The sequence below is a fragment of the Thermocrispum agreste DSM 44070 genome (genome assembly GCF_000427905.1).
GTDB lineage: Bacteria > Actinomycetota > Actinomycetes > Mycobacteriales > Pseudonocardiaceae > Thermocrispum > Thermocrispum agreste.
Map to the genome: position 1 here is coordinate 343649 of NZ_ATYX01000007.1, position 53852 is coordinate 397500.

Consider the following 53852-nt stretch of genomic DNA (forward strand, 5'->3'; position numbering starts at 1 on the left):
GTCGTCAGTGACTTCACCCCCCTCCCCGCCCCCGGTGACGACCACGGCCGCGACGGCCCGCTCGGCTGGCCCGGATACGGCGACCAGCGCGACCGCGCCGAGCAGCAGACGGGCGCGAGCGAAGCGGTCGTCTGCGGCCGTGGTCGTCTTGCCAGCCGGGAGGCGATCGTGATCCACTTCGAGTTCGGCTACCTGGGCGGCTCGCTCGGCGCCGGAGCCGGTGCCCGGATCGCCGACGCTTTCGACCGGGCAGTGGCGGAACGGCTCCCCGTGGTCACGTTCATCGCCTCGGGTGGCACCCGGATGCAGGAGGGCATGGTCGCCCTGCGGCAGCTGCAGACGCTGGCCCACCACTGCGTGCGCCTGCGCGACCACGGGCTGCCGCACGTGGCGGTGCTGAACGATCCGACGACCGGCGGCGTGTGGGCCACCCTCGGATCGTCGGCGGACGTCGTCGTGGCCCTGCCAGGAGCTCAGGTCGCCTTCGCCGGGCGGCGGGTCCGCTCGGGCCCGGACGCCGACGACCCGGTCTACACCGCCGAGTCGCACTGGCACGCCGGGCAGGTCGACGAGGTGGTCGGCGCGGACGAGCTCGGTGCCTGCGTGGCCGAGTGGCTGGAGCTGCTGACCGGCGGCTCGCCGGAACCGGCGGAGGTACCGCGGGCGCTGGGCGGCGCCGACGAGGCCGCGGACGGCTGGCAGGCGGTGCAACGAACCCGGGACGCGCGGCGGCCACGCGCCCAGGCTTACCTCGACGACTACTTCGACCGCCGCCGCTACATCTCCGGCGACCGGGCGGGTGGCGTCGACAGCGGGATGCTCTGCGGCGTCGGCCGTCGCGGCGGGCGGTCCATCGCCTTCGCCGCGCAAACCGGCACCCGGACCACTCCCGCGGGTTTCCGCACCGCGACGCGGCTCGTGCGGCTGGCCGACCGGCTCGGCCTGCCCGTGCTGACCCTCGTGGACACCCCGGGCGCGGCCGCCGACCCGGAGGCGGAGCGGGCGGGCGTCGGACCGGCGATCGCGGAACTGTTCACCACCATCGCGGCCGCGCGCGTCCCGGTCACCACGCTGGTGATCGGGGAAGGCGGGTCCGGTGGTGCGCTGGCCGCGTGCTCCCCCGACCGGCTGTGGATCACCCCGGACGCCTACTTCTCGGTGATCGCTCCCGAGCTGGCGGCCGCCATCCTCAAGCGGCCGGAGGCCGAGGTCCCCGACCTGGCCAGGACGCTGCGGCTCCGGCCGAGCGACCTGCTGGAACTGGGCGTGGTCGACGGCATCGCCGAGGCGCGGCCCCGGCCGGCCACCCCGGTGCACGCGGTCCGCGCCACATCTAGTTGATACATCAACCAAATCGCCATAGCATGGTCGACGCAGCATCGGCCGCAACAGAGCGGAGCGGACATGAGGCCACGGACCGCGTTGATCAGGCTTGGCGTCGACATCGGCGAGTTCACCGATCCCGCCGGCGCGGTGGAGCGCGCCGTCGAGGCGGAGCGGCTCGGTTACGACTACGTACTGGCCGCGAGCACCGAAGGCGGCCTGGACGCCTGGGCGTTGCTCAGCTGGACGGCCGCTCGCACGGAACGGATCGGCCTGGTCGCCGCGGGCCTGGACGTGGCGGAGATCCGTCCGGCGGTGCTCGCCAGGGCGGCAGGCAGCCTCGACGTGCTCGGCAAGGGCCGGGTGACACTGGAGCTTCGGCCGGGCCCGGCGGCCGCCGAGGCAGTGACGGTGCTCCGCCGGATGTGGGACACCTCGCAGCGTCGTGTCCACCACGACGGAGCGTTCCGGCTGGCCGGGGCCGAGCCCGGCCCGCTCCCAGCGCACGACGTGCGCATTTGGATCGGCGGGGACGACCCGAACGCTGTCAAGGTAGCCGCGGACGCAGCGGACGGGTGGCGTGCAGGCGTTCCCGGACAAGACAGTCGGCAGCTGGCCCGGACCATGCAGCTGCTGGCGAAAGCCCTCGCCGAAGCCGGCCGCGACGAGCGCGAACTGGATCGCGTGGTCACACTGCCGGACACGGTCGGCGCGCAGGACGTCGAGACCTTGGCTTCACTGGTCACCGAACACGGAGTCACGACGTTCGTGCTGCGGGTCGACGAGCGGTCCCCGGCGGATGCGCTCGAGCGGTTCGCGCGCGAGGTTGCGCCGCGGCTGAACGAGGCCGCTCAGCACGCGATGACGGAAGGACGCTTCTCACCCGTCCCGATGCGGCGTGCCGAGGTGCGCGCCCAGCGGGTGCCGGGCATCGACTACGACGGGCTGCCCGCCAACCTCGCGGCGACCGCCGTCGAGCCGGGTGACCTGCTCTACCCCACCACTCGCTCGACCTATCTGCGCGGCGGCGCGCCCGGGTTGGTGCTCCGCCCGCAAACGGTGGACGACGTGGTCGATGCGGTGGCGTTCGCCCACCGGCACCGGCACGTCCCGCTCGGGATTCGCAGCGGCGGGCACGGCATCAGCGGCCGATCCACCAATGACGGCGGCTTGGTGATCGATCTCGGCGCACTGAACGCCATCGAAGTGCTCGACGAGGATCGGCGGCTGGTCCGCATCGGGCCGGGCGCCCGATGGCGTGACGTCGCCAGGGCGCTGCAGCCGTACGGGTGGGCGCTCGGCTCGGGCGACTACGGCGGCGTCGGCGTCGGCGGCCTGGCGACCTCGGGCGGGATCGGGTACCTGAGCCGCAAGCACGGACTCACCATCGACCACCTGCAGGCGGTGGACATGGTCCTCGCCGACGGCTCCACGGTGCGGGCCAGCCACGCGGAGAACCCCGAGTTGTTCTGGGCGGTGCGCGGGGCGGGCGCCGGCTTCGGCATCGTGACCGGGTTCGAATTCACCGTGGACGAGGTGAGCGACGTTGGCTGGGCACAGCTGGCGTTCTGGGTGGCCGATCCGGCCGACTTCCTGCTGAAGTTCGGCGCAGCGGTCACCGCGGCGCCGCGTGAGACGACACCGTTCCTCATCATGAACAGCAGCTCCGCGCAGGTGATGGCGATGGTGGCGACGGACGACCCGGACGAGATCCTGGCGCAGCTTCGCCCGATCGCCCAGATCGCGCCCCTGGTGCAGCAGCAAGTGGTGGTCGCCCCCTACGCGGCGGTGATGAACATGTTCCCCGACGCTCCGCACCAGGGCCGCGGCGAACCGGTCTCGCGGTCCGGCCTGGTCACGTCCATCACTCCGGAGTTCGCCGAGGACAGCGCTCGGCTGCTCGCCAGCGGCGCGGTGCACTGGTTCCAGCTGCGCAGCATGGGTGGCGCGATCGCCGACGTGGCACCGGAGGAGACCGCGTTCGCCCACCGCGACGCGGCTTTCCAGATCACCGCCATGGGCAGCCATCCCCAGCGGGTGGACCGCTGGTGGAACGAGCTGCGCAAGCATTTCAGCGGCATCTACCTCAACTTCGAAAGCGACACCAGCCCGCAGCGGGTGGCCGAGGCGTTCCCGCCCCCAGTGCTGTCGCGGCTGCGCAAGCTCAAGGCCGAGCTCGACCCGACCGGCTTGTTCCGGGACAACTTCACCCTTGCCGAGAACCCCGTGGGGAGAACAGCATGACCGACTACGGACACGAGTTGTTGTTTGGCACCTTCGTCACCCCCACGGCGCAGCCGGTGCGGCATGCGGTCGAGCAAGCCGTCGTGGCCGATCGTGCGGGCCTCGACCTGGTCACGTTCCAGGACCACCCCTACGTCGCCCGGTTCCACGACACGTGGACGCTCATCGCTTACGCCGCGGCACGCACCGAACGCGTGCGCCTGACCGCGAACGTGACGAACCTGCCGTTGCGCCCGCCGGCCCAGCTCGCACGCAGTGTGGCGACGCTCGACCGGCTGTCCGGTGGCCGCATCGAGCTCGGTCTCGGCGCCGGAGGCCACTGGGACGCCATCGCGTCGATGGGCGGCAGGCGGCTCCGGCCGGGCGAGTCGATCGAGGCGCTCGAGGAAGCCGTGCAGATCATTCGCGGGGTGTGGGACACCGACACGCGAGGCGGCTTGACCCTGGAAGGCAAGTACTACTCCGTGCGCGGCATGAAGCGGGGCCCTGCTCCGGCGCATCGGCCGGGCATCTGGATCGGCGCCTACAAGCCGCGCATCCTGCGCACCATCGGCCGGATCGGTGACGGCTGGTTGCCGTCCTACCAGTACCTGCCGAACGGACCCGACCACCTGGCCTCCGGCAGCGCGATCATCGACGAAGCCGCGGAATCCGTCGGCCGGGATCCACGGGACATCCGGCGGCTGCTGAACATCACCGGCGAGTTCGCCGAGACCAGCCGGGGGTTCCTGCAAGGACCACCGGACCAGTGGGTGGAAGAACTGACCGACCTCGCGCTGACCTACGGCACCAGCGTGTTCGTGCTGGTCTCCGACGACACCACGACGACCGAGGTGTTCGCCAAGGAAGTCGCCCCCGCAGTACGCGAGGAGGTGCAACGGGAGCGCGCCGCCCAGCCGACCGGGTGACCCCTGACCGGCCGGGGTGCGTCAGCCGCACAGCGCCGTCGACGGGCACCGCCCTCTGCGACCACTCGCCGTGATCTCCGGCTGCTCGATGGTTGGCACGGATTTCTTGGCCGCGTCGTCGGGTGCGGTCGCGCATTCCAAGCTGCGACTCGCGCATCACATCACCTGGCCCAGGGGGACCGTTGCAACCATCCGTAGCAGCCCTGTCCGCAACAGCACCCGCAGCAGCCATACCGCGGCGGCGCACAGCTTCCTCTGCGGAAGAACTGCACCGGCCTCATCGTCTCCGTCATCGCCGGAGTCGTGGTCGTCGCTGTCGCCTTGCCCCCGGTTCGTCCTCAGCGACGACAAGAGCGATGACAAGAGCGACGACAAGGACGACAAGGACACCGCTGCGGCGAGCTCGTCAGCCGCCGCAAGCGCTCCCAGCCCGGTCCCGGCCAAGCGTGGCGTCGCGCTCGATCCGGCGACGACATGCCGCAGGAATACGTCCAGCAAGCCACAGCAGTCGCCCACCAGGTGGTGGACGCTCTCAACAAGCACGACGCCGAGCTCGGCGGACAGCTCACCTGCGAGGGCTCGGTCGTGCCCGCGCTGAATTCATGCCGGAGGACCAGCAGGCTCGTTTCGTCGGCGCAGGCCCGACCGCATCGATCAAGTTGAGCGCCGGCATCCGGCTCAACTACGACGGCAAGCCAGGCGCCACCCGCACGACGCTCATCGTGCGGCGTGATGGCGTGTGGTGCGTGGACATGATGATCTGACGGCGGTCACCGAACGACGGATCACAACCGGCCCGGTGGACGCCGAAGCGGTCACCGTGAAGCCATGTCGCCGGTGCCCGGCACCCCTTCGGCCAGCCCGTAGCGCAGGTGCACGATGCCCGCCGGGCCGGCCGTGGGCGGCTCCAGCAACTTCAGGTTCGACGGCACCGCGCCACCGTCGAAGACCTGCTTGCCGGTGCCGAGCACGATCGGGTGCACCCACAGGCCGAGCTCGTCGAAGAGCTTCTCGGCCAGCAGGGTCTGCACCAGGTTCAGGCTGCCGACCACTTTCACGTGCTCGTGGCGGGCCCGGATGTCGCGCACCTCGCTGACCAGGTCCGCGCCGATCTGTTGCGACCCGGCCCAGGACAAGTCGGGCTTACCGCGCGAAGCCACGTACTTGGGGATGCGGTTGAACAATTCCGCGAACGCGGCGTCCTCGCCGTCCTGCTGATACGGCCAGTAGGCGGCGAAGATCTCGTACGTGCGACGGCCGAGCAGCAGGGCGTCGGTGTGTTCGTACGCGGCGGCGATCTTCTCGCCCGTGGCCTCGTCCAGCAGTGGTGCCTGCCAGCCGCCGTAGGCGAAGTTCAGCGGATCCTCGTCCGGGCTGCCCGGCGCTTGGCCGACCAGGTCCAGTGTCGTGAACAGCTCGATCTCGATGAAACCCATGGAGTCTCCCGGTGATGAGAAAACGTCGTCGTGACGGGTAGACCCAGCGCCCGGCAGAACTCATCGGTCGCGATACACCCGCCCACGCGATGCCGCGCTGGCAGGCGGACACGAGCCGCCGTCCACCTCTTGTCGGCATCGGGCCCCTGTCCGCTACCCGGCTGCGCGCCTTCGTCGGGCCGGTCGCGGCTTTCCGCCGCGCCAAAGCCAACGCTTCGATGAACTTTGTCCAAAATGACCACAGCCCGGGCCCCGTTGTGCAAAGCTCACGGCACCAACGAACGGGGGTCAGCAAGCATGGCCGAAGTGTCCGACCCGCGCGGGGTCTTCCAGGTCCGGGCTAGCGACGACGTGATCGAAGGCGTGACCGTCTCGCCGCTGTGGGAGCGCTACTACCCGGACCCACAGGAGTTCTGCAAGGTGCTCAGCGAAACCATCCGCGCCGCGTTGCCGGCTCCGGACGAAGCCGATCAGCGAGAGGACTTGCCCGATCGGCGGCATCAGGCCGACGAGCTCAGGCCGATGGAGCTGGAGCGGTCCAGGAGCTTCTGGAACAACTTCCACCTGCTGCAACGCAAGCTGGAGCAGCGGCGCGAGCGAGCACTCGCCGGAGAGCTGCCGGAATGGGAGCCACCCGAGCCGGTCGAGGACGAGCACAAACGCTGGGGCGTCGATTTCGACGCCGACGGGCGCTTCGCGATGATCGGGATCGCGCCGGAGGTGTTCGAGAACGCCAGCGCGGCCATGCTGTCGAACCTGATCAGCGAGGCCCTGCGCGACCTGCACCTGAACCAGGGCCGTCCCGCCGATCCGGAGTGGGAGGAAATCACCGAGCTGCAGGCCAACTGCGAGAAGTTCCTGGCCGGATGACGCCTGCCGGACACGTCTGAGGAACGGAAGGATTCGATGTCGGTCGAAGACACCATCAAGAAGATCAGGCAGGCGTGCACCGACATGGAGAAGGCGTACGCCGACCTCGCCAAGATGGCCAAGCCGGCCATGGACCAGCTGCAAACCGCCATCGGCAACCTGTACCAGTGGAAGTACACGCTCTACCCGCGCGGCAGCACCAAGCCGGTGGTGGAGTACCGGGACACCCGCTACAACTGGTTCGAGCGGTACGTCCTGCTCAGCATGGGCGGGGGATGGACCGAGGAACACGTCCCCCACCCGCGGGCGGAGGAAGCCAGGCAGCGGGTCAGGGAGCTGCTCGGCAAGGCCAACGCCAACGACGAGGTGTTCGAGGCCAGGGTCTCCAGCATCGCGGAGACGCCGCGGAAGGTCGCCGACACGCTGGAGGTGTGGCTCCGCGTCCGGGATTCGCTGAGCAAGAAGGTCGGCGCGGCGATCCCCAGCGACCCCGCCTACATCCCGACGACGGCGGAGGAAGGCTGGGAGAGCCCGCTGGCCAGCAGCGCCTACGGGGCGATCGTGTCGTCGCAGAACCGGGCGGCGGACGGCGCGCGGCAGGTGATCAGCGGGCTGATCGACAACAGCGCGAAGTTCCTGGCCAGCATCGAGCAGACGCTGGCGGCCTACGCCAATCAGACGGTCGAGCTCAACAAGTACTACACCAACATCATCAGCGGCGCCGGCGGCTTGTTGAAGAAGCCCGACTTCTCCACCATCACGGGCCTGATCGACGAGGGCTTCAAGGTGGTGAACGGGCTCGCCGAGAAGGAACTGCGCGAGGCCAAGGACTTCGCCAGCATGCTCAACAGGTCGATCGAAGCCATGCTGGCCATCGAGAAGCTCAACGGTGACATCGACGCGTTGAGCGAACGGGAGACCGACCAGGGGTGGCCGGCCCCGATCGCGATCAAGGCGGCGCCGCCGGACGGCACCCCGGACCGCGGCGAGCTGGTGATGGACGCCAGGTACTTCACCGACCATGCGAAGTTCTGGGACGACATTTCGGGGGATCTGAAGGATCTGAGCAGTCAGGCCAAGACCGTGCCGGACATCCCGACGATGTTCACCAAGGTGCCGACGTTCTCGGCGGACCAGTCGACGGCGTTGAACAAGCTGGCCGACCGGATCACCGACGACGTGCTGAGCCAGGGCAGCAGGGCGACCGCCGAGCTGGCCGACAAGTTGCGCGCGGCCAGGCACGACTACCTGATGCGGGAACTGCAGAACGAGCAAGAGGTCCGCGCGATCGAGCAGGAGCTGGACTGACGGCCGAGCCGCACCTGGGGCGCGGCTTCGCAGTATCCGGACCGACAGGCGGCCGGGGACGCGGCAAGCGACCCCGGCCGCCTGTCGTGTGCCCGTTGTTGTGTGGTCGTCTTCTCCGTCGCTTTTCCGTCCCCCCACGCCCTCCCCCACGGGCTCCTGGGCCTGGACGCCTGGCTGCCCCGCCACCGGCAACCAAGCACACATCACACCGGCCCGGACCGGGCAATTCCCCCGTGCGGTAGCTCAGCGGGCCGCCACAATCGACCACGTCCGGGACGATGTCCGTCCCGTCGTCTGCGCCACCGTCCCTGAGCGCCCCGCACCTCGACTCGCCTGCCGCGCGGGCACACCTGCGGGTCCGGGCTGCGCGATCACCGACTACCGCCGGTGATCAGCCGGATGGAGATGAAGTCTGCGATCGCTTTCTGGCCGGCGATGTTGGCGTGAATACCGTCGGAGTCGTAGGCGGGATTGAGCTGGTTGGGTTGCACCGGGTCCTTGAGCACCTGGTCGAAGTCGAGCACACCGTCGCAGGTGTCCGTGCAGTTGTTCCAGCGCTTGACGAAGGTGCCCACCTCATGGCGGTACCTGTTCTGCTGCTCGGTGTACGAGGCGCGCGGCGTGATCGGGGTGACGTAGACCTTGACGCCCGCGGCACGCAGGCGCCGGAACACCTCGCGGTAGCTGTCCAGGATCTGCTCGTCCGTGCAGCCGAACGCGAGGTCGTTGGTTCCGTAGTAGTAGATCACCGCCGACACGCCGTGCAGCTCGAGGACGTCGCGTTCGAGCCGGGCGAGCGCATCGAGCCCGCGGGCACCGCCCGGGATGGACGGGCAGGCGGCCGAGCTGGTCGTGCCGGCAACGCCCGCGTTGGCCACCGCGTACTGTCGGGTCGCGGGCGCCTCACGGACGATGCGCCGCGCCAGCTCGTCGGTCCACCGCCGGTTCGTCCCCAGCTCGGTGCAGCCGGGACCGCAGTCGGTGCTGCCCGTGCCGTCGACCACGGAGCTACCGAAGGGCACGATCGTGCCGCGCAGCTTCGGATTCTGCACGTCCACCGCGCTGACGAAATACGTCGACGTCGTCTTCTCGGTGTACGAGGAACCGGAACGTTCGGACGTGACATCGCCGGACCCGGCGGGTGACAAGTAATTCTCGCGGAATGCGGAATTGTGCTGTCCCGGGACGGCCGTGCCGGACACGTGGAGGCTGATGGCGATGTCGGAATCGGGCCGGGTGGTCAGCCGGACCGGGTCACTCCAGACGTCGCCACCCGGTGGGATGGTGACGGCGCTGTTCCCGGCAAAGGTCGCCGGACGCGGATCGACGACCTCGGCCCCGCCAGCGCTGACGCCTACCGTCGCGCGGTCGATCCGCAACGGCTCGGTGCCGAAGGTGTTCTGCACCCGGAATCGCACGGCGTGGCCGCCTTGGCTCAGGTGCGCGATCATGCGGACCGACTGGTTGGCGAGCTGCCTGCCGGCCAGGCGTTCCTGCGACTGCGCCCACACCGTCACCCACGCCGTGCCGCGCTCGCCCGCATGCGAAGGTGCCGCCAGGAACGCGGCGCTCGCCAGGACCACTGCGGATGCCGCCACGGCCGCCCAACGTCGACGCCTCATGAACTCCCCCGGGAAAGGTGCAACGGCACGACGAAGATCGTCGAGTTTGTGAAGAAAGCTACTCTTGCCCGTAAGCGAACGCGATCATTCTGAAACCTACGGGCAGCAGCGCCCGTCGGCCGGGGCAGAATTCATCACAAGTGATGACAATGCGCTGCGCCGGAATCACGTGAATCCGGCGCAGCGCTTGCCGCAGATGGAACGCATGCGCGCCCGAACCTTGCGCATGGTCCGGTGGTACCGACCGGCCGGGGTGAAGGCCGTACGGGCAGAGTCGCCGAACCCGGTCACCATGGCCGCCGTGCGCACGGACCGGGAAGCGCAGAGCTGCCCCACGCGTGCTGCTGGCTCACAAACGGTCGGCCGCCACGTCAGAAGATGTCTGCCAGATCCCGATCGGCGACATCCTCGGGCGCAAGGTCATGCTCGGCCATGCCGCCTGCGCGCATGACACTGACCGAGTCGGCCACCGCCAGCGCCTGGTGCACGTTCTGCTCGACGAGGATGATGGTCCGATCGCCCCGGCGGAGCGTCGCCACGGTGGCCAACACCGCGTCGGCCAGCTTCGGGGAAAGGCCGACCGAAGGCTCGTCCAGCAGCAACACCCGTGGATTGGCCAGGAAAGCGCGGGCGATGGCCACCTGCTGCTGTTGCCCCCCGGAAAGCGACCCGGCCAACGAGTGCCACGCCTCGTCCAGCACCGGGAACAGCTCCCGGGCGCTGGCCAGCCTCTCCTCGACCTCACCGCCGGTCGCCCGGCCGAGGCGGCAGGTGTTCCACATAGCGAGCCGGATGTTCTCCGCCACCGTCAGATCCGCGAACACCCCTCGCCCCTGAGGTACCAGGACGACACCGGCGCGGGCGACGTCGCCCGCAGCCCGCCGGGTCAGGTCCGTGTCGCCGAAGGTGATCCGCCCGCTCGCCGGGCGCACGAGTCCGGCCAGCGTGCGCAACAGCGTCGACTTCCCCGCGCCGTTGTGGCCGAGCACCAAGCTGATCTCCCCCGGCCGGAACGATGCGCTCAACGCGTCCACCACGGTGCGATGGCCCAGCCGGACGGTCAGTGACTCGATGGTGAGCACGAATGTCTCCTCGTCGTCCTAGTCTCGCCGCCCGAAGTAGAGCGCGCGCACCACGTCGTTGCCGAACACCTCTTGCACCGTGCCGGTGGCCAGCGCCCGGCCCCGGTCCAGGAACACCACCTTGTCGGCCAGCTCCCTGACCAGCTGCAGGTTATGTTCGATCAGCACGATGACCAGGCCGCGCCGGCGCGCTTCGTCGACCACCTCGCAGAACAAGTCGTACTCGCGTGGCGCCAGGCCGGCGGCTTGCTCGTCGAGCAGCCACACGCGCCCCTCCATGGCGAGCATGCGCGCGATGGACACCGCCTTCTGCTGGCCGTAGCTGAGATTCACGGCAAGGTCTCGCCGGACATCGGACAGCCCGAGTCGGGCCAGAATCCGGTCGACCTTTCCGCGTACCTTGCGCGATCGGGTCGCGACGCGTCGCTCCGCCGCGAACAGCGTCTGGTCGTACACCGAGACGCCGCCGAACAGCCGGAGCTCCTGGAACGATCGGATCACGCCGAGCTTGGCGATGTGCCGTGCCGGTTTGCCGACCAGTTCCACGTCGCCGAGCCGGATGCTGCCCCGGTCCGGGGTGATCAGCCCGGAGATGGCGTTGAACAGCGTCGTCTTGCCTGCGCCGTTCGGTCCGATCAGTGCGGTCACCGCACCGGGTTCCGCGGTCAGCGACACGTCGTCCAGCGCCACCAGGCCGCCGAAGGCGGCTCGCACCGTGTCGATCTGCAAGCTCATGTCGGCACCCGTTCCGTGTCGATGCGGCTCGCCGAGGACGGCAGCGTCGACCGGTGGCGGCGACGCAGGGCGCGAAGCCCGCCACCGGTGAGGTAGCCACGAAGCACGACGACCGCGATGATCAACAGTCCGTACACCAGTTGCTGCAGCGGCCCGACCGCGGTCGACGGCAGGTCGAGCAGGCTGATCAGCGGGATGACCGCGATGATCACGGCACTGCCGACGACCGGGCCGATCGCCAGGCCGATGCCGCCGACGACCACGATGGCGACCAGCTTGATCGACATCGCGTAGTCGAATGTCGCCGAATTGACGAACCCGGTGTAGAAGGCGTACAGCACGCCGCCGAGCGCCGACACCGCCGCGCCCAGCATGATGGCCGCGTACTTGCCGGCGATCGGGCTGCGCCCCAGCGTCTGGGTGGCTATCGGGTCCTCCCGGATGGCGTAGAACAGCCTGCCGACCGATCCGCGGCGCAGGACCGCGGTCAAGCCGACCATCACCGCCACCACCGCCCAGATCAGCACGGTTTGGCCTGCCTGATCGGACAGCTCGGCACCCATGATGGTGGGAATGGGGATGCCGGGGATCCCGTCGGTTCCCTTGGTCACCGAGTACCAGCTGATCAGCACCGTCGACACGATGATCTGGAAAGCCAGCGACGCCACCATGAAGTACTCTTCGCTGACCCGCAGGGCGGCGGAAGCAAGCACGAACGCCACGACGACCGCCAGCGCGACGCCGGCCAGGGCGCAGACGACGAGCGAGCCGCCCACCTCGGGGGCGAGCAACGCCGTGACGTATGCGCCAATGCCCATGAACACCGCCTGCGCGGCGGAGAAGACCCCCGCGAAGCCGGTGGTGATGTTCAACCCGATCGCGGCGATTGCGAAGATGCCGGTCAGCGCACCGACCGTGGTCAGGTAGTCGATCATCGCACCAGCTCCACCGGGGGCTCGGAACTCGTCTGCGGTGTCGGTTTCGCCCGCTTCGGCCGGCCTTTGCCGAACATCGCCAGCCCTCGCGGTGCGATCAGGATGATCAGCAGGAACACGGTGAACACCACGCCTTCTTGCCATGCCGGCGGCAGCTGCCAGAGCGCGACGCCCTGGATGACACCGAAGATCAGCGCGCCCGCGGCGGCCCCGGTGATGCTGCCGACCCCGCCGATGATCACCGTGGCGAAGGCGATCAACAGCGGAACGTCACCCATGGTCGGGTACGCACCGAAGATGTAGGCGGCGAAAATCCCCGCGGGCACGGACAGCAGGGCGGCGATGACGAACGCGACCCGCTCGGCGCGCCGCCGCGGCATGCCCCAGACGTCGGCCATCTCCCCGTTGCACGCCGCGGCTCGCATCAACGAGCCGGTCATGGTCCGCCGGAGGAACGTCCGGGTCAGCAGGTAACACACGATCGCGGCCCCGAACGCCATCAGGTTGATCTTCACCAGGTGCAAGCCGGCGACGTCGATCGTGGAGTCCAACGACGTCGGCGGATGCGTCGCGTTCGCCGAGAACACCAAGGTCAACGCCGAGCTGCCGACGATCCACAGCCCGAACGAGGCCAAAAACAGCGGGAAGAGATCGGCTTGCCGCTTGGCCACCGGGCGATACAGCAGGTCGTACGCGGCCATCGTGAAGGCCAGCGACACGACCAGCGTTGCTGCCACCGCGAGCACGAACCCGTGGGGCTCGACCGCGGTGAACGTCAAAGCGCACAAGCTGATGTTCGCGCCGTGCGCGATGTGCAGGATGCCGGTGACGTCGAGGATGAGCGACATCCCGATGGCGATCATGACGTAGATGCCTCCGACGAGCAGCCCGCCGATGGCCAGCTGAACGAACTCGTGCATGCCCGTACCCCCGTCCGCGCTCAGCCGGTCACCTCGACGGTGGTCACGGGTGTGAAGGCACCGTCTTTGATCTTGTAGATGGAGATGGGCGCCTGCAGGGTGTGGTCGGGCAGCAGTTGCAGCTTCCCACCGACCGCGTCGATGCTGCCTTGACGGGCGAACTTCTCGTTGAGGTTGGGCCCGTCGACCTCCTTGCCTTCGGTGACGAGCTGCTTGGCCGCGTTGGCCCACATCAGCACGCCGTTGCAGTAGTTGGCCGCTCCGACGATGACCCCCTCGCCCGGTTTCAGTCCGGTGGTGCGCAAGAAGCCCTTCGTCATGGGGTCCTGCGACGCGAAGTCCATCGCCTGCAGCGTGAACAGGGACCCGTTGGCTTCCTTCAGGTCGAGCACCGCAGGCACCGGGAACGACGACGAGGCGATGATCTGCGTGGTCACACCCGCACTGCGCAGCTGCCGGACGAGCACCGCCTGCGGGTCGCCGGAGAACACCATGAAGATGACGTCGGGGTCGAACGCCTTGATCTTGTCGACTTGTGCGGAGAACGACGTCGCCGACAGCGTCAACGGCAATGTGGCGAGTGTGCGGCCGTTTCCTCGCCACGCCTTGCGGACGACGTCGACCGCGCCTTTGCCGACGATGTCGTCCTGGTAGACCAGCATCGCCTTCTTCGCATCGGGCATCTGCTCCTTCGCGTACGGCAAGCTGGCGCCGAGTTCGGTGCTGAGGAACGGCAGGGTGTTCCACACCCACTCCTTGTTGGCCAGCGTCGGGCTGAGCGCCCCGCCGTTGATCAACGGGACCCGGTGGCGCTCGGCGAGCGGGATGAGCGCCGTGGTGACGGAGCTGTAGGCGCTGAACACCGCCGTTGCGTGGTCGACTCTGGCCAGCTGCGTGAAGCCGGCGATCCCCTTCGCCGTCTCCGCGCCGGTGTCGACGTACTTCACCGTGACCGGATGGGGCAGATCCTTGCTTTCGTTGACTAGCTCGACGCAGCCGTCGATGCCCTTGCGGTATGCCATGCCGAACGAAGCCGCAGGCCCGCTGAGTGGCAACGCCGCGCCGATGACGTACTCGTCCCCGCCGGCACCGGATCCGCCCCCGCCGCAAGCCGCTGCCGGCCAGGTCAGACCGAGCGCAACCAGCGGAGCCAACAGCAGGCTCAACCGCTTCTTCCTCATCCGACCCACCCTTTCGTCGATGTCCGGAGACTGCGGGAGGTGAGGGGCACCCGTGGGCGCAGGCCGTGGCTCCGGCCCGCTCCCCCGCAGTCGTAGCATAGCGATCGAACGCTTTGTTTGAGTGTGTGCGATCACACCGGCCGCGTCAATGGTCGACGCGAAACTGAGCGATCGCTTGCTAATTTTGTTCGACGCGGCTACCGTCTCACCGTTGTCTGAAGCGGCCGCCGGGGAGGGACCGGAGATGCACGACGACAAGGACTTTCCGACCTATGCGGAGCTTCGCGCCCGCACCGACGCCCCTGCCGGCTCGGCGTGGGGAGTGTTCGGGGCGGACGACGAACTCGGCACCTTGAACCACCTCACCCCGGAGCGCGTGCGCGCAGCCGCGGCTGCCGTGCGCACCGGCGAGGTCATCAACCTGAACCTTCCACTGGAAACGTTCGATCCGCCGGTGAGCCCATACCGCAAGCGGCTGCGGCACCGCGTCTACGCCAACTACGCGTACCACCGAGACGAGTACCTGGACAGCTTCTATCCGCAGGCCAGCACACAGATCGACGGGTTCAGGCACATCGGGCACCCGGTGTTCGGGTTCTACAACGGAGCGGATCCCGACCGGTTCCTGCCCGGAGACCCCTACCTGGGTATCAACCGATTCACCGAGCACGGCATCGTCGGCCGTGGTGTGCTGGTCGACGTCGACCGATACCGCAGACAGCAGGGCAGGCCGATCAACCACGGCGCGGCGGAGGCCATCCCGATCACCGACATCGCAGCCGCGGCCGAAGCCCAGCACGTCGACTTCCGGCCGGGCGACATCCTGCTGGTCAGAACCGGATGGCTGCATCGTCACCTGCACGAACTGACCCCGGCGGAACGCAGGATCGAGAAGGAGACCCTGCGCATCTCCGGGTTGCTGGCCAGCGAGGAGACGGTGAGCTGGCTCTGGGACCACCGGTTCGCCATGGTGGCGGCCGACAACTTCAGTGTGGAGGCCTTCCCCGCGCCGGACGATTCTCCGTTCGTCTCCGAGGCGGAACGCAACGGCCGGGTTCCGCGCACTTACGCGGGCCTGATGCACAACGTCCTCCTCCCGCTGCTGGGCCTCCCCCTCGGCGAGCTGTGGGATCTGGACCGGTTGGCCGAACGATGCGCCGCGGACGGCCGCTGGGAGTGCCTCGTCGTGGCTTGCCCGCTGAATCTGACCGGCGGATCGGGGTCCCCGGCCAATGCCGTCGCGATCCGGTGAGGTGCCATGACCATCTACGACGACGCCCGGCAACTCGAGGACGAGCTGGCAGCGTTTCGTGCGGAGTTGCACGCCGATCCCGAAATCGGCCTGCAGCTGCCGCGCACCCAGGCTCGGGTGCTGCGCGAACTCGAGCCGCTGGGACTGGAGATCTCCGTCGGCCGAGCCACCACGTCGGTCGTGGCGGTCCTGCGTGGTGGCGCGCGCGACGAACGGCAGCCTCGCGCCGTGCTCCTGCGGGCCGACATGGACGCCCTACCCGTCCGGGAACGCACCGGCCTCGACTTCGCGTCCGAGAACGGGGCCATGCACGCGTGCGGCCATGATCTGCACACCGCGTCGCTGATCGGGGCGGCACGTCTGTTGCACCACCACCGAGATCGCCTGGCCGGCGACGTGGTGTTCATGTTCCAGCCCGGCGAGGAGGGCTACGATGGCGCGGGCGTGATGGTGAACGAGGGTGTCCTGGACGCTGCGGGGTACCGGGTATGCGCGGCTTTTGCCATCCACGTGCTTTCGGCCGGGCTGCCCAACGGCGTCGTCAGCACGCGATCGGGCCCCGTGATGTCGTCCTCGCAACGGCTGCTGGTGCGGGTCGATGGCCAAGGTGGGCACGGGTCGATGCCGCATCGCGCGAAGGATCCGATCACGGCAGCCGCGGAAATGGTCACCTCGCTGCAGAGCACGGTGACCCGAAGCTTCGACGTCTTCGATCCCGTGGTGGTGACGGTCGGGCAGTTCCAAGCAGGCACCAGACACAACGTGATCCCCGATCACGCCGAGTTCGCAGCGACGCTGCGCACGTTCTCCACGGAGAACTCGGCGAAGATCCGCGCCGACTTGGAGCGGACCCTTCGTGGTGTCGCCGACGCGCACGACGTCGGGGTGGACGTTCGCTTCGAAGAGGAGACGTTGCTGACGGTCAACGACGAATTCGAAGCCGGATTCGCCGCCGACGTCGCGCGATCGGTGCTGGGTGAGCACAGCTATCGCCCGATGCCTCACCCGCTGGCGGCATCGGAGGATTTCTCCCGCGTGCTCACCCACGTGCCCGGGGCCTTCCTCACGCTGGGCGCCACGCCACCCGGAATGGACCCTGCGACGGCACCCAACAACCACAGCGCCTACGCCGTCTTCGATCCCGCGGTGCTCCCCAAGGCGGCCGCACTGTACGCGGAACTGGCGCTGAGGCGGCTCGAGCACGAGTCGGCCTGACCTCCGGGCCGTCGGCCTGACCTCCGGGCCCGCTGGCCGCACTTCGGCGGCATTAATCGTCCGGCCGCTCGAGCCGGGAAGCGCAGCCTGCCAGGCTGCGGCCACGGCCGCGACTTGTCGGCCCGGCCGTGGCCGCTCGGGCCTTCATTGCTGGCCTGCCACCGGCGCTTCGCGCCTGCTCACCATCGCCGGCGACGGCTTCCCGGAAACAGCAGAACCTCCGGTCGCCGGCCCGAGGACAACGCCGGAGGTTCTGCCGGGTGGAAGTCCGCCCGCACGGGCCGGTCGATCGACGATCGCCGAGGGCCGGCCCGGCGATCGTCACTGCGATGCGGTCCCCGTCCGCTCGGCCAGCAGAGCCGACCGGCGCAGCTTCCCGGCCTCGTCGCGCGGAACGCGGTCGACCAGCTCGTAGGTCTTCGGCAGCTTGTAGGACGCGAGCTGATCGCGCATGAAGGTGCGCAGCTGGTCCTCCGTGACGGACGCCCCGGTGCGGAGCTGGACGATCGCGTGCACCGCCTGGCCCCAGTCCGGGTGGGGCAGCCCGATGACCGCCGCGTCGACGACCACGGGATGCTGCAGCAGCGCCCCCTCCACTTCGGCCGGATAGATGTTCGCGCCCCCGGAGAGGATCAGGTCGACGCGCCGGTCGGCAAGGTAGAGATAGCCGTCCTCGTCGACCCGTCCGTAGTCCCCCACCGTGACGAACCCGTCCTCGGTCGACGGGGCGGCCGGGCTGCCGCGGTACTCGTAGGTCGGCTCGGCGCAGTGCGGTCGCATGTAGATCATGCCGACCTCGCCGACCGGCACTTCGCGCTGCTCGTCGTCCAGGATCCGCAGATCGCAGTTGAGCGGCCGCCCGACACTGCCCTCGTGCCGCAGCCAGTCGGTGCCGGTGATCGCGGTCGCGCCGACGGCCTCGGTGGCTCCGTACAACTCGTTGATGTGTTCCGGGCCGAGCAGATCGATCCACTGCTTCTTCAGCCACGGCGGGCACGGCGCGGCACCGTGGAACAGGGACTCCATGCTCGACCAGTTGCGCTCGGCGATGCCATCCAGCCGGATCATCCTGGTCATCATGGTGGGCACCACGAACATCAGGTTGACGCGGTAGCGCTCGACGCAGTCGACCGCCAGCTCCGGCCGGAAACGCTCCAGCAGCACCACGTGGTGCCCGAAGAACAAGCCCCAGTATCCCCAGCCGAACGGGGCGTTGTGGTAGAGCGGCCCGCACACCAACTGCGTCTGGTCCGGGCGGAACCCGATGGTCACGGCGACACCGTGCAGCGGATGGCCGGGAACTGTCCCGCCGACCGCACCCGGATTCCCCCACGGCAACGGGTCCACGATCAACTTCGGCACCCCGGTCGAGCCGCCGGAGCACACCGCCTTGCCCGGCTGCGGGTCGGCCAGCTGCCAGTGCCGGGCCCGCTCGGCCACGACCTCGCCCGGACTGACACAGCGGTGGTCGCGCACCGCCTCCAGGGACACCACCACGTCCGGATCAGCTAACCGGAGAATCTGATCCCGCTCTCGCGCGGGCATGTCGGCGCGCACGGGGACCACGCACGCCCCCAGCTTCCATGCCCCGATCGTGGACAGTACGTGCTCGACCGAGTTCCGCAGCATGACAACGACCAGGCTGCGCGGTCCGATGCCGCGAGCGGCAAGACCCGCGGCGAAGTCGTCGCTGCGCCTGTCCAGTTCCGACCAGGTGAGCTGCACCGCCGGCCCGGTCTGCGGCACGAAGGTCAACGCGGGGGCGTCCGGCCGGGACGCTCCCAACTGCTTGATCTGTTCGCCGTACGACACGTAATCGTCGAACGTGAGCGCTGGTCGCCCCATGACGCCTCCCTTAGCGAGCGCTTGCTATTGAACCTGATATCATTACGAAATGCCTCGACCTAGCCGTGTTCACGAGATCGTGGCCGCAGCCACCAAGCTGTTCAGCGAACGGGGTTTTCTGGGCACGTCGGTACGCGCCATCGCCGAGGCAGCGGGAATGCACTCCGGCGGGCTGTATTCCCATTTCCCCTCCAAAGAGGCGTTGCTGTACCACATCGTCAGCGAGACGCTGCAGCGCCAGCTGGATGCGGTCGCGGAAGTCTGCAGGAGCGACCTCGACCCGGCCGCCAAGTTCCGCGCCGCCTTTCTCACCCACGTATCGACCAACTTCGAGATCGGTGGCGCATCGACCGCTCGGCTGTTCCTGCTCGACTGGCGATATCTGACCGGCAAGGAACTCGAGCACGTGCTCCAGTTGCGGCGCGCATACGAAAAGCTGTGGGACGATTTGCTGGAGGAAGGCGTCGCGGCCGGTGTTTTCCGGAAAGACATGGACACGCACATGACCCGCCTGGTGCCGATCTCGGTGGCGAACTGGGCGATCATGTGGTTCGACCCGAACGGTCCGCGCTCGGTGGAAGAAGTCTTCGGCAAAGTGGCGGACGAAATGTTGCAAGGATTTCTCGCCCGCTGATTGTCGTCCATCGCCGAGCACCTCAGAAATGGTCGAACATCCATGGGGTGCCGCAGGCGAACACAGTGCCGATCCGGTCGAGGGTGCCTGCTCGCTCGGTGTGCAGCTCGCCGAGGACTTGCGCCTCGGCAGCGCCCAGCCTGCCGGTGTACAGCGCAGCGAAGCCCCGCTCCGTGACGGCTGCTTCGGGGGCTTCCGTGGTCCACTCGGCACGGCATCGGCCGTCGCTGACAGTGAGCCGTAACGCCCGTCCCGGCGCCGTCCGGCGGACGGCCAGGACGAGCTCCACGGTCACGTCCGGGGGATACCCGCGTGCTGTCAGCGCGGCCGGGTAATCGATGATGCGCAGCATCCACGGGTACGCCCAGTCGACGGTGGGCGGCACGTCGAAGAACATGGACAGGCCGTCGCAGGGCGAGCCGAACCAGGTCAGGTCCTCGCCCGGCGACCCGGCCCGTGCCAGCGCTCGGAGCAAGGCGTTCGCCGACGAACGAGACGTCCAGACGATCTCCCGGGCCCGCACACGATGGCGGAAGGTGAGTTCTCCCCGGGGCGCACTCGGCTGGTCCCACATGGCGTAGCCGGTGACCGCACCGTCTCTGACGGCCACCACGGCGAACGCGTCGCCCGAGCGGACCGACGGCAGGATGTGCCCCTGCCACCAGCCCGCGGAGCGCACGATGAGGCCGTTGCTCCGACGGGCGAACTCCTCGTACACCTCGGCGAGCGCGTCGACGTCCGCGGTCTCGAACCAGCGGACGGAATCGATCTCCGAGCCTGTCCGCAAGGCGGCAGGCGGGGCCACGAAACGGTAGCGATGACCCCCGACCTCGAACCCGGCGCGCCGGTAGGGCGCCAGTGCCGTCGGGACGAGCGTGGCGACGGCTGCGCCGGATCGGGCGTGGTCCGCCAGCACCGACTCCAGCAAATAGCCCATCACTCCGGCGCTGCGATGGGCCAGATCGACCATGACCGACGAGATCGCGACACCGGGAACCGGGCGGCCGCCGAACCACTGCCCCGCCGGGCGAGCCAGCATCGCTGCGACCGGCTGCCCGGCACGTTCGAGCACGTGACCGTGCGCCAGCCAGAGATCGAAGTTGATCGACGCGGAGAAACACTGGCGCCGCAGCCCGGCGACGAATCCTTCGTCCTCGGCGCGGAAACGCCGCACCACTCGCTCCTCGCTACCCATCGGCCATCGCCGCCTCGTCGACGGATTCCAGGAACTCGATTGCCGTCGGCCACCGTGGCAGGTCCGCACCGACCCGGCGTTCCAGATCCGCCACCGTCCACCGGCCACTCGCGGTGAAGCGCCGCAGGACGCTCGGTGGCGCGAACAATTGCACGGTGTTGCCCGCCACGTAGAAGACCTGCCCGGTCGCGCGGCAAGAAGGCGTCGCCAGCCAGCCGACCACCGGGGACACGTTCTCCGGCGCCCAGAAATCGAAGCCGTCGGTCGACGACGACTGGTTGACATGGACGGCGGCGGGCATGGCCGCCACCGCCAACTCGGTGCGCGCCGACGGAGCGATGGCGTTCGACCGGACGCCGATCTTGCTGCCCTCCAGCGCCAGCACCGAGGACAGCGCCACGATGCCCAGTTTGGCCGCCGTGTAGTTGCCTTGGCCGAAATTGGGCATCAGGCCACCGATGGAGCTGGTGTGCACGATCGACGCCCGCACAGGTTCGCCGTTCTCCTTGGCGCGCTGTCGCCAATACGCCATGGCGTGTGCGGACGGCGCCGCATGTCCCTTCAGGTTCACTCGGACGACGTCGTCCCACTCCCGTTCCGACATGCGCGCCATGGTGCGGTCGCGCACGATCCCGGCGTTGTTGACCAGAACGTCCAAGCGGCCGAACCGTTCCACGCACGTCGCGATCAGGTCCCGTGCGTCGGACCAGTCGGAGATGTCACCGTGATGGCTGGCCGCCGGATACCCTTCCGCCGCGATCTCATCGGCCACTTGGTCCGCCAACCACGTGCCGTCGTCAGTGCGCCCCGTGTCGTTGACCAGCACGGCGGCGCCAAGGCTTGCGAGGTGGCGCGCATGGCATCGCCCGAGTCCCCCACCTCCGCCGGTCACGATCGCAGCAAGCCCGTCGAGAGGTTTCATGGCGCCTCCCGCCGGAACACCAGCAGCGGCCGCTCCCCCTCCTGCCGAGGGGGCGACCAGCTCGCGACAAGCCGCTCGCCGATCGCCGCGTCCTGCGGCACATGAGCCAGCACCCGTGGTCCTTCGTCCAGGTCGACCAAGCCGACGCCGTACGGCGGTGGTATGTCCGGACGGACCGGGAGGTGGACGGTGACGCACGAATACACGGTGCCCTGACCGGAGGCCTCGATCCAGGAGAGATCCCCGGAATCGCACCCCAGACAGAACGGCCGGGGATACAGCTGGTGATAGCCACAGCGTGCGCACCGCTGGACCACCAGCAGGCCGGCCGCAGCGGCGGCCCAGAACTCGCGCGTCGTGGGGTCGAGAACGTCAGTCATTGGTCAGCACCACCGTCGAGCTGTAGGAGGACAGACCGCCCAGGCCGTTGACCAGAGCACGCCGCGGCACCGGGGTGACCTGACGGTCCCCCGCCTCGCCGCGTAGCTGGCGCACCGCCTCGATCACCAGGAAGATCCCGAACGCGCCGGGGTGGGCGTACGACAACCCGCCGCCCGACGTCATCGCGGGCAGCTTGCCGCCTGGCTTGAAGTGGCCGCGCGCGAACATTTCGCCGCCCTCGCCCTTCGCGCAGAACCCAAGGTCCTCCATCTGCAGGATGGGAGTGATGGTGAAGGCGTCGTACGGCTGGAACAGGTCGATGTCCTCCGGCCCGACACCTGCCATCTCGTAGGCACGCTTGCCGGATTCCACGGCGGGTGTGCTCGTCAGATCTCGTCGCTGGTGGGCATGCCAGGTCGCGTGGCTCTCGCCCCAGCCCAGGATGGTCACGGGCGGCCGCTTGGCGTTCCGGACCCGATCGCGCGTCGTGACGATCACCACGCCACCGCCGTCGGTGATCAAGCAGCAGTCCAGCTTCTTGATCGGCCCGCAGATGCGTTCGGAGACCATCACGTCGGCCACGGTCAACGGGTCGCGCCGCCATGCCTTGGGGTTCAGCCGCGCCCATTCCCGCGCGGTGACCGCGACCGACGCCAGCTGTTCTTCCGTGGTGCCGTGTTCGTGCATGTGCCGGGCGGTGACCAGTGCATAGTGACCGATAGGGACCGGCAGCCCGGCGGGTTGATCGAACTGCGCGGTAAGGGACTCCGGCGGCCACGGCGCGATCACGTGCGTACGCGATCGCTTACGCAGGCTGCGTTGCCTGGAGGCGTATGCGAGCAGCGCCACGGTGCAGTGACCGGCCGCGATCGCCGCCATGGCGTGCCCGACGAACCCTTCCCACGATCCGCCGCCGAGGTCGGAGGAGTCCGCATAGCTGGGCTCGATCCCCAGGTATTCGCCCAACAGGACCGACCCTTCCTCGCCGAGATAGTTCACGAACAGCCCGTCGACGTCAGCCCTGGTCAAACCCGCTTCGTCGAGCGCAGCCATGGCGGCGAGCGCGATCATGGACGGCTCGGACTGGTCGGTGACCTTGCCGAGCGGTGTCTCGGCCACGCCCGCGATGCAGAACTCGCGCATGACGTCCTTCCATCTTTCTTAGTGAACGCTCGCTTTGTAATATTCCACGACGATCATGCACTGTCAACGCGACGACGACGGGCCAACGAGAGGAACACGTAGACGACCGACACCACGACCAGCGCAAGGAGGCTCAATGCCACCTGGACGCGGGTCTCGTACTCGATGAACATCACAACGTCGATGCCCAGCAGCGCGACGCCACACAGGATCGCCAGCCACGGGTGTCCCCACATGCGGACCGGCAGTTGCGCGATCTGCTCGGCAGGCGTTCGCATCCGCATGCCGACCTGGGAAGCACAGACGAAGCCGTAGACGATCAGCGCCAGCGCCCCAACCGAGTTCAGGACGAACGCGAACGCCTCGTCCGGAGCGAACCAGTTCACCGCCGCGCCGAGAAGCCCACCCGAACCGCTCAGCAGCACTCCTATCCACGGGACGCCGCGCGCGTTCCTGCGGTCGATCCCCGCCGGCGCGTAGCCATTGCGCGCCAACCGGAACAACGTCTGCGAGCAGGCGTAGATGGACGCGTTGACGATCGACAGCACCGCGACGAGCAGGACAGCGTCCATGATTTGCACCGAGTACGGGATGCCGAAACGGTCGAAGGCCGCCGCGAACGGTGACGAATCGACCGGAATCTCCGCGAACGGCAGGACGAGAAGCAGCGCGACGACGGAGCCCACGAAGAACAAGACGATCCGGATGACCGCAAGCCGCGTGGTACGCACCACCGCGCGACCGGGGTCCTCCGACTCACGAGAAGCGATCACGGCGATCTCCGTGCCGACGAACGACAGCACCGCGATCGCCATGCCCTGGACAACGGGGGCGATCCCGTTCGGCAACAGCGGAGCGTTCAGCAGGTTCGTCAGCCCCACCCCGGTCGACCCCGGCAACAGCCCGAGCACGTAGCCGACGGCCCCGACACCGAGCACGAGGATGGTGGCGATCTTGATGCCGGCCAGCAGAAACTCGGCCTCCCCGAATCCGCGTGCCGAATACAGGTTCAGCCCGACGAACACCGCCATCACGCCGAGCGAGCACAGCCAGTTCGGGACACCGAGCCATCCGCCGATCACCTGGCCGGCGACGACCGCCTCGAACGCGATGATCGCAACGAACAGGTACCAGTACAGCCATCCGACGGCGAAGGCCGCCCAGCCGCCCACCCCGACGCGGGCGTAGTCGACAAACGTCCCCAGCTCAGGCCGCGCGGTGGTCATCTCACCGAGCATCAGCATGACGAAGTAGACGATGACCCCGCCGAGGAAGAAGGACAGCACGGCTCCCGCGCCCGCCGATCGCACGACTTCGCCGACCCCCACGAACAGCGAGGCGCCGATACATCCGCCGATGGCGAGCAAGGTGACGTGACGGCTCTTGAGTCGACCCTTGCGTGGAACCTCCGCCTGCAACTCCCCCCGATTCGGCACCGCAGGTTCTGACACCGCTGCTGACATCGCAAACCTCCGAATCGTGTCGGGGATCACCCCGATGCCAGCACGCTAACGTCAGACACGAAGAAAAGCAAGCGATCGCACAGTTTCACGCCCGAGGCATGTGGCGGGCCGTAGACGCTCACCGAGGTGGCGGCAGCCGACGGCCTCGTAGTGCTCATCCGAGAAGGTGCCGCAGCGTGTTCGTCACGCTCATCGCACGACGCTCAACATGACCCCATCGTGTCCATCACACCGAGCTCAACATGGCCTCGCCACGCCCACCGCGCGGAGGTCACATGACCCCGTCATGTTCATCGCACGACGCTCACCTCGTTGACCCGCTCGTCTCGAACACGACGTCCACGCCGTGTCATCAACAAGGCGCGGGAAGCACGGCCTTGTCCGCGAATCGTCCGCCGCACATGTCTTGACGGGCTCCGCACAGACGTGTGTTGCCCGAAGGCACCCGTCGGCCTCTTGGATCGCCCCGAAGGCACCCGTCGGCCTCTTGGATCGTGTCGCAGCACTTTGTCATCCTGCCGAACCGGCATCGGCCAGCTCCCTGCCGCACGGCACCGGCCTGCCCCTGGCGACAGCCGACGTGGGGCGGCACCCCATTGATTTGATTTCGGAGCACGCTGCACTTCGGCTGCCCCGGATACCGTGACCGCCGCCGCTACACTGCTCCTCGACATGCGAAACGCCCCCGGAGCACTTGTCTCCGAGGGCGTTTCGCCTCGTAGCGGGGACAGGATTCGAACCTGCGACCTCTGGGTTATGAGCCCAGCGAGCTACCGAACTGCTCCACCCCGCGTCGGTGATTCCCAGTGTACACAACCGTTTTGACGGCCTTCAGGGGGGTGGGTACTTCGCCGGCTGAGGCGGACGGGCGATCCTGCCGATCGATCGGCAGCCGGATGTCGCGTGCAGCGACCCGCCCCGTGAGCAGGCACGACCACCCGCACTATGCGCTGGCGCTGAGCCACACGCACACCGCACTGGGCCACGACGCCGCCACGCTCACCCGATCGCCCACCGCTCCACGCGAGTCACTCGCGATCGCGCCCGCGCCACCCCACTACGACATAGCCACCCCCACTAAGACATACTTCGGACGCCAACCACGGCGCCTCGGCGAAGCACTTTGTGGCAGCCTGTCCCGGGCCCAGGCACCCCTCTGCACCCGAAGCGCAGTGCCGGTGCGCCCACGCACCCCACCGATCCAAACACACATCCCGTGGCCGACCACAACGGCACACACCAGCGAACTCGCCTACAGCACCCCACCCCTCACGCAAACACCCCCTCCGCATCCAACACACAAAATCAGTGCGTCCACGCACAGCCCCCAGCCCGAACGCACACCCCGTGGCCGACCACAACGGCACACGCAGCAAGCTCGCCTACAGCAGGCGCCCCTCGCACAGACACCAACTCCCAATCCAAAGCACCCGCGATGCACCGGTAGAGGTGCACGGGCGGCCCAATTCCCCCTGGCCCGTGCGGCGGCTTGAGCCAGGTGCGGCCAGTTCCCACACCCACGTGCGGCGTCCTGCACAGCCCCACGGTCAGCGGTGCGGCCATGAATCAGTCGGGCACGCATGTGCACCCGAATTCGCAGGGCTCCCACGCGTGTGCTCCGGTCCGCGAGACTCCCACGCGTGCGCGCCCGAATCCGCGCGGCTTCTGCACACATGTGCACCGATCCGGTGCCGACGGTTCGAGTACCTCGTCCACCCGGTAGCCGTACCGCAGCCTTGAGGATGCCCGGACACGACAAAGCCGTCCGCCCAGCAGCGCGCTGACCGCCGGGCAGACGGCTTTGTGTGTCGAGGTCAGTTCCCTCCGGAGCCCGCGCCACCGGACGACGAGCCGGAGCGGCCGCTCCCTTCACCGTTCTTCAGCTGGTTGTACTTCTTGCGGGCCGCTTCCAGGTCCTCCAACGCCTCAGCTTCGGCTTGGAAGTCGCCCTTCGCGCGCGCCGAGAAGTAGGCGTCCGCAGCTCGAGCCATCTCGTCGGCGACCTCCTGCAACGCCGCGTTGCCGGTACTGGGTCGCTGCGTCGGCGGCCGTTGTTGCTGCTGCTGGTCCGGCTTCTGCTGGTCCGGCTGCTGCGCCGGCTTCTCGGGCTCCTCGGCACCGTCTTCGGAGGCCCGTGGCGTCGTCGCGTACTTGCCCGCGCCGGGCAGTGCCTGGTCGAGCGCTTCGGTCAATGTCTTGCCGAAGCCGACGCGGTTTCCGAACGACACCAGCACACGCGCCAGCTGCGGATAACCACGCTCGGTGCGCTGGCGAATGTAGACCGGCTCCACGTACAGGAAGCCCCCGGCGACCGGCAGCGTCAGCAGGTTGCCGTTGATGATCTCGACGTTCTGGTTGCCGAACAGGGTGCGCTGCTCGGTGTAGTCACCGTTGTTCTCGAACGAGTTCTGCACCTGCGCCGGACCACGGCTCTGCGGCGCGTCGTCGCCGATCGGCAACCGCAGCACCTTCATCTTCCCGTAGGTCTCCGGGTCCGACGACACCGTCATCCACGCCGCCAGATAGTCCCGGTTCAACGGCGTCAACGGGCTGGTCAGCTGGAAGGTCGGCTTCTCGTCGCCCGGCGCCTTCATCAGCAGGTAGTACGGCGGCTGGTTCGCCGACCTTTCGCCCTCGGTCGGGTTGGACGGGACACTCCACCAAGCGGTGTTGGAGAAGTACTGCTGCGGAGTCTTGACGTGGTACTTCGTCAGCAGGTCCCGCTGAACCTTGAACATGTCCTCCGGGTAGCGGAAGTGCTTGCGCAGGCTGTCCGGGATCTTCGACTCCGGCTCCACCGTGCCCGGGAAGACACTGCGCCAGGCCTTCAGCACCGGATCCTGCTCGTCGATCGCGTAAAGCGTCGTCGTGCCGTCGTAGGCGTCGACCGTGGCCTTCACCGAGTTGCGGATGTAGCTGATCGGCTGGTTCTCGTGCCTGGCCACGCCGGTGAGAGTGTCCTCGGTCGCGTCACCCAGCTGCGTCTTCTGCGCGTACGGGAAGTTCGCCGTCGTGGTGTAGCCGTCGACGATCCACTTGATGCGGCCGTCGATCACCGCCGGGTACGGGTCACCGTCGACGGTCAGCCACGGCGCCTTCTTCTCCACCCGCAGGCGCGGGTCGCGGTTGTAGATGATCTTGGACGACTCGCCGATCGCCCCGGAGAACAGGATGTTGCGCTCGCCGTGCGCGATGGCGAACACCAGGCGGTGGAACAGGCCGTCGATCGGCACACCGCCCTTGCCTTGATAGCGGTGGGTGGTCTCGGCGGTGTCGAACTCGCCCTGCGCCGACTCCTCGGGGTTGTTGACGATCGCGTAGTCGTCCTCGCCGAACAGCTCGCCGTAGTAGATGCGGGGCTGCTTGACCTCGATCCCGATCGCCTTCGGGTTGATCGTGTCGCTGCGCTTGGTCAGCGGGTAGCCGCCTTCGGTGCCGCCCTCGCCGCTGTTGTCGCCGACGGCGCGGTCGATCGTGTTGGCGGGCGCCAGGACGAAGCCGTTGCCGTGCGTGTACACCAACCGCTGGTTGATCCAGCTTCGCTGGTTCTCGGCCAGGCCCTCGGACTTCAGCTCACGCGCCGCGACGATGTAGTCCTGCACCTCGCCGTTGATCTCGTACCGGTCGACATCCAGCTTCTTCGGGAAGCCGTAGAAGTTCTCCCGCGCCACCTGCTGGGTGAACGTCGGCTCCAGCACGCTCGGGTCGAGCAGGCGGATCCGCTCGATGGTCTCCCTGGCTTCGGCGATGTCCTCCTCGGTCGCGGAGGTCTTCGGCCGGTAGTCGACGAACTCGATGTTGTCCAGCTTGTAGGCGAACTTGGTCGCCTCCATGTTGCGCCGGATCGCTTCGGCTTCCTTCTCGATCTCGTTCGGCTTGACCGAGAACTGCCACAGCAGCGCCGGCCAGGCCTGCCCGACCAGGATGCTGGACACCAGCAGCAACGCCAGCGCGATCGCGGGAAGCACGAGGTTACGCAGGAAGGCACCGACGAACAGGGCGCCCGCACAGAACACCGCGATGCTCATCAGGATGAGCTTGGCCGGCATCACCGCTTGCAGGTCCGTGTAGCTGGCGCCGGTGAACAGCTCGTTGCGGCCGTTGAGCAGCAGGTTGTACCGGTCCATGTAGTAGTCGAGCGCCAGGACCAGCACGAAGATGCCCGCGGTGACCGCCAGCTGGATGCGCGCGGCGTTGGTCAGCTGGGCGCCGCGGCCGGCCAGCCGGACGCCGCCGAAGATGTACTGCACCACCACCGCGGCGACGAACGCGACCACGAGCGCGACGAAGACCCATGTGATCGCCCAGTTGTAGAAGGGCAGGTCGAACACGTAGAAGCCGATGTCGTGCCCGAACTCGGGGTCCTTCCTGCCGAAATCGCCGCCATGCAGGAAGAGCTGGACGGTCTCCCAGCCGCTTTGCGCGGACAGTCCGGCGACGGCACCGACCACGATCGGGATGCCGATCCCGAACAGCCGCACGCGGGCGACGATGGTCGACCGGTACCGCGCCAACGGGTCGTCCTGGCTGACCACGGGGACGAAGACGGGCCGGTTGCGGTAGGCGAGGAACAGTGACAGGAATGCCGCCCCGCCGACCACGACGCCGACCACGAGGAACAGCACCACGCGGGTCAACAGGACGGTGGTGAAGACGTTCCGCGCGCCGACTTCTCCGTACCACAACCAGTCGATGTAGGCGCCGATCAGCCTGCTGCCCAGAACCAGGGCGGCAACCAGCACCGCACCGATGATCAACAGGACTCGACTACGCCTGGTCAGCCTTGGCACGCTGACGGGAGGCCGATTGGCCACAGCACACACTCCTGGGTCGGTGACATCCGCCCGTGGGCGCCATCGGCTTGTGATGGCCCCCACCCAATGTCTACTTAACTCTACGGACCACGGGGAAAGTTCCCCGGCCGGGTCCGCCCCGCTCCTGGCAGGATAGGCCCATGAGCAATGTCAGCGACGTGGCGATGGCCGCGCGGGAAGTGGAAGAGTTCGTCGCGGCCGCCGGCTGGGACCAGCCGCCGCAGCTGTTCGCCCTGGTCCCGACCGCCGACATCCTGGCAGAGCAGCCGGAACTCGCCGCGCAGCTGAATGCCGAGGCAGCGTTGACCCCGGTCGCCCAGGACGCCCTGCCGGAAGCGGAGGATCTCGGCGAGGCACTGGCCAGGATCACGTGGCCGGAAGCGGTGCGCGGATGCGCGATCTGCCAGGAGATCGTGGTGCTGTCACCGGACGCCGAGGAGTCCCTGCCCGACGACGGTGACGTCGCCAGGCTGCAGCAGGCAGCGGCCCAGCATCCCGAACGCACCGAGGGGCGCCTTGTCGCTGCCGTGTCACGCGACGGTACCCGGGCGTGCGTGCTGCGGCTGCGCGGAGTCGCCGTCGACGAGGACGGCGAACCCGTGGACGAGCTGGTCGAGCATCCAGACCTCGCCCCCGGCTTGCTCGACGCGCTGGCGGCCACATTCGAACCGTAAGCACGTTCGGAACGGTCATCCCTGCGTGCGGACCGTCATCCGTGTGTTCGGACCGTCACCCGTGCGCGCGGACGGTCATCCATGCGTTCGGAACGGTCATCCATGCGTTCGGAACGGTGAGCTGCGCGTTCTGACGTACCCACGTCGGAGCCGCCGACATGGTCGTGGCATGGTCTCGCCACGACCTGGCATCAGTGACCGTGGGGTCGGGCACCAGTAGCTGTGCTCGCCCCGACGGCCATGGTCGGCTGCAACCACGAAAGCCCGCAGCCGCTGCGGATGCCGACACCCAAAGCCCTCAGCGAGGCCTGGCCGAAACCGTCAGCACCGCACCCGGAGCCCTCAGCACGAAGCCATCGACACGACGCCGAGACCGCCGTCAGTACGAAGCCTGACCAGAAGCCTTCACACGAATCGTGATAGCCGTCGGTACGACGCCCAGCCAGAAGCCTTCTGCGCGACGCCCGGAGCCGCCCGTCTTCCTGGCGTCCCCAGTCAATAGCCGCCCTCTTGGCGTCCCAGGCAATAGCTCCACTGCGTTGAGCCGCCGGCTTTGAGCCACTGGCCAATCGCTTCGCGCTTGGAGCCGCCCAGCCACTCGCTTGGCGCCCTGGTGTGGGAGGCAGCCTGCGACCTCAACAACTCGGCACGGGCAGGCCCTTGTCGAGGTTTTCCAGCGCCTGGACGGCTTCGGCCAGCTTGCTGACCTTCACCAGACGCAGGCCGTCCGGGGCCGATTTCGCTGCTTCTGCGCAGTTCTCCGCAGGCACCAGGAACACCGTGGCACCGTCGTCGCGCGCCGCGGCGAGCTTGAACGAGACACCACCGATCGGCCCGATCGTGCCGTCGGGGGTGATCTCACCGGTTCCGGCCACCCGCCGCCCGCCGGTCAGTTCACCCGGGGTCAGGCGGTCCACGATGGCCAACGCGAACATCGTGCCCGCGGACGGCCCACCGACGTCGGCCAACTTGATGTCGACGGACAAGCCGGGTAGCTCCGGGCGCGCGCCGACCACCACGCCGAGGAGACCTTCCGATCGACCGTCGTCGGCTTTGCCGAGGGTGATCGTCGCGGTCCTGGTGCGTTCTGCCTGCGTCTCGCTGGCTTTCGCCTTGTCCTTTGTGCCGTCCTTGGCGTCCGCGTCGGCGTCTGCTTTGCCAGCCCCCCGTTCGGCTTCGTCGGCACCTCTGCCCTTGTTCTGTTCGCTCGTGTCTTTGCCGGTGCCGCCCCGGCCGGCACCTTCACCACCGGCCTTCTCGCCGGCCTCGGCGTCGGCTTCGCGGAAGGTCACCGTGATCTTCTCGTTGGGCTTGGTGCCCTTCAACGCGTCGAGCACGTCTTGTGGGGTCGAGACCTTCCTGCCGTTCACCTCGACCAGCTCGTCGCCCGGGTCCAGCACCCGGGCGGCCTCTTCTCTCGTCACCTCTTGGACGACCACCGTGTAGCGGATCCGCTTGCCTACTGCGGCACCGGATTCCTTCAGATACGCCAGAGCTGCCGAAACCGCGGCGTCTTGCGAGTCGACGAACTGCTGCGCGTTCTTCTGTTTGACCTCTTCGTCGGTTTCGCCGGGCGGGAAGTACAGCTCGCGCGGCGCCAGCGCGTAACTTCCGCTCGCCCACAGCCCCAATGCACCGAGCAGTGTGACGCCGTCCTGCACGGCCACCGTGGTCAGCCGCAGCTCACCGGATGTCTCGTAGGTCTTGGAACCGCTGATCGCGATCAACGGACCGTCCTCGGTCTCAGCCAGCGTGTCGTGCGTGGGCCCGGGCCCGAGCGCCACGTACGGCACTCGCACGAACGTGCCGACCAGGCCGAAGACGAGCACGATCACCATGCTCCACACGATGGTCCAGCCGCGGCGGGTCAGGTGAAGTCCCCCGCTCGCGATATGCGAAGCACGCTCACGGTCGGCACGCGAGTGGCGTCGACGATCGCCCAGCGCACCGTGCTCACGGCCTGCGGCGCCTTGCTGTGATGAGTTCTCTGGCCTGTTCACGGACGTCCTGTCAAGCGGAGTCGACGAAACATGTTCCGGTAACGAGGACCCTACGCGATCGGTGGGATCCGATCGCGCTGGGCTGAACACGACATCGGGCAAGCCGCGTACCGTAGAGGCATGAACGATTTCCCGTTCGGCTTCGGCCCCTCCGACCCGGACAAGCGCGGTGAGGGCGAGTCCCGCGAGCCGTCCGGCTTCGGCTTCGGGGCGCCGGGCGGTGGCCCGCAAGGCGCCGAGGCCTTCGCACAACTCGGTCAGATACTCAGCCAGCTGGGCAGCATGCTCAGCCAGGCGGGGTCGTCCTCCGGGCCGGTCAACTACACCATCGCGAAACAGATCGCGCTGCAACGGTTGAGCAGCAGCGGGCAGGCGTCGAGCTCCGACAACGAGAGCACCGCCGTCCGCGACGCCGGCCACCTCGCCGAGCTGTGGCTGGACGCCGCGACGATCCTGCCTGTCGGCGCCTCGAGGACAGTCGCCTGGTCCGCGCGCGACTGGGTCGAGAAGACGCTGGACACCTGGCAGCACTTGTGCGACCCGGTCGCCCAACGAGTCGCCAATGCCTGGGTGAACGCGCTGCCCGAGGAGGCCAAGCAAGCCGCCGGCCCGTTGCTGTCGATGATGAGCCAGATGGGCGGGATGGCGTTCGGCACCCAGCTCGGTCACGCGCTGGCTCAACTGGGTTCCGAGGTGCTGACCTCGACCGAGGTCGGATTGCCACTCGGCCCCGACGGCACGGCCGCGTTGCTGCCTGCCAACATCCAGAAGTTCACCGAGGGCCTGGAGCGGCCGAGCAGCGAGGTGCTTGTCTTCCTCGCCGCGCGTGAAGCCGCCCACCATCGGCTGTTCTCCCACGTGCCGTGGCTGCGGCAGCGCCTGCTCGCCACCGTCGAGGAGTTCGCCCGTGGGATCACGGTGAACACGCAGGCACTCCAGGACCTCGCCGGTCAGATCGACCCGGCGAATCCCGCGAGCGTCGAAGAGGCGTTGTCATCCGGTCTCCTCCAACCACAAACGACTGATGAACAAAAGGCAGCCCTCGCCCGGTTGGAGACGTTGCTCGCCCTGGTGGAGGGCTGGGTCGACGTGGTCGTCGCCGATGCCGTGGGCGATCGCCTCCCCGGTGCCGATGCTCTCCGCGAGACGTTGCGCAGGCGGCGCGCCTCCGGCGGTCCCGCGGAGCAGACCTTCGCCACACTGGTCGGGCTCGAGCTACGGCCGCGCAGGCTGCGCGCCGCCTCGGCCCTGTGGAAGCTCGTCGGCGATCAGCACGGCATCGACAAGCGGGACAATCTGTGGTCCCACCCGGACCTCATGCCGACCGCGGACGACCTCGACGATCCGCTCGAGTTCGCCGAGCGCCTGGGCGCCGACGCGTCGGGTTTGGCCGACTTCGACCCGATCGCCGAGCTCAACCGCACGGAAAAGGCGACCGAAGACCGGGCCGGGGATGCGGACTCCGGCGACACCCGGGACGCCGCTTCGAAAGGGACAGAAGGCGACACCCCGGGAAACACGGAGAACGACGACCCCGGCACCGGCCCGCGCACTGACGGCTGATCGGCGCTAGTCGAGCTCGATCAGCCCCAAGCCGGCAGCGGCCGACAGGCCCTCGAGATAGCCGATCGCCCGCTCGGTCCTCGGGTACCGGGAGCACAGCTCCCAGAACTGCTCGTTGTGGGCGGCCACCAGCAGGTGAGCCAACTCGTGCACCAGCACGTAGTCGAGGACCCACGCAGGCACGTCGCCGAGCTTGCTGCTGACCCGGATGGTGCCTTCCGCCGGCGTACAAAAGGCCCACCTGGTCCGCATCGGCGGCACCCAACGCACACTCGCCGGCAGCGCCCGACCGTCGAAATATTGCGCTGAGAGCTCGCGACAGCGCTGCATGAGCGCCTCGTCCGACTGCCGCGCAGGCGACAGCCGCTGACTCCGGCTGCGCGACAGCTTGCGTTGCATCTCGGCGACCCAGTACTCCTCCTCCGCACTGGTCATGCGTGCCGGAATCAGCACGATCATGGTGTCGCCATCGAGGTAGGCCGAGACAGTGCGCTTGCGGCGTGCGCTGCGCCGCACCTCGACCTTCTTGTGCACGCCTCAACCGTAGGCGGTGCTGCCGACGATGCGGCGAGACGGGCGCAGATCTGTGGACAACTCCCGTGATCCGCGCAGCTTTGACGCGAGTGGCGCCATACGTGCGGGCAGTTGTCCACAGCTTCTCGGTCACGCCGGAAGTGCCCATGGAATCGGGCGAAAGTGGATGCCATGACAGCACCAGCGCCCGAAGTCGAGATCGTCCGCCCGGTTCACGACGAGCTGGCCACCAGGCCCCGATACACCCCGGGGATCAGGGCCTACCAGCGCGCGGTCGACGAAATTCAGATCGGAGTGAATCCAAGACGAGCCGTGCTGGCGACCGACTTGTCGCCCCGCATGGTCTCCGTGCTGCTTTCCTTGGACGGACAGGCGTCCATCGGCCGGCTGATGAGCCGGGTGGGGCCGCAGCACGCGGACCGGCTACGCGCTCTGCTGCGGGAGATGATGGCCGCCGGGTTCGTGATCGACGCCAACCAGCCAGCACGAAACGCCCGGCTCGCCCACGCGACCGTCGAGATACGCGGTGACGGTCCGCTCGCCGCGGCAGTGGCGGTCCAACTCGCATCTGCTGGCATCGGCTCGCTAATCGTGACGTCCAGCGGCACGGTCGGTACCGAAGACATCGGTGCTGTCTGCACACCCGCAGATCTCGGAAAGCAGCGGCGGCATGTGATCGAGCAGGCGATCTCCGCGGCCAATCCGTCCGTGGACATCGCACCGGCGCGGCGGGAGTGCAGTCCCGACCTAGTCATCCTGACCGATGCGCTGGTACCGGCCCCGGAAGTCGTCGCACAGCTCATGCAGGACAACCAAGAGCATCTGGTCGTCGCGGCCCGCGACGGTTGCGGCATCGTCGGGCCACTCGTCCTGCCGGGGCGTTCGGCCTGCCTGGAATGCTTCGACCGATATCGCACCGATCGAGATCGCTGCTGGCCCCGGGTGGCGAGCCAGCTTGCCGGCAAGGTGCAGCGAGCCGATCCCGCAACCACACAGGCGACAGCAGCCTTCGCGGCGGCACAGGTAGCGCCGTCCCTCCAGCCAAGCCAGGACCGACCGCCCCTGCTGGAAGCCACCCTGGAACTCGACCTCACCGAAGGCGCAACGCTGCGGCGCGAGTGGGTCGCCCATCCGCTGTGTCGATGCGGGGTAGCCAATCGATGGGACGTCGACATCAGTGATCAACCCGACGAACTCGGCAGACAACGGCCGTAGTCACAAGGCAGAATCGAATGCATGGCCGAACCCGCGGAGCAAAGCCTCCCCAGCAAAGCGACCGCTCGTGCCGCGAAGCTCGCCAGCCTGCCGCTGGGCATCGCGAGCCGCGCGGTCGGCGGCTGGGGAAAGCGGCTGACCGGCAAAAGTGCCGAGGAAGTCAACGCCGACCTCCAGGCGAAAGCCGCGGAACAGCTGTTCGAGGTGCTCGGCACGCTCAAAGGCGGCGCGATGAAGTTCGGCCAGGCGCTGAGCGTATTCGAAGCCGCCATCCCGGACCAGTACGCGGCTCCATACCGAGAGGCGCTCACCCGTCTGCAGTCGGCCGCTCCCCCGATGCCCGCGAAGCAGACGCATCGGGTCATGCGGGAGCAGCTGGGCACCGGTTGGCCGAAGCGATTCGCCGAGTTCGACGACGAACCCGCAGCGGCGGCCAGCATCGGGCAGGTGCACCGCGCGGTGTGGCACGACGGCCGCCACGTCGCGGTCAAGGTGCAGTACCCAGGGGCCGACGAGGCACTGCGCAGCGACCTGCGGCAGCTCATGCGCTTCTCACGCCTGTTCCAGGCCTTGTCACCGGGCACCGAGGTGAAGCCACTGCTGGCGGAACTGTCGGCCCGGATGAACGAAGAACTCGACTACCGGGGCGAGGCCAATTTCCAGCGCGCCTTCGCCGCGGCTTTCGACGGTGACCCCCACTTTCTGGTGCCCAAAGTCGTCGCCAGTTCCCCGAAGGTCGTCATCACCGAGTGGGTCGATGGCACACCACTCGCCCAGATCATCAAGTCCGGCGAGCGCGATGTGCGCAATCGCGTGGGTCGGCTGCTGCTCGAGTTCCACTACTCATCCCCGGCGCGCGCCCACCTCATGCATTCCGACCCGCACCCGGGCAACTTCATGCTGGCCGACGACGGGCGCATGTGCGTGATCGACTACGGCGCGGTCGCGCGGCTGCCCCACGGGATCCCCCGGGTGCTCGGCCACATCATCCGGTTGGCCCTGGACGGCAATGCCACCGAGATGATGCGCCTGATGCGCGAGCACCGGTTCATCACCGTCGGCAGCAAGATCACCGCCCAGGACGTACTCGACTACCTTTCACCCTTCGTCGAGCCGCTCACGGTCGACAGGTTCCACTTCACCCGACGCTGGCTGCAGCAGCAAGCGGCCCGCATAGGCGACGTCTCGGGCAAGGATTTCCGCACGGCACGCTTCCTCAACCTGCCCGCCGAGTACTTGCTGATTCACCGCACCACGGCGGGTAACACCGGCATCCTCTGCCAGCTGGACGCCGAGGTTTCGGTCCGTGACATCGCCGAGCGCTGGGTGCCCGGCTTCGCCGACTGATCACCGCCCGAGCGGTAGACGCCGGCATGTCAGACGGCTGATCCACAACCCTGCCGAAAATTGGGGCAATTCCGGCATTTTCGGCGGAGTTATCCACAATTTTGCGAACGCCGCCAATCGCGCCTTGCCAGCCGAGACGATCAAAGACATGGAACACAGACGCAGCCGAACCGTCAGTATTCCGCCCGAGATCGCGCCGGATGGAGTCGCGCCGGTCACCGCGCTACTGCGAGCCGGGATCAGCCACAGCATGATCACCAGGAGGTGCCGCGCGGGCGGCCCCTGGCGGCGCCTTCTGCCCGGAGTCGTCATGCTCGCGAACAGTGAGCCGACCCGCAAGCAGCTCTTGCGAGCGGCCATCACATACGCCGGTCCCCGTGCGGTGATCACCGGTGTCGACGCATTGAACGCCTACGGCGTGCAGCTCCCCGCTCCGCACACGGTCCGCCTGCTCGTTCCAGTGGAACAGCGGCTGGCCCCGAAAGAATTCGTCACTGTGGAACGCACGACGCGCATGCCCAAGCCGATCATGCGTGACGGTCTGCCCTTCGCCCCACCATCTCGCGCCGCTGTGGACGTAGCCCGCGGCACGTCCAACATTGCGTTACTGCGTTCCGCCTTGGCGCTACCCGTCATGCACGGCTTGTGCGATCACGACAGCCTGCAGCGCGAACTGGAGGCCGGGAACCAGCGGGGCACCGCAGCTGTCCGACTGGCACTGCGGCAGCTCGACGTCACGGCGACCAGTGCTCTGCACAGCAACGCCGCAGCGCTCCTGCAGCACGCCCCACTCCCGCCACCGCAATGGAACGTGACGATCCAGGACTGTAGGCGCCGCCCGCTGGGGTACGCCGATGCGTGGTGGGACGAGATCGGCCTGGCGTGGCAGTTCGAGCCAGCGGTGCCTGAATCCGCCACGCCGGCCCACGGTCATCTCGCACTTACCGCGGCCAAGGTCATCGTCGTGCGCACTCCGGCTGCCGACGTTCGCGCCGCTCTCGACGATTTCTCTCTCCGCGACATGATCGTTCGCGAACTGGCAGCCGCCTTCGCGGAAGCCGGCACACGGGAGCGACCCCGGGTGGAGGCACGATGCTTGTCGGTTCCCTACACCGCGTAAGGCAGCGGCTGCCGAATCCCGAGCCCGGCATGAGCCACTGTCGCAGCTCCTTGAGCTCAGGACGAACCTTGAGCTCCGGATGATCCGCCGTCTACATCCTGCGCTCGACTTGACACCGCCGCCGGCATCTTGTGCTCGGCTGAGCCGCCGGCGATGGCCGGTTCACGTTGACGGCCCGGCGGCAACCGCATCAGTGCGTGTTCGGGGGGAGGTTGAGGCAGGTCAGGGACCGCGCCTGCAATGTGGGGTCAGGCCACGACCCACGATGTGAGGCCACAGCGCGACCGCAGGACAGGAGGGCAAGCATGCCGCGCGCCGGGAGAACCCCCAGCAAGAGCGTCACCGCCCAGAGCATCATGGGCAAGCATGCCGCGCGCCGGGAGGGCCCGGGCAAGGCACGAACCGCGCGTACGACGTCAGGGCGAAGCATGATGCGTGCGGCTGTGGCTTGGCACGAACCTACCCACGCCCCTTGGCCCGTAGGCACGAACCGCGCGTGACGCTCTTGCGCTCGGCTTGAGCCTCGCAGCGAAAGCAGGTTCACATGCGAAGTGGGCCCGCGCGGCCGGGTTCTCCCGGCAGCACGGGCCCACTTCCTCCTACACACAGCTCCAATACAGCAAGCGCCGAGAGCTAGCCGTTGCGTACGCGTTCCGCGCGACGGCTGGCCCAGTGGGCGAGTCGCTCCCACCGACGGGCGCGACGCTGCCGATTCTGAGCGGCCAAAGCGTCAGCCACAGCGACGTCGCCATCTGCGGGCTCGCTGTAGTGGGCGTGCTCGCGCTCACGGATGAGCGCGAACTGCTCACTCAGCATCTCCATGTCGTCCAACTCCTCAGAAGTAGGTCTCGTCTTCGGGCAGTGATTTGCCGGAGCGCAACTCCCGTGGCCGGCGACCAGCCGGCCCCAAGCAGTGACCGTTTGCCAGCTGCCACGCTCCGACCCCGGCAAGCAGCCGTCGCCATCAGGCCCCGACAGCGGCCGGTGACGTCCAGACCCGACACCGGCCGGTGACTTTCAGGCCTGCCCCGGGACCTCCAGACCCGACACCGGCCGGTGACCTCCCGGCCTGGCCGGGACGTCCAGGCCTGGCACGGGGCGTCCGGGCACGGCACCGGGGAGCTTCAGGCACGACACCAGCGACCTCCAGGCTCTACCCCCGGGAAACCTCCAAGCCCGGCACCAGCGACCGGCCGGCGGCCGTCAGGCCGCGACCGGATGCTTGCGAGGTCGGCCACGCGGACGCTTGCGCGCGATGATCACCCCACGGTCGAAAATCTCGCCGCCCCAGACGCCCCAGGGCTCACCCCGTTCCAACGCGCCGGCCAGGCACGCATCGCGGACCGGGCAACCTGCGCACAGCTTCTTGGCGCGCTCCAGGTCGGCCGGCGCCTCGGCAAACCACAGGTCCGGGTCGCCAACGTGGCACGGCAGGGTCAGTTCTGCGCTCAGCGGATCCGCTGGCGACACCGTCGCCGCCTCGAGTGCGAAGGCGGTTTGGGTTGACATTCGTTCTCCCCTTGAATCTGTCTTCATTTCGTCGTGTGGCGGAAGATCTGCGGACCACACAGCACGAAGGCCGCGGATCCGGTGATCGGTCCCGCGGCCTTCGTGACCCGTGAATCTGACTAAGTCAGTGACTTCACGTGAAGACGAGACAACGGAACCGCTACCTGCGGAGCGATGAATGCCGGCTTGACAGCAACGACGGCGATGTCACCGGTCGGCACCGGCTGAACCGGCTGCGCCGCCGTGGGCACGTCGCGCTCGACGCTCACCGGGTTCACCGGGAGCACGCACGAACGAAGCCGTGCGCCGGACATACGAATCCCCCCAAGCCGCGGGTGGCTGCGGGTACGTGCGAGCGCGAAGATCTCCACCGCTGCCACCTCCCTCGGCTGGTCACATCGAAAGTAGTACGGGCGTTCAACCCGGCCCTAGCAGGCTATCTGCCCACTGCGGACCGCGGCAACTTATTTTTCGAGAATCCTGTCGGCGCAGGTCACAGGCTCACCGTCAGTTCGACCCGGAGGTCGCGGCGACTGCGCGACGGAGTCACCGCGGCCGACAGCCCGCCGCACCGAGCGGTGCTTCTGGAGACCGAGCGGTGCTTCTGGAGCACGACGCCGTCAGTCTCTGCACCGCGGCCTGCACCGCGGCTCTGGACCGAGGCCGATCCAAGGCCGGCACAGCAGTCGGCACACAAGGTCACCGCGCCGGGTACCAGCCGGTGCGTGCTCTGGGCAGGGGCTGAGGGCCGGTGCCGGACGCTCACCGCACATTCCTCTTGGGTCCTTCACAAGCTCCGCTCGGGTCCTCCACATACTTCGCCAAGGCAGTACGTGCCGAGCTGGGCGCGGTGGAGCTGCGACAGGCCCGCGCTGACAACTCGCAGCAGACCCAGACGACTCGCACCAGACCCGTTGGATGTCTCGAACGTGCCGCAGGCACACGCCTCCGCACGCCTCACTCACACCGGGCACTCGACGCGAACCCGCCCCAGGAGTCGCCACCAAGGCAGCGGGAACCTGCTCACCACCTCACTCACCCGTCCGCACATCGCGAACACACCTCGACCACGTGCTGGCACACCGCAGGCCCAGGCCGGGCACTCGACGCAAGGTCCCGACCGAAAGCACCGCCAAGCTGCGGCGGAACCCTCCCGCCAGCTGGCGTGGGGCCATACCCTGGCCAACCTCGCAACCCAGGCGTCGCGGATTCGTCACAGGCCCCGCTGGGTTTCATTGCAAACGGCCCGTCCACGGCTTCGTCGCCTACCCCCTCACAGCTCCATCGCCGCCCCCCTCACAACTCCATCGCCGCCCCCCTCACGGCTCCGTCGCAGGCGCCGTCAGGAACTCCACAGCCGCGCATCACCCGGCGCACGCCATCAGCTGCTCACCACGAAGTCCCCGGAGAGGTCTTCTGGCCCGAGAGGGTTCTTCTGTCACGAGCTCTCCGCGTGCTTGCGCACCTCGGCAAGCACCTCCGCGCCGAATCGTTCCAGCTTCGTCGCACCGATGCCGGAGATCGCCACCAGCTCGCTGTCGTCGCTCGGCTTGGCTTCCGCGATCGCCATCAACGTCGCATCGGTGAACACCACGTAGGCGGGCACCTTCATCTCCTTCGCCTTGGCGCTGCGCCACGCCTTCAGCGCCGCCAGCAAGTCGGGGTCGACATCGGATGGACAGCCGGCGCACCGCCCCAGCTTCACATCGGCGACATCGGTGAGCACCTTCGCGCAAACCCGGCACCGCGGGCGCTCACCGCGTCCTCGCCGAGCCACCCGAGCGGCCGGATGGCCCTCGGGCACCAGCCCGTAGAGAAACCGGCTCCGCCGCCGGGTTCGCCTGCCCCCGGGCTGACGGGACAGGGACCACGACAACGACAAGTACTCCCTTGCCCGGGTTACCCCCACGTACAGCAGCCGCCGCTCCTCCTCGATCGCCTCCTCGTCGTCGTCCGCGTGCTGGATGGGCAGCGTCCCCTCGCACAGGCCGACCAGGAACACGGCGTCCCATTCCAACCCCTTCGCGGCGTGCAGGGACGCCAGCGTCACCCCGGCAATGGTGGGCGCATGCTGCGCCGCGGCCCGCTGCTCGAGTTCGTGGACGTAGCGCCGCAGCGTCGGCGCGGAGGCGTCCGCGTGGAACTCCTCGGCCAGCGCGACAAGCGCCATCAACGAATCCCACCGCTGCCTGCTCGCGCCACCGGCCGGCGGCTCCGCGGTGAGCCCCACTTTGCCGAGCAACTCGCGCACCACCGCGGGCAACGCTCCTTCCGGCTGTTCCTCCGACGCGGCCGCCGAGCGCAGCACCGACATCGCCTGACGCACTTCCGCACGTTCGAAGAAGCGCTCTCCCCCACGCACCACGTACGGGATTCCGGCCTCGCTCAGCGCCTGTTCGTACGCCTCAGACTGGACATTCACCCGGAAAAGCACCGCGATCTCGTTCACCGCGACGCCGGAATCGATCAGCTCCCGGATGCGCGCCGCGACGCCTGCGGCTTCGGCGTGCTCGTCGTCGTACTCGGTGAACTGCGGCTCCGGCCCGTCCGGGCGCTGGCCCACCAGCCGCAGCCTGCTGCCGGGCAGACGGCGCCGTGCCGCGCCGATGACTTTGTTGGCCAACGTCACCACCTGCGGCGTGGACCGGTAATCCCGCACCAGCCGGATCACCTGCGCATGCGGATAGCGCCGGGTGAAGTTCAGCAGCTCACGCGGCGACGCCCCACCGAACGAATAGATCGTCTGGTTGGCGTCGCCCACCACCGTCAGGTCGTCCCGGCCACCCAGCCACGCATCGAGCAACCGCTGCTGCAACGGCGTCACGTCCTGGTACTCGTCGACCACGAAGCAGCGATAGCGATCACGGAATTCCTCGGCGACCTCCGCGTTCTCCTCCAACGCCGCCGTCGTCTGCAGCAACAAGTCGTCGAAGTCGAGCGCGCGCTCCTCGACCTTCAGCTTCTCGTACACGCGGTAGACCTCGGCGATGCGCTCCGGCGCCTCCGGCGTCGTGCGCCGCGCTTGCGCCACCGCCGACGGATAGTCCTCCGCGCTGATCAGCGATGCCTTCGCCCACTCCAGTTCGCCCGCCAGGTCGCGCAGCATCTCGGCGTCGGTGTCCACTCCGACCCGGTGCGCCGCCCGCCCGACCAGCGGCAGCTTACTGTCCAGCAACCGCCACGGCGGGCCGCCGACGATCCGCGGCCAGAAGTACCGCAGCTGCCGCAGTGCCGCGGCGTGAAACGTCAACGCCTGCGGCCCCTCCACGCCCAGCTTGCGCAGCCGTGCACGCATCTCCCCTGCCGCTCGGGCGGTGAAGGTCACCGCCAGGACGGCGCTCGGCGCGACGTGGCCGGACCTGACCAGATGCGCGATGCGGTAGGTGATCGTTCGGGTCTTGCCCGTGCCTGCGCCCGCCAGCACGCACACCGGACCGCGCGGCGCCGTCACCGCCGCGCGCTGCTCGGGATCGAGATCGCGCTCCACGTCCATCGATTCCGATCCTCGCAGAAGCCCACGACAAACGGAGCCGCTATCCACAACCGGAGTCCTTGTCCACAACCGCAGTCCGTATCCTGGACGGCATGGCGCCAACCGAGGACAAGGACGCGAAGAAGGCGGCCAAGCAGGCCAGGAAAGCCGAGAAGAAGGCCAGGCGGAGCCAGATCTTCCAAGCGTTCAAGATGCAGCGCAAGGAAGACAAGTGGCTCATCCCGTGGATGCTGCTGGTCTTCCTGCTGGTCGCCGGGGCCGTGTTCGCGCTCGGCTGGTGGTGGGGCATCCCGTGGGTCATGCTGCCGCTCGGCATCCTCACCGGTGTCCTCGGCGCCATGATCACGTTCGGCAGGCGGGTGCAGAAGACGGTCTACGCCAAGGCCGAAGGCCAGCCAGGGGCCGCCGGATGGGTGCTGGACAACATGCGCGGCAACTGGCGGGTCTCGTTGTCCGTGGCAGGCACCACGCAGCTCGACGCGGTGCACCGCGTGCTCGGGCATCCCGGCGTCATCCTGGTCGCGGAAGGCGCACCGCACCGGGTGAAGAGCCTGCTGGCCCAGGAGAAGAAGCGCATCGCCCGCTTGGTCGGCGACACCCCCATCTACGACGTCGTCGTCGGCCGGGAGGAAGGCCAGGTGCCGCTGCCCAAGCTGCAGCGCTATCTGATCAAACTGCCGCGCAACCTGCGCGGCCGCGAGGTGGACGCGCTCGAGGCCAAGCTGTCGGCGCTGAAGAGCCGGGCGGCCGCGATGCCCAAGGGCCCGATTCCGCAGGGCGTCAAGATGCGCAATGTGCAGCGGGTGATCCGCCGCCGCTGAGCGGTACCTGCGTCCTCAGGCGCGCATCCGCACCACGACCGTGCCCGTGGCCCGGTCGTGCAGTCCTTGCCCGTCGAAGTTGCGCAGCGCAGGCGGGATGAGAAGGGCCGTGAGCAGGCAACGGACCGCGGCGCGCGGCAGGCCGACCATGGTCGCCCCGTCCAGCCTGGCGACCCGGATGCCCAGCAGGCCCATGCCCGGCGTGATGCCGAGGAAAGCCGAGGACGGCACCGTCAGCACCACCCACACGCCGACCGACGCCCAGTTGAAGCGCGACATCACCTCGAGATCGGCGAACTCCGGCCGGATGAACAGCGTGGTGATCATCGCCGCGGCGAACAGGTCCGCCAGGAAAGCCACCAGCCGCTGACCGCCGGAGGCCACCGAGCCCACGCCGTCCTCCGGGAGCCCGAGCTTCTCTCCTGGCCAATTGCCCTGCTCTTCGTCCAGCCCGGCTCCGGACAGCCAGGTCTGCGTCCAACGCGCCACGTCACCAGGGTAAGCCGGTTTGCGGGCAGACACGCGGCCGCATCGGGTCTAAGCTGGTTTCGCCGGCCTCACTCATGACATGTGTCACTGGCTCATCCGTTAACACCCGCGAAACATTTGGGTGACGGGAGGGCAACACCGTCCCCCTAGCTTTGGCCAACAACGGACTGAGAGCACCCGCGCTCGCAGCACGTATCCCGCATCACATGAAGGAGCAGACGAGCGTGTTCAACTCCCCAGACGAGGTCAGGCGCTTCATCTCCGATGAGGAGGTGAAGTTCGTGGACGTCCGGTTCTGCGACTTGCCGGGCATCATGCAGCACTTCACCGTTCCCGCGTCGGCGTTCGACGACGACGTCTTCGAGGAGGGCCTGGCGTTCGACGGCTCCTCGGTGCGCGGCTTCCAGGAGATTCACGAGTCGGACATGCTGCTGCTGCCCGACATCTACACGGCGCGCCTCGACCCGTTCCGCGCGGAGAAGACGTTGCTGATGAACTTCTTCGTGCACGACCCGTACACGCGCGAGCCGTACAGCCGCGACCCGCGCAACATCGCACGGAAGGCCGAGGAGTACCTGTCCGAATCGGGCGTGGCCGACACCGCCTACTTCGGTCCGGAAGCGGAGTTCTACATCTTCGACTCGGTGCGGTTCGACTACGCCGAGAACCGCTCCCTGCACGAGATCGACTCGATCGAGGGCTGGTGGAACACCGGACGCGAGGAGGAAGGCGGCAACCTGGGCTACAAGACCAGGTACAAGGGCGGCTACTTCCCGGTGACCCCGGTCGACCACTTCGCCGACCTGCGCGACCAGATGGTGCTCAACCTGGAGCGCGTCGGCTTCACCGTCGAGCGGGCCCACCACGAGGTCGGCACCGCCGGTCAGGCGGAGATCAACTACAAGTTCAACACGCTGCTGCACGCCGCGGACGACCTGCAGCTTTTCAAGTACATCATCAAGAACACCGCGTGGGCGGCAGGCAAGACCGTGACGTTCATGCCGAAGCCGCTGTTCGGTGACAACGGCTCGGGCATGCACACCCACCAGTCGCTGTGGAAGGACGGCGAGCCGCTGTTCTACGACGAGTCCGGCTACGCGGGCTTGTCCGACACCGCGCGGCACTACATCGGCGGCATCCTGGCGCACGCGCCGTCGCTGCTGGCCTTCACCAACCCGACGGTCAACTCCTACCACCGTCTGGTGCCGGGCTTCGAGGCACCGGTGTCGCTGGTGTACTCGCAGCGCAACCGGTCGGCCTGTGTCCGTATCCCGATCACCGGCAGCAACGCGAAGGCCAAGCGGGTGGAGTTCCGCTGCCCCGACTCGTCGGGCAACCCGTACCTGGCGTTCGCGGCGATGGTGATGGCTGGTCTGGACGGCATCCGCAACAAGATCGAGCCGCCGGACCCGATCGACAAGGACCTGTACGAGCTGCCGCCGGAGGAGCTGGCCGGCGTGGCGCAGGTCCCGTCCGACCTCGGCACGGTCCTGGACAACCTGGAGGAGAACCACGACTTCCTGCTCGAGGGTGGCGTGTTCACTCCGGACGTCGTCCAGACGTGGATCGACTTCAAGCGCGAGAACGAGATCGATCCGCTCCGGTTGCGGCCGCACCCGTACGAGTTCGCGCTCTACTACGACGTGTAAGTCGGCGGGCGCGCGTTCCCTTCCCCCAGCCAGCGACGGCGGCGGCCTCGGCCATGACCGGGCCGCCGTCGTCGTCTCTCCAACGTCGGCGGAATGCTCAGACCCGCAGGCCCAGCTCCCGCAACGCCTCCACCGGCTTGTCCACCAGCTTGCGACGGTTGAGGTCCATCACGCCGAGCACACACTCGATCTTTGCCGAAACCGTGCCGTCGAGTTTGCGGATCTCCGAGTACATGGTGAACGTCTTGCCGTCACCGAAAGTGGCGTCGCAGGTGACGTCGATCTCTTCCCCGTTCCGCAGCTCGCGCAGAAACCACACCCGGGTCTCCAGTAGAACCGGCGCAATCGTCAGTCCGCCTTCGGCGAGTTCGTCCCCGCCCATGTGCCGGAACCACTCGAAGCGTGCTACCTCGGCGTACTGGTGATAGACGGCGTGGTTGACGTGCCCCAAGGTGTCCAGCTCGTAGTGGCGAACCTTAATTCGGGTAACGAACTCACTCATACGCTCACTCTAAGAGCCGCGGTCGGTGTTCACCCGATACTTCGTGTCCAGGTGTGATCAGGACCGGTAGAAGATCCTCTCCACCACCGCACGCGACCGCCGCATGGTGCGCAGGTAGGAGTCGAGGAACTCACCAGGGTCGGTGTCCGGGCCGTAGCCGACGATCCGTGCGACGGACGCCAATTCCTTCCCGGTGGTGGGCACTTGGTCGACCTGCTTGCCCCGCACCAGAGCAGCGGCGTTGCGCACGCGGGTGGCCAACAGCCAGGCGTCGCGCAGCGTGACGGCGTCTTGCTCGGCCACCACTCCCTTGTCCTGCAGTACCTGCAAAGCCTGCAACGTCGACACAGTGCGCAGCTCGGGAATCTCATGACCATGCATCAGCTGCAGGAGCTGCACCGTCCACTCCACGTCGGCGAGGCCCCCGGGCCCCAGCTTGGTGTTCGTCCGCGGATTCGTCCCACGTGGCAAGCGCTCCGAATCCACCCGCGCTTTGATCCGGCGCACTTCCCTGGCGCGGTCGGCAGTCAGCCCACCGGCCGGGTATCGCACCGGCTCGATCATGCCGATGAACCGCCGCGCCAGATCCTCGTCGCCGGCGACCGGCCGCGCCCGCAACAGCGCCTGTGCTTCCCACACCTCGCCCCACCGGTCGTAGTACGCCTGGTAGGAGCTCAGGGTGCGGACCAGGGGCCCTTGCCTGCCTTCCGGACGCAAGTCGGTGTCGACCTTCATCGCCGGGTCCTGACTGGGCGCCCCCAGCAACCTGCTCAGCGAGCTGCACACCTCGGTCGCGAACTCCACGGCCTCGCGGTCGCTGACCCCGTCGTACGGCTCGCAGACGAACAAGACGTCGGCATCCGCTCCGTAGCCGAGCTCGGAACCCCCTAGCCTGCCCATCCCGATGATGGCGATACGCGCCACCCCTGAGGGCCTTCTGGCCAGGGACACGGCCAGCGTCGCGTCCAGAACCGCGTCCCACACGCTCGACAAGGCTGCGCAGACCTCGGGGACTGCGAGTAGGCCCAGCACGTCTGCGCAAGCCACACGAAGCATTTCGTGCCTGCGGAGCGAGCGCGCCGTGGACACAGCGTTGTAGAGGAACGTTTGCCTGCGGACGGCTTGTTGCAGCGCCGCCGCAACCTCCTCCGGGCGCTTCGCGGTCAGCTCGGCGGGATTTCCGAGCAGGCGTAGCACCTCGGGCGCGCGTACCAGCAAGTCAGGAACCAGCTTCGAGGTGCCGAGCACGGTTGCCAGGTTGTCCACCACCGCACCTTCATCACGCAGGACCCGCAGATACCACGGCGTCTCGGCCAGGGCCTCGGACACGCGCCGGTAGGCCAGCAGACCACCGTCCGGGTCCGGGGTGTCCGCGAACCGGTCGAGCAGTACCGGCAACAGCGTCTTCTGGATCGCGGCCCTCCGGCTCACGCCCGAGGTCAAAGCCTTGATGTGGCTCAGTGCGCCGTCCGGGGCGGTGTAGCCGAGCGCGGCCAGCCGGCTGGCCGCCTGTGTGGTGGTCAGCCGGAGCGCTTCGGTGGGGACTCGCGCCACGGCTTCGAGCAACGGGCGGTAGAAGACCTTCTCGTGCAGCTTGCGGACCACTGCGGCTTTGCGCCTGTACTCCGCCACCAGGACCTCGCTGGCGTCGCGTCCCCGTGACGGCTGCACGCCAAGTGCCCGGGCGAGCCAGCGCAGCTCCGCAATGTCGGATTCCGGCGGGAAGAGGTGGGTGCGGCGCAAGCGACGCAGCTGAAGCCGGTGCTCGACGGTGCGCAGGAACTCGTAAGCCGATTCCAGCTCCGCGGCGTCGGCGCGGCCCAGGTAACCACCGCGGCCAAGCGCGGCAAGTGCCTCCATCGTCGACGGCGAACGCAAAGTGACGTCCGCCCGGCCGTGGACCAGCTGCAACAGCTGCACCGCGAACTCCACGTCGCGCAGACCACCGCGACCGAGTTTCAACTCGCGCTCGGCGATCTCGGCGGGCACGTGGCTTTCGACCTTCCGGCGCATGCTCCGGACGTCCGCGACGAAGTTCTCCCGCTCGGCTGCGGACCAGACCAAAGGCGTCACGACCTCGGCGTACTGCTGTCCGAGCTTCTCGTCACCCGCCACTGGGCGGGCTTTGAGCAGCGCTTGGAATTCCCACGTACGCGCCCATTTCTGGTAGTAGGTGCGATGACCCTCCAAGGTGCGCACTAGAGCACCAGCTTTGCCCTCAGGACGCAGTGCGGCGTCGACCTCGAAACAGGCCGCGCCGACCACACGCATCATCGTGCTGGCCACCCGGGTCGCGACCTCCAGGTCGCCTTCGGCCACGAAGATGACGTCGACGTCGCTGACGTAATTCAGTTCCCGCCCGCCGGTTTTGCCCATGGCGATCACGGACAGACGAGCGGTGTCGTCACCGCTGGCCTGCCCGCTTCCGGTGACCTCCCGCCAGGCGATGTCCAGCCCGACCCGAAGGGTGGCTTCCGCGAGCGCGGTCAGGCGTGCGGTGACCTCGGCGTACGTGGGGCGTTCCAAGTCCGGCTCGACGAGCGCACCGAGGTCTGCCGCGGCGATCTCGAGCAGCATACCGCGGTATCCGGCGCGCAAGGCTTTGATGGCGTGCTTGCCTGCTGGCAGATCGCCGTGCGGCGTCCGCACGGCCTCCAGGAGACGGTGCGTGTACATCTCCGCCGACCCGGGAGGCGGATCCATCAGGCGACGCCATTGCTCCGGTGCGTTGACCAGATAGTCCGCCAGCGCCGTCGATCCGCCGAGGACCGCGAGCAGCCGTCCACGAAGGCCAGGGTGGTCGTGCAGCGCGCGGTTCAGCTCGGTCCATCCGGATCCGATGGCCTCGCGCAGCCGATCCAGAGCGAGCAGTGCCTGATCGGGGTCGGCGGTGCGGGACAGCGCGAGCAGGACGGGCTCACTCTCCTCTACCGGGCCGGGACGGCGGCCGTCGCCGGCTGTGTGGTCAGGGCGTGTCGCCTGCGGAGGCGATCCGCTCGCGGCTGGGCCGGCTCCGTCAGGAGAACGGTCGGTCGAGCTGGCCGGCACCCACCACCCTGCGGCGGCCAGCAGCTCCTCGGCGCGATCGTGCGTCACGCCGTACCGACCGGGTTTCGCTGCAGCTCGATCCCGCGTGGTCACCTAAGCCACAGTAGTCGGAAAGCGATACTCCACCGCATCGTATACCGGGCGGTACCCGATCTTCTGATAGATCGAATTCGAGGTCGGATTGTCCAGGTCGGTGAACAGCACGACATCGCGAGCGCCTTGGTCGAGCGCCCACTGGCTCACCGCTGCGGTGACCGCAGCGCCGTAACCACGCCGACGATGCTCCGGTGGCGTGTAGACCATCCCCACCCGGGACATGCCGTGGAGTTGCGCGCTCGCACGCGCCATCGACCTGACCACACCATCGTCGTGCCACAACCCGTGCGCGTTTCCCAATGCCAGCGATTGAACGATCTGACGACGGTGGTTCGGCCTCCCGACCGGCATCTGTGCATCATGGAAAAGGCGGCCTCCCAGGCCTCCAGCAACGGAATGTCCTCGGCCTGCGCCAAGCGCATGGATCCCGGCACATCCGGCGGAATCAGTTCTGCCAAGCGGTAGCACCGCATCCTCATCGCCGCGGTGGTGCTGGAGCCCCACTTCTCGGCGAACGCATCAGCCACCTCGCACGGCCCACTCACGCCGGCGAGCTCGACACCGATGTCACGGAGAAACTCAGCCAGGGCCGGATGTGGTCGATCGTCACCCCGGACACTCCGAGAGGCCACGGTGGGGTGCAGTACGCCGCGCCGACCGTTTCGCCGTGCTCGGTGATGGTCACCAGCAGCGGCTTCGTGCCATAGACATCGGAGATCTGGCCGGAAGCGTTCTGCCGCTGCCGGTACTCGGCGCGAAGACCGGTGATCACCGTCAGCGGGATGGTGTGGCGTATGGGATCCGACTCGTAGATCGGGCCGGCGGCGTTCCAGAAGTCTTCCGGGTCGGCGTGCAGACGGACATCCATGCCCTCAGGATCGAGCACCCGTAGCGTCCGGTCCACCGAGTTTCTCACCAGGAACCCGGCCCCATCCGGTGTCGACCGCTGCCGTGGCACAGCTGCCTGTCGCCCGCCCCTTCTTGTCGCCACGAACCCCTCTTACCGCGACGAGCCCGCCAACAGTTCCTTCCTCGACCGCCGTGGAACGAACCAACTCCCTGCCCCTCGTCCATCGACCCTGCTTCCGGTGTGGCCGGCCAGCCGGTCCCGATCCTGCCGTGACGAACTGCTTTTCCGGCCCGCCTATACCGACGGCCAGCCTGTACAGACACAGACCTTCACCTGGGCACCGGTCGGCCGAAATCCGTGGGCATAGAAGGCGGGCCGAAGTTGAGTGGGCATAGAAAGAAAAGAAGAAGGGCGGCCGCAGCCCCCCATAGAAAAAAGAAAAAAAGGGGGGGGTCGGGATTCAGCTGAACTCCCGACCCCCCCTTTTTTTTTGGCATCCCGAAGGATGTGGTTGTGTGGGTGTCCGGCGGTGTCCTACTCTCCCGCACCCTGGCGGGTGCAGTACCATCGGCGCTGGCAGGCTTAGCTTCCGGGTTCGGAATGGGACCGGGCGTTTCCCTGCCGCTATGACCACCGTAACTCTGTGAAACAACCACCCCGGGCGGGTGTTGCTGGTGGTGGTGTTTCAGAGTTGCAGAGTGGATGCGTAGCGTCTTTGTGGTCAAGTTATCGGCCGATTAGTACCAGTCAACTCCACCCATTACTGGGCTTCCATTTCTGGCCTATCAACCCCATCGTCTGTAGGGGGCCTCTCACCACATGATGTGGCGTGGAAACCTCATCTTGGAACGGGCTTCCCGCTTAGATGCTTTCAGCGGTTATCCCAACCGAACGTGGCTAACCAGCCGTGCCCCTGGCGGGACAACTGGCATACCAGAGGTTCGTCCGTCCCGGTCCTCTCGTACTAGGGACAGCCTTCCTCAAGTTTCCTGCGCGCGCGGCGGATAGGGACCGAACTGTCTCACGACGTTCTAAACCCAGCTCGCGTGCCGCTTTAATGGGCGAACAGCCCAACCCTTGGGACCTGCTCCGGCCCCAGGATGCGACGAGCCGACATCGAGGTGCCAAACCATGCCGTCGATATGGACTCTTGGGCAAGATCAGCCTGTTATCCCCGGGGTACCTTTTATCCGTTGAGCGACACCCCTTCCACCAGGAGATGCCGGATCACTAGTCCCGACTTTCGTCCCTGCTCGACCTGTCGGTCTCACAGTCAAGCTCCCTTGTGCACTTACACTCGACACCTGATTGCCAACCAGGCTGAGGGAACCTTTGGGCGCCTCCGTTACCTTTTAGGAGGCAACCGCCCCAGTTAAACTACCCACCAGGCACTGTCCCTGAACCAGATCATGGTCCGAGGTTAGATTCCCAATCCGGCCAGAGTGGTATTTCAACGGCGACTCCACGATCACTGGCGTGACCGCTTCCCAGTCTCCCACCTATCCTACACAAGCCGAACCGAAAACCAATACCAAGCTGTAGTAAAGGTCCCGGGGTCTTTCCGTCCTGCCGCGCGTAACGAGCATCTTTACTCGTAGTGCAATTTCGCCGGGCCTGTGGTTGAGACAGCCGAGAAGTCGTTACGCCATTCGTGCAGGTCGGAACTTACCCGACAAGGAATTTCGCTACCTTAGGATGGTTATAGTTACCACCGCCGTTTACTGGCGCTTAAATTCTCAGCTTCGCCCACCCACAAGGGGCAGGCTAACCGGTCCTCTTAACGTTCCAGCACCGGGCAGGCGTCAGTCCATATACATCGTCTTGCGACTTCGCATGGACCTGTGTTTTTAGTAAACAGTCGCTTCTCGCTGGTCTCTGCGGCCACCATCCCCTAGCCCGCACGGGGCTTCAAGAACAGTGGCCCCCCTTCTCCCGAAGTTACGGGGGCATTTTGCCGAGTTCCTTAACCACAGTTCGCCCGATCGCCTCGGTATTCTCTACCTGACCACCTGTGTCGGTTTGGGGTACGGGCCGCGTGCGCACTCGCTAGAGGCTTTTCTCGGCAGCATAGGATCACTCTGCTTCGCCTCAATCGGCTACGCGTCACGCCTCAGGCTTCATGAGCCGCGGATTTGCCTACGACTCGCCCTACACGCTTACACCAGTACTACCACTCACTGGCGGAGCTACCTTCCTGCGTCACCCCATCGCTTGGCTACTACAGGCTCAGGTCCCACGCTCCACCCACAACCCCCACACAAAGTGCAGGAGAAGAGGCTTCGGGTGGTTAGTATCACCTGCCTCGCCAGGGACGCGCACACGCGGGTACGGGAATATCAACCCGTTGTCCATCGACTACGCCTGACGGCCTCGCCTTAGGTCCCGACTTACCCTGGGCGGATTAGCCTGGCCCAGGAACCCTTGGTCATCCGGCGGCAGAGTTTCTCACTCTGCTTTCGCTACTCATGCCTGCATTCTCACTCGACCACCCTCCACACCTGGCTTCCGCCGGCACTTCACCGGATGATCGACGCTCCCCTACCCACCCACACGACTGCACCACACCCCCGAAGAGGCATGGCGGATCTCACGTGTGAGTGACACAGCTTCGGCGGTGTGCTTAGCCCCGCTACATTGTCGGCGCAGGACCACTTGACCAGTGAGCTATTACGCACTCTTTCAAGGATGGCTGCTTCTAAGCCAACCTCCTGGTTGTCTCGGCAATCCCACATCCTTTCCCACTCAGCACACACTTAGGGGCCTTAGCTGGTGTTCTGGGCTGTTTCCCTCTCGACGACGAAGCTTATCCCCCGCCGTCTCACTGCCGCGCTCTCACACCCTGGTATTCGGAGTTTGGTTGACTTCGGTAACCTGGTAAGGCCCCTAGGCCATCCAGTAGCTCTACCCCCAGGGTGAAACACACGACGCTGCACCAAAATGCATTTCGGGGAGAACCAGCTATCACGGAGTTTGATTGGCCTTTCACCCCTACCCACAGCTCATCCCCTCAGTTTTCAACCTAAGTGGGTTCGGGCCTCCACGCCGTCTTACCGGCGCTTCACCCTGGCCATGGGTAGATCACTCCGCTTCGGGTCTAGGCCACGCGACTCACACGCCCTATTCAGACTCGCTTTCGCTACGGCTACCCCCCACGGGTTAACCTCGCCACGCAGCACTAACTCGCAGGCTCATTCTTCAAAAGGCACGCCATCACCCCACCAAACAGCAAGGCTCTGACGGTTTGTAGGCACACGGTTTCAGGTACTCTTTCACTCCCCTCCCGGGGTACTTTTCACCTTTCCCTCACGGTACTCGTCCGCTATCGGTCACCAGGAGATATTTAGGCTTACCGGGTGGTCCCGGCAGATTCACAGCGAATTCCACGAGCTCGCTGCTACTCGGGAACACCAGCAAGACACCGCCACACAGTTTTCGCCTACGGGGCTCTCACCCTCTCCGGCACGCCATCCCAAGCGCTTCGACTAACCATGCACGGCATCCGGGAAGCTGGCAG

General features: G+C 67.5%; 41 protein-coding genes, 1 tRNA gene and 2 rRNA genes (2 of these 44 running past the window's edge). 16 read left to right on the forward strand and 28 right to left on the reverse strand.

Annotation, left to right across the window (positions count from 1 at the left end; genetic code table 11):
- The 3 genes from YWY_RS20510 to YWY_RS0105845 all read left to right on the forward strand — a co-directional run.
- Nucleotides 1–1341: the 3' portion of a carboxyl transferase domain-containing protein gene (locus tag YWY_RS20510; RefSeq protein ID WP_051309824.1), read on the forward strand. It extends 21 nt beyond the left edge of the window; the window shows 1341 of its 1362 coding nt (coding positions 22–1362); its start codon lies off the left edge, out of view; its stop codon occupies nucleotides 1339–1341.
- A gap of 63 nt (nucleotides 1342–1404) precedes the next feature.
- Nucleotides 1405–3567 (forward strand): LLM class flavin-dependent oxidoreductase, encoded by a 2163-nt coding sequence (locus YWY_RS0105840; RefSeq protein ID WP_028846846.1) that lies wholly within the window; start codon nucleotides 1405–1407, stop codon nucleotides 3565–3567.
- Entirely contained in the window at nucleotides 3564–4475 is a 912-nt protein-coding gene (locus YWY_RS0105845) for an LLM class flavin-dependent oxidoreductase (RefSeq protein WP_028846847.1), read from the forward strand. The genes YWY_RS0105840 and YWY_RS0105845 overlap by 4 nt, the downstream gene beginning before the upstream one ends.
- Before the next feature lie 156 nt (nucleotides 4476–4631).
- Here YWY_RS0105845 and YWY_RS0105850 read toward each other — a convergent pair whose 3' ends face one another.
- Nucleotides 4632–5018 carry a hypothetical protein gene (locus tag YWY_RS0105850; RefSeq protein ID WP_028846848.1) on the reverse strand — a complete coding sequence of 129 codons (387 nt, stop codon included), beginning with the start codon at nucleotides 5016–5018 and terminating at the stop codon, nucleotides 4632–4634.
- Between the two features lie 59 nt (nucleotides 5019–5077).
- Between YWY_RS0105850 and YWY_RS23980 the strand changes: the two genes are divergently transcribed.
- Nucleotides 5078–5239 (forward strand): hypothetical protein, encoded by a 162-nt coding sequence (locus YWY_RS23980; RefSeq protein ID WP_156899114.1) that lies wholly within the window; start codon nucleotides 5078–5080, stop codon nucleotides 5237–5239.
- Nucleotides 5240–5290: 51 nt separating this feature from the next.
- Here YWY_RS23980 and YWY_RS0105860 read toward each other — a convergent pair whose 3' ends face one another.
- Nucleotides 5291–5911 (reverse strand): dihydrofolate reductase family protein, encoded by a 621-nt coding sequence (locus tag YWY_RS0105860; RefSeq protein ID WP_028846849.1) that lies wholly within the window; start codon nucleotides 5909–5911, stop codon nucleotides 5291–5293.
- A 297-nt stretch (nucleotides 5912–6208) separates the two neighbouring features.
- Between YWY_RS0105860 and YWY_RS0105865 the strand changes: the two genes are divergently transcribed.
- Together YWY_RS0105865 and YWY_RS0105870 are read left to right on the forward strand one after the other, a co-directional pair.
- Nucleotides 6209–6781, forward strand: a complete 573-nt coding sequence (locus YWY_RS0105865; protein WP_028846850.1) for a hypothetical protein — start codon at nucleotides 6209–6211, stop codon at nucleotides 6779–6781.
- 36 nt (nucleotides 6782–6817) lie between these two features.
- Nucleotides 6818–8089 (forward strand): hypothetical protein, encoded by a 1272-nt coding sequence (locus YWY_RS0105870; RefSeq protein ID WP_028846851.1) that lies wholly within the window; start codon nucleotides 6818–6820, stop codon nucleotides 8087–8089.
- Nucleotides 8090–8460: 371 nt separating this feature from the next.
- Here the strand turns inward: YWY_RS0105870 and YWY_RS0105875 are convergent, their stop codons facing one another.
- The 6 genes from YWY_RS0105875 to YWY_RS0105905 form a co-directional block, all read right to left on the reverse strand.
- Complete coding sequence (locus YWY_RS0105875) at nucleotides 8461–9711, reverse strand: GDSL-type esterase/lipase family protein (RefSeq protein ID WP_028846852.1); 1251 nt, start codon at nucleotides 9709–9711, stop codon at nucleotides 8461–8463.
- 371 nt (nucleotides 9712–10082) lie between these two features.
- On the reverse strand, nucleotides 10083–10793 hold the full coding sequence (locus YWY_RS0105885; RefSeq protein ID WP_028846853.1) for an ABC transporter ATP-binding protein: 711 nt from the start codon (nucleotides 10791–10793) through the stop codon (nucleotides 10083–10085).
- Between the two features lie 18 nt (nucleotides 10794–10811).
- Nucleotides 10812–11528, reverse strand: a complete 717-nt coding sequence (locus YWY_RS0105890; protein WP_028846854.1) for an ABC transporter ATP-binding protein — start codon at nucleotides 11526–11528, stop codon at nucleotides 10812–10814.
- Complete coding sequence (locus YWY_RS0105895; RefSeq protein ID WP_028846855.1) at nucleotides 11525–12463, reverse strand: branched-chain amino acid ABC transporter permease; 939 nt, start codon at nucleotides 12461–12463, stop codon at nucleotides 11525–11527. The genes YWY_RS0105890 and YWY_RS0105895 overlap by 4 nt, the downstream gene beginning before the upstream one ends.
- A complete protein-coding gene (locus YWY_RS0105900; RefSeq protein WP_028846856.1) occupies nucleotides 12460–13383 on the reverse strand; it encodes a branched-chain amino acid ABC transporter permease in 924 nt (307 codons plus the stop codon). The genes YWY_RS0105895 and YWY_RS0105900 overlap by 4 nt, the downstream gene beginning before the upstream one ends.
- Nucleotides 13384–13403: 20 nt before the next feature.
- Nucleotides 13404–14564, reverse strand: a complete 1161-nt coding sequence (locus tag YWY_RS0105905; protein WP_028846857.1) for an ABC transporter substrate-binding protein — start codon at nucleotides 14562–14564, stop codon at nucleotides 13404–13406.
- Between the two features lie 211 nt (nucleotides 14565–14775).
- Here YWY_RS0105905 and YWY_RS0105910 point away from each other — a divergent pair, with 211 nt between their 5' ends.
- Together YWY_RS0105910 and YWY_RS0105915 are read left to right on the forward strand one after the other, a co-directional pair.
- Nucleotides 14776–15816: a cyclase family protein gene (locus YWY_RS0105910; protein WP_169725218.1), complete on the forward strand. Its 1041-nt coding sequence runs from the start codon at nucleotides 14776–14778 to the stop codon at nucleotides 15814–15816.
- Between the two features lie 6 nt (nucleotides 15817–15822).
- On the forward strand, nucleotides 15823–17031 hold the full coding sequence (locus tag YWY_RS0105915; RefSeq protein WP_028846859.1) for a M20 metallopeptidase family protein: 1209 nt from the start codon (nucleotides 15823–15825) through the stop codon (nucleotides 17029–17031).
- 321 nt (nucleotides 17032–17352) lie between these two features.
- Here YWY_RS0105915 and YWY_RS0105920 read toward each other — a convergent pair whose 3' ends face one another.
- Nucleotides 17353–18876, reverse strand: coding sequence for an AMP-binding protein (locus YWY_RS0105920; protein ID WP_028846860.1), 1524 nt, complete (start codon nucleotides 18874–18876; stop codon nucleotides 17353–17355).
- A gap of 79 nt (nucleotides 18877–18955) precedes the next feature.
- On the opposite strand from YWY_RS0105920, the gene YWY_RS0105925 reads away from it, so the two are divergent.
- Complete coding sequence (locus YWY_RS0105925; RefSeq protein ID WP_051309835.1) at nucleotides 18956–19510, forward strand: TetR/AcrR family transcriptional regulator; 555 nt, start codon at nucleotides 18956–18958, stop codon at nucleotides 19508–19510.
- 22 nt (nucleotides 19511–19532) lie between these two features.
- Here the strand turns inward: YWY_RS0105925 and YWY_RS0105930 are convergent, their stop codons facing one another.
- The 7 genes from YWY_RS0105930 to YWY_RS20530 all read right to left on the reverse strand — a co-directional run bounded on the left by YWY_RS0105930 (nucleotide 19533) and on the right by YWY_RS20530 (nucleotide 29428).
- A complete protein-coding gene (locus tag YWY_RS0105930; RefSeq protein ID WP_028846862.1) occupies nucleotides 19533–20705 on the reverse strand; it encodes a GNAT family N-acetyltransferase in 1173 nt (390 codons plus the stop codon).
- Entirely contained in the window at nucleotides 20698–21627 is a 930-nt protein-coding gene (locus tag YWY_RS20515; protein ID WP_084609012.1) for an SDR family NAD(P)-dependent oxidoreductase, read from the reverse strand. The genes YWY_RS0105930 and YWY_RS20515 overlap by 8 nt, the downstream gene beginning before the upstream one ends.
- A complete protein-coding gene (locus tag YWY_RS20520; RefSeq protein WP_051309841.1) occupies nucleotides 21624–22007 on the reverse strand; it encodes a Zn-ribbon domain-containing OB-fold protein in 384 nt (127 codons plus the stop codon). The genes YWY_RS20515 and YWY_RS20520 overlap by 4 nt, the downstream gene beginning before the upstream one ends.
- Nucleotides 22000–23151 carry a thiolase C-terminal domain-containing protein gene (locus YWY_RS0105945; RefSeq protein WP_028846863.1) on the reverse strand — a complete coding sequence of 384 codons (1152 nt, stop codon included), beginning with the start codon at nucleotides 23149–23151 and terminating at the stop codon, nucleotides 22000–22002. The genes YWY_RS20520 and YWY_RS0105945 overlap by 8 nt, the downstream gene beginning before the upstream one ends.
- A 53-nt stretch (nucleotides 23152–23204) precedes the next feature.
- Complete coding sequence (locus tag YWY_RS20525; RefSeq protein WP_169725219.1) at nucleotides 23205–24587, reverse strand: amino acid permease; 1383 nt, start codon at nucleotides 24585–24587, stop codon at nucleotides 23205–23207.
- 746 nt (nucleotides 24588–25333) lie between these two features.
- Nucleotides 25334–25407, reverse strand: a tRNA-Met gene (locus YWY_RS0105955).
- Between the two features lie 1021 nt (nucleotides 25408–26428).
- Nucleotides 26429–29428, reverse strand: coding sequence for a UPF0182 family protein (locus YWY_RS20530; RefSeq protein ID WP_051309846.1), 3000 nt, complete (start codon nucleotides 29426–29428; stop codon nucleotides 26429–26431).
- Between the two features lie 140 nt (nucleotides 29429–29568).
- Here YWY_RS20530 and YWY_RS0105965 point away from each other — a divergent pair, with 140 nt between their 5' ends.
- Nucleotides 29569–30102 carry a PPA1309 family protein gene (locus tag YWY_RS0105965; protein WP_028846864.1) on the forward strand — a complete coding sequence of 178 codons (534 nt, stop codon included), beginning with the start codon at nucleotides 29569–29571 and terminating at the stop codon, nucleotides 30100–30102.
- Between the two features lie 635 nt (nucleotides 30103–30737).
- On the opposite strand, the gene YWY_RS24385 is transcribed toward YWY_RS0105965, so the two are convergent.
- Nucleotides 30738–31940, reverse strand: a complete 1203-nt coding sequence (locus YWY_RS24385) for a YlbL family protein (RefSeq protein WP_051309847.1) — start codon at nucleotides 31938–31940, stop codon at nucleotides 30738–30740.
- Nucleotides 31941–32222: 282 nt separating this feature from the next.
- Here YWY_RS24385 and YWY_RS20535 point away from each other — a divergent pair, with 282 nt between their 5' ends.
- Nucleotides 32223–33665, forward strand: a complete 1443-nt coding sequence (locus YWY_RS20535) for a zinc-dependent metalloprotease (RefSeq protein WP_038044561.1) — start codon at nucleotides 32223–32225, stop codon at nucleotides 33663–33665.
- A 6-nt stretch (nucleotides 33666–33671) separates the two neighbouring features.
- Here the strand turns inward: YWY_RS20535 and YWY_RS0105980 are convergent, their stop codons facing one another.
- Nucleotides 33672–34199, reverse strand: coding sequence for a M48 metallopeptidase family protein (locus YWY_RS0105980; RefSeq protein WP_028846866.1), 528 nt, complete (start codon nucleotides 34197–34199; stop codon nucleotides 33672–33674).
- 171 nt (nucleotides 34200–34370) lie between these two features.
- On the opposite strand from YWY_RS0105980, the gene YWY_RS20540 reads away from it, so the two are divergent.
- The 3 genes from YWY_RS20540 to YWY_RS0105995 are packed head-to-tail and all read left to right on the forward strand — an operon-like array spanning nucleotide 34371 to nucleotide 37881.
- On the forward strand, nucleotides 34371–35414 hold the full coding sequence (locus YWY_RS20540) for a TOMM precursor leader peptide-binding protein (RefSeq protein WP_084609014.1): 1044 nt from the start codon (nucleotides 34371–34373) through the stop codon (nucleotides 35412–35414).
- A gap of 21 nt (nucleotides 35415–35435) precedes the next feature.
- Nucleotides 35436–36761 (forward strand): ABC1 kinase family protein, encoded by a 1326-nt coding sequence (locus tag YWY_RS0105990; RefSeq protein WP_028846867.1) that lies wholly within the window; start codon nucleotides 35436–35438, stop codon nucleotides 36759–36761.
- Nucleotides 36721–37881: a hypothetical protein gene (locus tag YWY_RS0105995; protein ID WP_245566566.1), complete on the forward strand. Its 1161-nt coding sequence runs from the start codon at nucleotides 36721–36723 to the stop codon at nucleotides 37879–37881. The genes YWY_RS0105990 and YWY_RS0105995 overlap by 41 nt, the downstream gene beginning before the upstream one ends.
- Nucleotides 37882–39084: 1203 nt before the next feature.
- Here the strand turns inward: YWY_RS0105995 and YWY_RS0106005 are convergent.
- From YWY_RS0106005 to YWY_RS0106010, 3 genes are all read right to left on the reverse strand, one after another.
- On the reverse strand, nucleotides 39085–39390 hold the full coding sequence (locus YWY_RS0106005) for a WhiB family transcriptional regulator (protein WP_084609015.1): 306 nt from the start codon (nucleotides 39388–39390) through the stop codon (nucleotides 39085–39087).
- Nucleotides 39391–39509: 119 nt separating this feature from the next.
- Nucleotides 39510–39761 (reverse strand): hypothetical protein, encoded by a 252-nt coding sequence (locus YWY_RS23990; protein ID WP_156899115.1) that lies wholly within the window; start codon nucleotides 39759–39761, stop codon nucleotides 39510–39512.
- Nucleotides 39762–40828: 1067 nt separating this feature from the next.
- Nucleotides 40829–42883, reverse strand: a complete 2055-nt coding sequence (locus tag YWY_RS0106010; RefSeq protein WP_028846871.1) for an ATP-dependent DNA helicase UvrD2 — start codon at nucleotides 42881–42883, stop codon at nucleotides 40829–40831.
- Between the two features lie 92 nt (nucleotides 42884–42975).
- Between YWY_RS0106010 and YWY_RS0106015 the strand changes: the two genes are divergently transcribed.
- The gene (locus YWY_RS0106015) at nucleotides 42976–43704 is read left to right on the forward strand and encodes a DUF4191 domain-containing protein (RefSeq protein ID WP_028846872.1); all 729 of its coding nucleotides are present in this window, start codon (nucleotides 42976–42978) and stop codon (nucleotides 43702–43704) included.
- A 15-nt stretch (nucleotides 43705–43719) separates the two neighbouring features.
- Here the strand turns inward: YWY_RS0106015 and YWY_RS0106020 are convergent, their stop codons facing one another.
- The gene (locus tag YWY_RS0106020) at nucleotides 43720–44193 is read right to left on the reverse strand and encodes an RDD family protein (protein WP_028846873.1); all 474 of its coding nucleotides are present in this window, start codon (nucleotides 44191–44193) and stop codon (nucleotides 43720–43722) included.
- Nucleotides 44194–44399: 206 nt separating this feature from the next.
- On the opposite strand from YWY_RS0106020, the gene glnA reads away from it, so the two are divergent.
- Nucleotides 44400–45842: a type I glutamate--ammonia ligase gene (gene glnA / locus YWY_RS0106025; protein WP_038044562.1), complete on the forward strand. Its 1443-nt coding sequence runs from the start codon at nucleotides 44400–44402 to the stop codon at nucleotides 45840–45842.
- Nucleotides 45843–45939: 97 nt separating this feature from the next.
- Here glnA and YWY_RS0106030 read toward each other — a convergent pair whose 3' ends face one another.
- The 6 genes from YWY_RS0106030 to YWY_RS0106055 form a co-directional block, all read right to left on the reverse strand.
- Complete coding sequence (locus tag YWY_RS0106030; protein ID WP_028846875.1) at nucleotides 45940–46344, reverse strand: acyl-CoA thioesterase; 405 nt, start codon at nucleotides 46342–46344, stop codon at nucleotides 45940–45942.
- Nucleotides 46345–46401: 57 nt separating this feature from the next.
- Complete coding sequence (locus YWY_RS0106035; RefSeq protein ID WP_028846876.1) at nucleotides 46402–49485, reverse strand: bifunctional [glutamine synthetase] adenylyltransferase/[glutamine synthetase]-adenylyl-L-tyrosine phosphorylase; 3084 nt, start codon at nucleotides 49483–49485, stop codon at nucleotides 46402–46404.
- Nucleotides 49486–49839, reverse strand: coding sequence for a GNAT family N-acetyltransferase (locus tag YWY_RS0106040; protein ID WP_084609017.1), 354 nt, complete (start codon nucleotides 49837–49839; stop codon nucleotides 49486–49488). It abuts the gene before it with no gap.
- Between the two features lie 190 nt (nucleotides 49840–50029).
- The gene (locus YWY_RS0106045; RefSeq protein ID WP_156899116.1) at nucleotides 50030–50356 is read right to left on the reverse strand and encodes a hypothetical protein; all 327 of its coding nucleotides are present in this window, start codon (nucleotides 50354–50356) and stop codon (nucleotides 50030–50032) included.
- A 503-nt stretch (nucleotides 50357–50859) separates the two neighbouring features.
- A 5S ribosomal RNA gene (gene rrf / locus YWY_RS0106050) occupies nucleotides 50860–50976 on the reverse strand.
- A 79-nt stretch (nucleotides 50977–51055) separates the two neighbouring features.
- Nucleotides 51056–53852 (reverse strand): 23S ribosomal RNA (locus YWY_RS0106055) (it continues 340 nt past the right edge of the window).

Bases quoted from the DNA above. Each gene is read 5' to 3' on its own strand.
- YWY_RS0105840 (WP_028846846.1), top strand. From the start codon at position 1,405: ATGAGGCCACGGACCGCGTTGATCAGGCTTGGCGTCGACATCGGCGAG.
- YWY_RS0105845 (WP_028846847.1), top strand. From the start codon at position 3,564: ATGACCGACTACGGACACGAGTTGTTGTTTGGCACCTTCGTCACCCCC.
- YWY_RS23980 (WP_156899114.1), top strand. From the start codon at position 5,078: ATGCCGGAGGACCAGCAGGCTCGTTTCGTCGGCGCAGGCCCGACCGCA.
- YWY_RS0105860 (WP_028846849.1), bottom strand. From the start codon at position 5,911: ATGGGTTTCATCGAGATCGAGCTGTTCACGACACTGGACCTGGTCGGC.
- YWY_RS0105865 (WP_028846850.1), top strand. From the start codon at position 6,209: ATGGCCGAAGTGTCCGACCCGCGCGGGGTCTTCCAGGTCCGGGCTAGC.
- YWY_RS0105870 (WP_028846851.1), top strand. From the start codon at position 6,818: ATGTCGGTCGAAGACACCATCAAGAAGATCAGGCAGGCGTGCACCGAC.
- YWY_RS0105875 (WP_028846852.1), bottom strand. From the start codon at position 9,711: ATGAGGCGTCGACGTTGGGCGGCCGTGGCGGCATCCGCAGTGGTCCTG.
- YWY_RS0105890 (WP_028846854.1), bottom strand. From the start codon at position 11,528: ATGAGCTTGCAGATCGACACGGTGCGAGCCGCCTTCGGCGGCCTGGTG.
- YWY_RS0105895 (WP_028846855.1), bottom strand. From the start codon at position 12,463: ATGATCGACTACCTGACCACGGTCGGTGCGCTGACCGGCATCTTCGCA.
- YWY_RS0105900 (WP_028846856.1), bottom strand. From the start codon at position 13,383: ATGCACGAGTTCGTTCAGCTGGCCATCGGCGGGCTGCTCGTCGGAGGC.
- YWY_RS0105905 (WP_028846857.1), bottom strand. From the start codon at position 14,564: ATGAGGAAGAAGCGGTTGAGCCTGCTGTTGGCTCCGCTGGTTGCGCTC.
- YWY_RS0105915 (WP_028846859.1), top strand. From the start codon at position 15,823: ATGACCATCTACGACGACGCCCGGCAACTCGAGGACGAGCTGGCAGCG.
- YWY_RS0105920 (WP_028846860.1), bottom strand. From the start codon at position 18,876: ATGGGGCGACCAGCGCTCACGTTCGACGATTACGTGTCGTACGGCGAA.
- YWY_RS0105930 (WP_028846862.1), bottom strand. From the start codon at position 20,705: ATGGGTAGCGAGGAGCGAGTGGTGCGGCGTTTCCGCGCCGAGGACGAA.
- YWY_RS20515 (WP_084609012.1), bottom strand. From the start codon at position 21,627: ATGAAACCTCTCGACGGGCTTGCTGCGATCGTGACCGGCGGAGGTGGG.
- YWY_RS20520 (WP_051309841.1), bottom strand. From the start codon at position 22,007: ATGACTGACGTTCTCGACCCCACGACGCGCGAGTTCTGGGCCGCCGCT.
- YWY_RS0105945 (WP_028846863.1), bottom strand. From the start codon at position 23,151: ATGCGCGAGTTCTGCATCGCGGGCGTGGCCGAGACACCGCTCGGCAAG.
- YWY_RS0105965 (WP_028846864.1), top strand. From the start codon at position 29,569: ATGAGCAATGTCAGCGACGTGGCGATGGCCGCGCGGGAAGTGGAAGAG.
- YWY_RS24385 (WP_051309847.1), bottom strand. From the start codon at position 31,940: ATGGTGATCGTGCTCGTCTTCGGCCTGGTCGGCACGTTCGTGCGAGTG.
- YWY_RS20535 (WP_038044561.1), top strand. From the start codon at position 32,223: ATGAACGATTTCCCGTTCGGCTTCGGCCCCTCCGACCCGGACAAGCGC.
- YWY_RS20540 (WP_084609014.1), top strand. From the start codon at position 34,371: ATGACAGCACCAGCGCCCGAAGTCGAGATCGTCCGCCCGGTTCACGAC.
- YWY_RS0105990 (WP_028846867.1), top strand. From the start codon at position 35,436: ATGGCCGAACCCGCGGAGCAAAGCCTCCCCAGCAAAGCGACCGCTCGT.
- YWY_RS0106005 (WP_084609015.1), bottom strand. From the start codon at position 39,390: ATGTCAACCCAAACCGCCTTCGCACTCGAGGCGGCGACGGTGTCGCCA.
- YWY_RS0106010 (WP_028846871.1), bottom strand. From the start codon at position 42,883: ATGGACGTGGAGCGCGATCTCGATCCCGAGCAGCGCGCGGCGGTGACG.
- YWY_RS0106015 (WP_028846872.1), top strand. From the start codon at position 42,976: ATGGCGCCAACCGAGGACAAGGACGCGAAGAAGGCGGCCAAGCAGGCC.
- glnA (WP_038044562.1), top strand. From the start codon at position 44,400: ATGAAGGAGCAGACGAGCGTGTTCAACTCCCCAGACGAGGTCAGGCGC.
- YWY_RS0106030 (WP_028846875.1), bottom strand. From the start codon at position 46,344: ATGAGTGAGTTCGTTACCCGAATTAAGGTTCGCCACTACGAGCTGGAC.
- YWY_RS0106040 (WP_084609017.1), bottom strand. From the start codon at position 49,839: ATGCCGGTCGGGAGGCCGAACCACCGTCGTCAGATCGTTCAATCGCTG.
- YWY_RS0106045 (WP_156899116.1), bottom strand. From the start codon at position 50,356: ATGGATGTCCGTCTGCACGCCGACCCGGAAGACTTCTGGAACGCCGCC.